A 56,749-nucleotide genomic window follows, 5' to 3' on the forward strand; every position below is an offset into this window, starting at 1 on the left:
AGTACCTATTGTAGAGGAGATTGCAAGTGAGCGTAGAGATATTAAAGTTGGAAAGATTAATGTAGATGAAGAGCCTGAACTGGCAAATAAGTTCAGTATTATGAGCATTCCAACTTTAGTGGTTATGAAGAATGGGAAGATTGTACAGCAGGTTTCAGGGGCGAGACCTAAGAATGCGATTTTAGAAATGCTTTAGGGGGGGTGTGCTAATGGGATTTTTTGATCTCTTTAAACAGTCGAATATTAATCAAGGCATAGAAGAATATAAAAGGACTGATGATGCAGTTCTGCTGGATGTACGTACACCGCAGGAATATCAGGAAGGACATATACCAGAAAGTAAAAATGTGCCGTTGCAGCAACTTGACAATATTGCTTCTGTAGCGAAGAATAAGGATATCCCACTGTTTGTATACTGTTATTCCGGTTCACGAAGCCGCCAGGCAACTGGGATACTGCAACGAATGGGATATTCTAAAGTAAATAATATCGGTGGCATTGTAGCTTACTCAGGAAAGGTGGAAAAATAAGATGAAGGTAATAATTGTAGGAGGTGTAGCCGGAGGAGCTACAGCCGCAGCAAGAATACGCAGACTGAATGAACATGCTGAAATTACTGTGTTTGAAAGATCCGGATACATATCCTATGCAAATTGTGGACTTCCATATTATATTGGAGACGTGATCACAGACCCGGAAGAACTTACACTACAGACACCAGAGAGTTTTTTTAAACGCTTCCGTATTAACATGAAAATTCATCATGAAGTTATCTCCATACATCCGGAACGTAAAACGGTTTCAGTGAAAAATTTAGAGAATGGTGAGATATTTGAAGAAAAATATGATAAGCTGATCCTCTCTCCAGGTGCAAAGCCAACACAGCCGAGACTTCCCGGAGTAGGTATTGATAAACTTTTTACACTTCGTACTGTAGAAGACACTTTTCGGATAAAGGAATATATAAATAAGAATCATCCAAAATCGGCTGTATTGGCAGGTGGTGGTTTTATTGGTCTGGAACTGGCAGAAAATTTGAGGGAGCTTGGCATGGATGTTACGATTGTCCAGCGGCCTAAGCAGCTGATGAACCCTTTTGACCCGGATATGGCATCCATGATCCATAATGAAATGAGAAAACATGGGATAAAACTGGTACTGGGCTATACAGTAGAAGGATTTAAAGAAAAAGACACCGGAGTGGAGGTCCTGTTGAAAGATAATCCATCCCTTCAGGCTGATATGGTAGTTCTGGCAATCGGAGTCACACCAGACACAGTATTAGCAAAAGAAGCCGGTCTGGAACTTGGCATCAAGGAAAGTATTGTAGTGAATGACAGAATGGAAACCTCTGTACCGGATATTTATGCTGCAGGTGATGCAGTTCAGGTAAAACATTATGTTACGGGTAATGATGCGCTGATTTCTTTGGCAGGACCAGCCAATAAACAGGGCAGAATCATCGCTGATAATATTTGTGGCGGTGATAGTCGTTACCTGGGCAGTCAGGGAAGCTCCGTTATAAAAGTGTTTGATATGACAGCAGCCACTACAGGTATCAATGAAACCAATGCCAAAAAGTCAGGATTAGAGGTAGATACAGTAATTCTTTCTCCTATGAGTCATGCCGGTTACTATCCTGGTGGAAAAGTGATGACCATGAAGGTGGTTTTTGAAAAAGAGACCTATCGTTTGCTTGGTGCTCAGATTATTGGATATGAAGGAGTTGATAAACGTATTGATGTGCTGGCAACAGCAATTCATGCAGGGCTGAAGGCAACCCAGCTGAAGGATTTGGATCTCGCATATGCACCGCCTTATTCCTCTGCCAAGGATCCTGTAAATATGGCAGGATTCATGATAGACAATATAGCAAAAGGTACCTTAAAACAATGGCATCTGGAAGATATGGATAAGATTTCTAGAGATAAAAGTGTTGTGTTGCTGGATGTGAGAACTGTAGGTGAATTTAACAGGGGGCATATGGATGGATTCAAAAACATTCCTGTAGATGAACTAAGGGAACGTATCAATGAAATTGAGAAGGGAAAGCCCGTTTACCTGATATGCCAGAGTGGGCTACGCAGTTATATTGCAAGCCGTATTTTGGAAGGAAATGGATATGAAACATACAACTTTTCAGGTGGATTCCGCTTTTATGATGCAGTGGCTAATGACCATGCACTGATTGAAAGATCATATGCATGTGGTATGGATTATTAGAAATAAATAAAATATTTTTATAGTTTGATTGTAGTATAAAAAGATCCCCCATTTATTAGAATGACTTTCATAATTCTGATAAATGGAGGATTCTTTAGAGAAAAAAACGTTTTATGATCTTTGTAGTGTTTCCAGTCTTTTCGAATCAAGGATTGCTATTTTGCCGCGAGAGAGTCTGACGAGTCCTTCGCCTTGAAAGTATCGAAGCATTCGAGTGATAACTTCCCTGTGGGAACCAAGATGGTTTGCGATAGTTTCGTGAGTGATTTTCAGTTCATTTGTTCCTTCAATGGATGTTTCTTCTAAAAGAAATGAAGCAACACGCTTATCCAAACTCTTCCACATAATCTGTTCAATCAGCCACATGACATCAGAAAAACGGGTAGCCATTAACTCATTGGTATAGTTTGCGACAGGAGCAGATTCTTTCATGATGCCCTTATAGATTTCAGCAGGGATGATCCAAAGATCCGTATCTTTTTCTGCTTCAATGGTTACTTCAAATTGAATAGACCGCATGATACATGAGGCGGATAAAAGACACATATCCATATCGAACAGACGGTAAAGTGTAATCTCCCGTCCTTCATCTGAAAGTATGTAAGTTCGAAGCTGCCCGGATTTAACCAGTAATAATCCAGTACAGTCCAGGTTTCCATTGTGAATGATCGTTCCTTTTTTTACATCCCGTGTGATTAAATTGTCTGAAATTAGTTTTTTCTGTGCTGTATTTAAGTCATTCCATAGTGGAAAATAATTTTCGAAGCTCATAGCAGTCATCTCCTTTACGAACATAGTATACTTGCTTTTTTAAGATGCGTCAATTAAATAATTGACATATGCCATAAATAAAAATATACTGACTATAGTACATGACGGTTGTAAATATGAGGGAGGGATAAATAATGCAGGGAGATGTCAGTTTTACATTTTTGGACCGAATTGAAGAAGTAGAACTGAATATTGTAGATGGACGATGGCAGTCTGCACTGGCATTGGCATTGACTTTGCCAGATATTTGTGGAGGTATTGCTTTCCCGGAAATTGTTAAACATTATCGAGATGGCCGGGTTATGCTGGATCGGCAAAAGAATCCGACCCGTGATGTGGGAACCCAGTATATTCGCTGGTTTGATGAATATGCAGGGGACTACTTTAAACTATCTCAATCTGGTGAAAAGCCATATATTTGCGGAGAACGCTGTTGGCAGCTTCGATGTGAATATCTTCATCAAAATAAAGGATTTTTGAATGATGAAAATAATATACGCTTTCATCTTGGACTAAACTGTGGAATGTCAGTTTGTCAGTTGGACAGTATGAACATACAGGAGAACGGAAACGATGTTCATATAGACATAGAACAGTTTTGTCTGAGGATGTGCAAGGCAGCAAAGAGTTATTATGATAAAGTTCATTTGGAAAAAGACTTTAGTCTCTATAATACACCAGTTTTGGATTTTGTTCAGGTAACACAAAAAAAGAAAGCTGCTTCTATTATTGCACTAGTCTGTGGCAGTGAACGTTATGCAAAAGGATTAAAAGAAACATTGCAGTTTATTTCAGATCAGATCATGCTGTTTTATACACCGGAAAGTGCTAAAACAAAATTAGGCAGACATAAGCCGGATCTTTGGATTGTTACCGAAGATATGACGAGCCAACCGAATCAGCCATGGCGTGCGGACAGGACAACACCTGTAATTTTAATCACAGGCAATCCTGATGCTGTTGAGATTAAAAAGAATTCAGGAAAACTAACTGTTCTTTCTATGCCATTATCAATAGTTGATTTGCGGAAAACCGTCGAAATATATGTGTCGTGAGGAGAAGTTTATGCTGTACATAATACTATTATTTGTATTTGTAGTTGTATATTTGATGATGCTTATGCGGAGACAGAAAGAAAAGATGAGTGAAATTAAAATACAAATAGATCAACTGCAAGCACAACATGATCGATTGCAGAAAGAAAGGGATCAGTTACAAGAACGGATGAATCATCTGGAAGAGCAACGAGAACACTTGCAAATGCAAACAGACCAGGCATTTCGGAGTTCTGATGAAATCGAGAAAATTTGCGATGAGATATGGAATCATGCTAATACCATTCACCTTTACTCTTCGTTAGCTGAAGAAGAAAGCAAATCTATAACAATGAAAGAAAAACAAAAAGAAATTATTCGAACAACTGAGGAGATTCTAAACATCATATATAAATATAAAGGTAATGTATAATAAAAATATGTCATTGTAATGATTAGCGTTCAAGGTAAATTCTTATGTAATAATGTCACAGAAGGATTTACCTTTTTCAGGTACAATAGAGATACAAAATTTGAAAGGGGAACAAAGCATTGGCAAAAAGAGTGGCAAGTGTCGATAAAAAAAGATGTGTTGCCTGCGGAGTATGTGAAAATACTTGTCCGCTGGCAGCGGCCAAAGTTTACCATGGATGTTATGCTGTGATAGAAGAAACAGTGTGTGTAGGATGTGGAAAATGTGCAAAGTCCTGTCCGGCAGGTTGTATTGAAATGAAAGAGAGGACAGCGATGTGAAGAAAAAGAAACATTGGTATGATTATTTATGGATATGGGCGATCCTTTATTTTACACTCGGTTTTTTTAATATTTTGTTCGCCTGGTTTGGGATGATTGATTTCCTGTTGCCGTTAGGAATAGCAATATTCGGTGGAAATAAATTTTTCTGTAATCATTTGTGTGGACGTGGCCAGCTTTTTAGTAAGCTTGGTGGAGATTTAAAATGCTCAAGAAATAAACCAACCCCGCGATGGATGAGTTCAAAATGGTTCCGATACGGCTTTTTGATATTTTTCCTTACAATGTTTGGGAATATGGTATTTCAGACATATTTAGTTGGTGCCGGAGCATCATCCTTACGTGAAGCCATCAAATTATTCTGGACCTTCCGTGTTCCGTGGGGATGGACATACACTGCCGGAACAGTAGCTGATTGGGTGGCACAGTTTAGTTTTGGATTTTATAGTTTGATGCTTACATCTTTGTTGTTAGGGTTGATTGTAATGGTGTTATATAAGCCACGAACCTGGTGTACATTTTGTCCAATGGGAACAATGACGCAGGGTATCTGTAAATTAAAAAATAATGAAAAGAAGTAATACTATAAGGTGATTCATAAAAGGCATATGTCAAAAACGTTATTGACATATGTCTTTTATAGGACTATTATATAAGAAAAGCGAGAAAGGAGCAGTTTATGCCGAGACCAGTAAAATGCAGAAAAGTCTGCCATTTCCCCAATGTTTTAGAATTTCTTCCGGCAGATGATACGGAGAAAAAAACACCCATTGTTCTGACGGTAGATGAGTACGAGACAATCCGTCTTTTGGACAAGAAAGGTTATAGTCAGGAGCAGTGTGCAGTATCTATGCAGATCGCAAGAACGACGGTCCAGCGGATTTACGAGATTGCCCGGAAGAAAATAGCAGATGCACTTATTGACGGACATCCGCTCAGAATTGAGGGCGGGGATTTCAGAATCTGTGACGGTCAGAGCGGCAACTGCAGCTTTGGAGGATGTTACAAACAGGAAATTTACAAAAAATATGCAGCAGAAAAAGGAGAAGGTATTATGAGAATAGCAGTAACATATGAAAATGGACAGATTTTCCAGCACTTTGGACACACAGAGACATTTAAGATTTACGATGTAGAGGAAGGAAAAGTAGTACATTCAGAAATAGTAGATACGAATGGAAGCGGACATGGCGCATTGGCAGGAGTTCTTAATGCATTGAATGCAGATGTTTTGATTTGTGGCGGAATCGGAGGCGGCGCACAGACAGCGTTAGCGGCAGCAGGCATCAAGCTTTTCGGAGGAGTTTCCGGAGATGCAGATGAAGCAGTAGAAGCTTTTATCAATGAAACACTTGAGTATAATCCGGATGTGAAATGTTCTCACCATGAGCACAACCACGGGGAAGGACATACATGTGGTGAGCATGGATGTGGAAGCCACAGCTGCCATTAAGAAGAATAGCAAAAAATAATAGTACGAAAGGATGTGCCAAGGTAATGTAGAAGTTACCGCAGTACATCCTTTTGTGTTATGTGATTCTCATATTGATTATTTCTTACTTGCCGAAAATAATGAATTGAACGTATAATACTCCCATCTTTTTGTAACTGTCAAAGATGAGAGTATACTTAATTTATTGAGAAGAGTCAATTATATAACTGACATATGCTGTAAATAGAAGTAAAAAAGCGTAATAAAGTAAATCAACTTTTCTGTGATATCATCACGGAAGCAAGCACTTATTTGGGGTATATTAAGTTCAAATAGGAGAAGGAGTTGAAAAATATGACATCTATAAATATAAATAAAGAAAAGTTTGGACAATTAATTCATAAGGAAAAACCGGTTTTGGTTGATTTCTGGGCACCGTGGTGTGGTTATTGCCGTAGAATTGGAGCAGCTTATGAAAAAATAAGTGAAGAATACAGCGATATTCTTGTTGCTGGAAAAGTAAATATTGATGAAGAACCGCAGATTGCAGAAGCTGAAAAGATTGAGGTGATTCCTACGCTGGTTTTATATCGAAATGGAAAGGCAATAGATTCTATTGTTGCACCTGAATCAAAAATAATGATAGAGAATTTTATTAATGAAGCATTGGAAAAATAAAAGGAGGACTGCTGTATGAATGAAAATCATGTTTACGATATGATTATCGTAGGGGGAGGACCTGGAGGGTATACTTCAGCATTATACGCAGCCAGAGCAGGACTTGATACAATTGTTATAGAAAAATTATCTGCAGGTGGTCAGATGTCATTGACCTGGCAGATTGATAACTATCCTGGTTTTGAAAATGGAATTGACGGATTTTCATTGGCAGAGAAAATGCAAAAACAGGCGGAAAAATTTGATGCTAAAAGTGAATATGCTGAAGTTTATAATATGGATTTAACAGGAAAGCTTAAGAGAGTAGAAACTAGTTCGGGAATTTATATTGGGAAAACAGTAGTGATTGCTACTGGAGCAAATCCAAGAGAACTTGGCCTTGCTAAAGAAAAAGAATTGATAGGTCATGGGGTTGCTTATTGTGCCTCCTGTGATGGTATGTTTTATAAAGATAAGATCGTGGTGGTTGTTGGTGGTGGAAATTCTGCTGTATCAGATGCTGTTCTTTTAAGTCGAATTGCTAAGAAAGTCATCATTGTTCATCGAAGAGATACATTACGTGCAACGAAAATCTACCATGACCAGCTGATGAAAACTGAAAATATAGAGTTTCGATGGAACAATACAGTAAATGAACTGATTTATGGAGAACGATTGACTGGTGTGCGGTTGAAAGATACAGTTACAGGAGAAGAAAACATTATAGAATGTGACGGCCTGTTTGTGAGTATAGGAAGAAAACCGACAACAGATTTTTTAGATAATCAGATAGAACTGGATAATAAAGGATATATTGTGGCAGGTGAAAACACTGAAACGAGTATTCCGGGTGTTTATGCTGTAGGAGATGTCAGAACAAAGTTACTTCGTCAGATAGTAACAGCAGTGGCAGATGGTGCTATGGCAGTACATATGGCAGAAGAGTATGTGGAGAAATAACAATCAGAATTTAATTGTTTAAGAAATTGTTCTTTGGTTAATGGCATTTTTATGTATCCTCTAGTTTTACTAAAATTCAATATGTATTATGTATATAAATAACAGATAATCAGGTATTATCCTTCAGCTATTTGAAAAAATATATATCTACTGCAACTGTTCCGTAATATCTATAGTTTAAAAATGTACAAGAAGGTCGGTTGTCTTATTGGGGACGATTAAGAGGAAGAAATAAACACTATATAATGAAACAATTACATATGAGATGGAATTTTCTATAAGGACACAGGAATCTGGCAGTTCTTAGTGTTACCAAATCCTTCTGTCGTACAGGCTTCATAAAAGGAACTAATATGCGACACTATTGCAATCGAGGTAATATTGACATAGAATTCCATGTATTATAGAATGGTATCTGTAAAAAGAAGGCATGAAGAAAGCAGCTTTAAACGGGCTGTTTTTTTTGTGTCTTCTTTTGTCTTTCCTGAGTACCGGAGGAAAAGGAGTTTTCTGGATGGAGCAGAGAAGACAAAAATAAATAAGAACAGGAGGAAGTATATGGAGGATACCAGAAAAACAGTTTTGGCGGGAAACGGGGAAAAAGATGTTCCGCGTGCGGTCTACGATGGTGTTTTGACAATCGATGTAGACGCGCAGGTTGAAAGCATGGAGGAACAGGAAGAAGCCAGATGGCATCAGCTTTTGAATGCACATCGTACCAGAAAGATCCTGACGGGCCAGCTTAGGGGCATTGAAAAACTGGAGAGTGGATGGATGGTTGCTGTTACATACTTTAATGGTTTCCGGATCATTATCCCAATGAATGAAATGATGATCAACCTTCAGGGAGACGGGCGTGAAAACGCGGATACCTTAAACCGTCAGGTCCGTATTGCTAACAACATGCTCGGCTGTGATATTGATTTCATCATCAAAGATCTGGATAACAAGAGCCGGAGCGTTGTAGCATCCAGAAAAGATGCAATGCTTAAAAAGAGACAGACTTTTTACCTTGGGGAAGATACAGAAAAACCAATGCTCTATGAAGGCAGGATCGTGGAAGCAAGGGTGATCGCGGTAGCTCCCAAAGCAGTCCGCCTGGAAGTCTTTGGTGTAGAAGTATCTGTCCGGGCCAGAGACATGGCCTGGGAGTGGATGGTAGATGCCGGAGAAAAATTCCAGGTAGGTGATCTGGTGCTGGTCATGGTCAATAAGGTGGAAGCAAGCTCTGTTGACCAGATCATTATAGAAGTGGATGCAAAGAGTCCGACAGCCAATATCAATAAAGATAACCTCCGGAAATGCCATAAACAGGGAAAATATACAGGGATCATTACGGAAGTCTATAAGGGAACCTATTTTATCCGCCTTGATATCGGAGTCAATGCCGTGGCACATTCCTGCAATATGTCCGCACTTCCGGGAAAGAAAGATAAGATCGGATTTGTGGTGACCCGCATCAACGACAACTATGAAGTGGCAGAAGGCATTATCACAAGGCTTATCAAAAGAGCTTCCTGAAAATGTTTTTATGATTTTCAAAGAATTCTGTTGACACAGAAAAAGGGATTTCTTTAACATCGGAGATAAAGATGGAAAGGAGTGACGTCAGATGGCAAAAAAGAAGAAAAAACAGATGCGGGAAACCTTGTACTGTCCATATTGCAAAAGACCCGGGGTACTTAGGCCGGCAGCCTATGTCTATGGGGATAACAACCTGGATCCGGAGAAATACCTGTATGTATGCAGCGGCTATCCTTCCTGTGATTCATACATTGGGGCACACAAAAAAAGTATGCGTCCCATGGGAACCATGGCTGACAGCAATCTGCGTAATAAGCGGATCGAAGCACACAGAGCTTTGGATGCAATCTGGAAAAATGGTTATATGACCAAACACAGCACATATATCTGGCTTCAGAACCGTTTGAATCTCCGGGAAAAGGACACACATATCGGGAAATTTTCTTATTACCTGTGTGAACAGACCATCCGGGAATGTACAGACTATATAAAAAGCCGAGAGGAAAAAAAGAAATCCCCGGATAAAATAAGCGTGGCATGACGGAAAGGATGGATGCCCTTGAGACTACAGGCGACAGAAGATGATGTATATCATCTGATGGACCTTAAAGAACAGTATTTTATTATGACAGCAATATGCAGTGTGGCAGAGGGAATCAGCGCATACTTTTTCATGCAGCGTTCGGGACGGATTGCTTAAAAACATCGTTTCAGATGCGATACTCTATCATTAACCTGCCAAACATCAATCTGGGGCAGTTACAGATAATTCTCGCAGCAGTGGGCTTACTTTCTGTATTAGCAACGGTTAGCTGTACGTTGTTCCTGTCTGCAAAATGTAAAGACACATTGACAGTTTTGCTGATCTCTATTGTAGTTCTTCTCATGCCGCTTTTTGCTTATGTGGCGATGGGAGCAACATGGCTCTCTACCATACTTCCATCTGCCGGAATTGATTTGAAGAACATTTTCCTTTCTCAGCTTGCAGATTTCAATTATCTGAATATCGGTGGAATGAGTTTCTGGACACCGCAGATTATTTTGCTTTCGGCAGGAATTGAATTATTTGTGTTTATATTCTTGGCAATTCATTCCTATTGCAGACATCAGGTAGCATAAAAGAAGTTCAAAATAGAATGAATTGGTTATCTGCCGCATGACGGTAAAAGAAAAAAAGCCGCCGTTTCTTTGTGGCAACACAGACCTATGATGAATTTTCCGGAAATATTGTAGCTAATAGCATTGTTTATGCGTTGGAAATATCTGAAAAATTGATGATAGTAGAAATATAATATTAAAATAAAAAATAATATAAAAAATTGTTTTACTATAGAGAAATATATAGTATAATACAACCATAAGAAGTGATAAAAAAATAACAAGTTGACCTAGCCAAACATAATAAGTTTTACTGTTGTGTTTGGCTTTTTTTATTTGATAGCCAGAGCGGGAAGTGAGGTGTCTGCAATGATAATCTGTGTTATCTTTGATTTGGGAATGGCAGTGATTATGTTTTTATTCGGAATCTGCTTTGTAAAATCAAATGGAAAGGCCGCTGCATTTTTGTCTGGCTATAATATGAAATCTAAGGAAGAACGAAAACAGTATGATGAAAAAGAAATGTGCAGAGTATATGGAAATCGGATGATGTGGATGGCACTGCCATTTGTAGTCGGTGCAGCCATAGATTTATTATACAGTGGAATCGGGTGTTTTGCAGCGTGTGTAATATGGACCTTTCAATTTGTTTTATTGATGAAAGAACGTATGAAACGAGAAAAAATAGAAAAGAACATTTAGGCAAAAATTATATGCGAAAGAAGATATACAAGCTATCCAGGAACAGGATAATACTCGGTAACAAGAGGAACTTTAACTACTTAAAGGAGATGACGTGAATATGAGATGTCCATATTGTGAAGGAAAAATGCGCAAGGGTCAGTTGCATGCGGTTGGTGCAGGGGCAGGACTGGAGTGGAAAGAAGGCTCTGAGAGTTTGCGGTTAAATACGGATCCAGAGTTGGCAGCAAGGATATCTGGAGACCGCATAGCTGCCTATAATTGTGATTTCTGCAGAAAGATTATTGTTTCTTACGAATATTGAGATTTTCAATTCTTTAAATTGTAATGACCGTAACGGGAAAGGATAAAATAGAGATAATAGAAAAAGATCCAGAGGGCGAGGAAGGCCGGATAAAAGTTAATTTAAGTTTCCTACAAATGTGTCATTATTTGCAGATTGTTGAGTTGATCGTGGAATTAGGCCCAGAGGAACAGGAAGACTGGACATTTGGCTCTCTCGTATATGAGGAAGAAAAGTATTCTATTGGAATTCCTACGGTTTTGTATAAGGAACTTCTGCCAATAGCAGAAGGTAAGGAAGAAAATTTACTGGAAAAACTTCTTGAAAAAATTTCTTCTAAGGAAACATATTTACTAGATATCGTTCCAGATGAGGCACTGTTATGGATGGTATAAGCAGCAGGAAATTAACATGGGGAATTTGCATCGCTGGCATTGCGATTGCAATAATAAGCTTCTTTTTCTTACCGGAGATTATTCCCGTTCACTTTGCTGGGAATGGAGTCGCAGATGACTTTGGCAATAAGATAGAAATTTTTTTAATGCCGATACTCCTTCTGACTGTTACAATCTTGAGTGGTATAAAAAGTATAAAGTATGTTCTGATGCATTCGAAGACTTGGCTAACAGTTGGTCAATATAACCTGATGATTGATTGTGTTTTAGGAATTATATTGATCGCAGAAATTTTTATGATTTATGCTTCGTTTGTTTAAATGACTACTTGAGTAGCGAAAACAAGGACTAAAAAGGGAACGCGCAAAATATCGTAAAAAACAGTAGAACCTGTATAAAATGATGAAAGAGGAGCATTGTTACTGTAAATATCAGCCTTTGCGGTCAGAAGACTTGCTTATAAATAAAGAAGCAAATATATGGCAGTTTCTGGTTCATTGGGCAGGCTGTTTTATATCAAAGTGTGAAGAGGAGCTGGTTCATGATGAAAAAAGTAATTCCAATTATTTTATTTACGGTATCAGCAATATTGCTTTCTGCATGTGGCAGAAAAGAAGAACTGTACGAGATTCCTAACCTGTCACAGTACAAGACAGATTATGTAGGAGATTCTTCGAATGTTATAAATATTGTAAGTGGGCAAGAGTATCAGGAAGGATATTCTTATGATAGCATACAGATACAGTCTGAAACGAAGCCTTATGGATTAACAGTATTTCTAAAAGTTGAGCCGTCTGCAGTTAAGATTGAAGATGAATTGCAAGTTAATGCGGATATGACATTTGATTTGATTGGTAATTTGGAAACGCTTGATTATAAAATAGCGGATAGTAAGGAAATCATTGCATCGTATGAACGGTAGATCATTCAGTGGTTAATATTTTGTCTGCTATTATATAGTAAGAAAAATAGGAAAGCGAAACATATATTTGGAGGACAGCAATGAGAAAATGTGAAAAGTGTGGAACAGTCATGAGAGCGGATTTAAGACTTAAAGTTAATGGCGGTGGCTATGGGATCGTTGTAGATGTAGATGAAAAACAAAAAACGACAACTATAGATGATGTTAAAGTTGCAGTCTGTCCAGAGTGTGGACATACAGAAATGTATTTAGAGGATTTAACTAAATTGAAGTAAAATTAGATATGATTGAAACAGGATAAAAAATTTTGATGGAATGCTTGTGGAGAAAATAAATATGAAAAAACTTAACTATACAGAAGATTTATTGAGAGTTATCTTCTTTTGGATAGGAATATTCTTTCTTGTTTCCGGTGTCTTAAGTTTTCTTGGGATATTAAAACCAGCAGTAAACTCAGGCATTCAGAATCCAGACATGTTGGGAACAGTGTTTTCTATAGCGGGAGTGCTTTTGTGTATAATAAGTGCTGCTCTTGGAATTTATACTGCAAAACTTGATAAATTACATTTACAATTAATCGAAAATGGTACAAAAGTGAAGGGCTTGGTAGAAAAAGTATATTTGCAAAAATACACAAGATATAGAAGACAGATTCCATACAGGATTTTATATAGTTTTACATATCATGATAAAGTGTATTATCACAAAAGCCGTTTGATATGGGAAAAGCCGGATCTTAAGAAAGGCGACTTGATTACCGTATATGTAAATAATCTTGGTAAATCAACAGTTTATAATTGCAATGAAGCGGTCTGATATCTAGCCTCTATATTTCGGAAAAATACTGCACGATCTGTGATTTACAGAAGAGCAGCTTCAAAGAATGCTGAGGATGAAAAATGCAAATCCATCAGATGTATGAAAATTCAGAGATTATTAATTGGACAAATTGAAAGCTGAAAGGAAAACGGCCTATCCGTTTTCAGCATTGGCGGATCCGTCTGCTAATAAGTGGTTTACAAATCAAAAAACTTGGTAAGAGTATTTTCATAATTCTGTTCAATTTTGTCTATGTTTTCGAGAATCCTGTTCATGTACAAATGCAACTAAATTAGAGTATAATAAGGGAAACCATTGAAACTGGGTTTCCGTATTGGACATTCCTGTGATGGCAGGAATGTCCTTTACATATAGCGGTAAATTCTGAAGTAGTTGGCATAGAAGTTCATGAGGTAGTTGACGTATGCTTTAAATCTTTTCATTTCGTTTTCCTCCTTTCTTTATCTTACAAGCACATTATAATATCAGAAGACGTATATTACTTGCCAAATGGGAAGAAAAAGTAGACAAAACTTGCAGGAGATTAATTGGAATGTACTGATAAGAGCATCACAGACATTTGCCTGGATGCAGGATTTGAAAGCCAAAGGACATTTAACCGGGTATCTCGTGAAAGATATAAAGTAATGTCAAGGGAATATCAGAATCTTTATCGTGAACAATATTTAAGTCAGACCCAGGATGAAATATCTGGAATGGAGAAATAGGATGGCATTTATAATCTGTATAGCAGCACTCATAATCATGATGTTTGTATTTACCAAAATGTTGTTAAGCTTTGGCAATAACAGCAGTGCGGCAGTTGAATCTGTTGATGCGACTGTAGTTGAAAAGAAGCAAGGAATCTATATCCATATGCAGTCTGAAGCACATGTACCTTGGTTTCGTGTTGTGTTTGAGATGACGGATGGAAGTTTGATGGAATTTCAAATACAACAGGGAGATTTTCGTGAACTGGAAAAAGGTGATCGAGGTATGCTGACTTATCAGGGAAATCGGTATATATGCTACCAAAAATATAAATTTAAAAGTGAAGCACAGGAGGAAGAAAAATGTTAAGTGAAAGCATTGCAAAACTGGTACAGTATGGGATTACAACAGGTCTGACACCGGAATGTGAAAGAAACTACACAACAAATCTTCTGCTGGATGTTTTTCATGAAGATGATTATGAAAAACCGGACAACATTGAGGAACCTGTTAATCTTGAAGAAACATTGGACGAATTGCTGGATGAAGCCGTAAAAAGAGGTCTGATTGAGGACAGTATTGTATACCGGGATTTATTTGATACCAGATTGATGAACTGTCTGATGCCACGTCCGGGTCAGGTACAAAAAGAATTCTGGGACAAATATGCAGAAAGCCCGAAGAAAGCTACTGATTATTTTTATAAGCTGAGTCAGGACAGCAATTATATCCGCAGGTATCGTGTAGAGAAGGATCAAAAGTGGAAGGTAGACAGTCCATACGGTGAGATTGATATTACCATCAATTTGTCCAAACCGGAAAAAGATCCAAAAGCAATTGCCGCGGCAAGGAATGTAAAATCCGGAAGTTATCCGAAATGTCTTCTTTGCCCGGAAAATGAAGGATATGCGGGACGTGTTAATCATCCGGCAAGGCAGAACCACAGAATTATTCCGATCACAATCAATGATACTCCTTGGGGATTCCAGTATTCTCCGTATGTGTATTACAATGAGCATTGCATTGTGTTTAACTGCCAGCATACTCCAATGAAAATCGAGAGAAATGCATTCATTAAACTGTTTGATTTTGTAAAACTGTTTCCGCATTATTTCCTTGGATCTAATGCAGACCTGCCGATCGTAGGTGGTTCGATCCTAAGCCATGATCATTTCCAGGGTGGACATTATACATTTGCAATGGCAAAAGCACCAATTGAGCAGCACGTGGTACTTCCGGGATTTGAAGATGTAGAGGCTGGAATTGTAAAATGGCCATTATCTGTGCTTCGTATTCGACATAAAGATTTCAACCGTTTGGTAGATCTGGCAACACATGTGCTGGAAGTATGGAGAGGCTATACCGATGAAAAAGCATTTATTTATGCTGAGACCAATGGAGAACCACATAATACAATTACACCAATTGCACGTAAAGTAGGTGATACCTACGAACTGGATCTGACATTAAGGAACAACATCACAACAGAAGAACATCCGCTGGGAGTGTACCATCCGCATGCAGAATATCATCATATTAAGAAAGAAAATATCGGTCTGATCGAAGTTATGGGACTTGCAGTTCTTCCGGCCAGATTAAAAGGTGAGATGGAACTTTTGGAAGAGTATATTCTCGAAGGCAAAGATATTTCTTCAAATGAACAGATTGAGAAACATGCAGAGTGGGTTAAGAAGTTTCTTCCGAAATATTCGGAAATCACAAAAGAAAACATCCATGGCATTCTTCAGAAAGAGATTGGAATCGTATTTACCCATGTTCTGGAAGATGCAGGAGTATACAAATGTACGACCGAGGGAAGAGAAGCATTCATGCGTTTTCTTGAAACATTATAAAAATTGAAATAAAAGGATTCTTTGGGAAATGGGAGGTAAGTGAAACCTCCCATTTTTTTTTAAGGAAGATGATGAAAATAGAATATTTTTTATAAGGTGTGAAACCTTCCTAGGCTTTTCTTTTAGATGTAAGAAGAAGTAGCAGTGGAACAAAAATAAAGATCCTCCATAGTGCAGGAATGGTGATATTGTTTCGGAATGCAAATGCACTGCCAGAAGAATCTGCCGGTATGTAAATGCGAAGATCTACAGTACAGGATGAACTTTCATCTCGTATATCTAAAGGAAGCTGAGAATGATATACTTTGCCTTCATGGGTGAATTTAACAGGCAGTGCCCAGTAATAATGACGCGGACTACCAAAATTATAAAGATAATATCCGTCTGCTTTGATTAAATTTGGATTTTCATGGTAAAGAAAATAGTTTTTATTGGCATAAAAGAATGTCCCGCCCATTAATAGAAGCCAGATCAGCACCAGTGCAGCTTTATTCAAAAAAGGACTATCAAATACTCTTTTCAAAAAATCACCTCCTGTTAGATAAGGACATTTTATCAAATGAACCAGGAAAATTCGATAGAAAGAAAAAATTTATTATTATGAGAACCGATTTGCTTGTATCTGCATCTGATTAGTGTAAAACAAACACGTGTATAATCCGGCCGGACAGAAGGAGAAAACAGAGAAGCGATTTTGTATAGAAGAAAATAAGTGAGATCTGATTAGGTGCTGTCGTGAATCAGTCAAGGATGAAAAATCCCTGACCGGTCATGGCAGCCCTTTTTTTCCTGTTTTCAGGGTTCTGTTCACAGAGAAAAAGGAAAGTGTCTGAAAGTACCCCAAAAGTGCTAAATGTGAGATAAATGATGATGCGGTGTTCCTATCCGTAAAAGAGCAGGGGAAAAATGTTTTGTAGAAATCAGCTTACTGTTTGTAAAAGAAAATGTTTTTTCCAGCAGCCTTGGTTATTTTTTATTAAATCGGAGATATTAAAATCAGACGATTTAAAAAGTTTGTCTGAATGCTGTTTATCGTTAAAAACAGGGGGCATGGATGGGAAAAAGAAAAGAGATAACCGGTAAGGATAATGGAAAGCAAAAAATGTGGATAATGATCACTGTCATCATAGTGTTCTTTGCTATGGCTGGCTATGCAGGAATGTCTTATTACTATTCAGACAGATTTTTTCGGGGAACAACGATCAATGGAATTAACTGTTCTGGAAAAACATCGGAAGAGGCAGAACAGGCGGTTGCTAAAAAAGCAGAGGATTATCTGCTGGAAGTAAAGGCAAGAAATCTGAAATCACAGAGTATCAATGGAAAATTGATCGGATATCGTTATGTTTCGGATGGCAGTATTTCCCAATATCTGGATGAACAAAAACCATATAAATGGGTTCGGGGATTTTGGAAAAAGCAAAATTATACAGCCAAGGAAAACATGACCTATGATAAAGTGAAGTTAAAAGAACAGATGGAAAAACTGGAATGTGTAAAAAAAGAGAATCAGACAGCACCAGAAGATGCTTATGTAGCTTATAAAGATTCGAAGTTTGAAATCGTACCGGAAACAGAAGGGAATACCCTGGATTTCAATGGAGCTTATCAGGCACTGTCAGAAGCGATTACTGACAAAAAAAGAACGATTGACCTGAATAGCTGTCCGGCTGTTTATGTAAAAGCGGCAGTAATGAAAGATGATCCAGATCTTAAAAATTCATTGGAAGAATGCCAAAATCTGATCCGGACCAAAATCGTATATATATTTGGAGAAGAAACGGTAACATTGGAGGGGGACGAGATCAGAAACTGGCTCATTTTTGATGAGAGAGGACGGCTGCAAAAAAATGAGGATGAACTGAGACAGTACGTGGCAGAATATGTGGCAAAGCTGGCTGCCACACATGATACCGTAAATACAGAGAGGGAATTTTGTACAACAAGCGGACGTACTGTTCAGGTGTATAGTTCCGTTTATGGATGGAAGATCGATCAGGAAAAGGAAATAGAAACCATTATGCAGGAAATGATTGCAGGAGTACAGATAAACCGGGAACCGGTATACGCTATGCGGGCAAATGCACGGGGTATGAATGATATAGGCAGCACGTATATTGAAGTGGACCTGTCTGCACAGCATTTATATTACTATCAGGATGGTTCGATCATTTTGGAATCGGATATTGTGTCAGGAGATATGCAGTATGCAGAACGGCAGACACCACCGGGAATTTTTCAACTGTATTACAAGAAAAGTCCATCTGTGCTGAAAGGAAAGATGTTGGAAAATGGGAAATATGAATATGAAAGACCAGTAACTTACTGGATGCCTTTTAATGGGGGGATTGGATTTCATGATGCTTCATGGCAGCCATACTTTGGAGGAAATCGTTTCCGAGAAGGTGGTGGATCCCATGGATGCATTAATCTTCCGGCGGACAAAGCGGCAGAACTTTATAATAGGATAGACGAAAGTGTGCCGATTGTCTGTTTTTATTAAAAATGGGCAGGATATATAGTTTTATATAGAGGTTTGTTTATAAAATGGAAGATCTTAATTGGTCTTCTGTTTTTTTATAATTATCAGCAATAGTTTCATGGAAGAAAAGTGTGTATGTTCCATCCAGATATGGAAAGAAGTCTTTGACCATTTTGACCGGCAACCGAAAAAAATCGAGATAAATGAGAACTATTCGATTGATGATGATGCAAAGGAAACCTTGCAGGAGAAAAGCAAGAGGATGCTGGTTACAGAAGCAAGCCAACGGGAAATGTAGCTGAGCGAAGTGACTTGCCTAAGTAAATTGAAATGGAAATATGGCTGATAGTGTGATATGATTTGAATGGCAAAAGATATTTTAAGGAACAGACATATTAGCGTTAAGTTTGCTAAGGAGAATAATATGGAATGGTTTGGAATTGCAGCATTATTGCTGCTACTTTGTTATTCGGCGTATCCGGGAAAAGTAAAGCGTTTGGAAACGAAAGTAAAACGGTTAGAGAAAAAGCAGAGAGGAGTGGCATATATGTCAAAGCTGATTAATGATCTTGTAGGAAAACAGTGTATTATCAGATCAGAGTTCATTTTTAGTTTTGCGGGAAAAACTGAATTATCCTGCAAGATAATAGACGCAGATGATGAATGGATAAAAATTTGTTATACAGAGAAAAAAGATAAGCAGGTAGTTAAGCTGATGCGGATTGAAAATATTGAATCAATAGAAGAACAGTAAGTTCTATTTTGGAAATTCAGAGGAGTAAAGAGCATGGATTATAATTTACAAAAAAATCAAAATGCAGAACAGACTTATCATTCTATTCGTAATTCTATTGTGTCTGCACAACATCGTTTAAGCACAGCGGTAAATTCTGCTATGGTAACAACTTATTGGGAAATTGGAGAACAGATTTTTAAAGCATGTGGAGAAAATGATCGCGCAGAATACGGAAAGAAATTATTGGAATATCTTTCTGAGCAGCTGACCGCAGAGTTCGGAAAAGGTTTTGATAAATCGAATCTTCGTAAGATGAGGCAGTTTTATTGCACTTTTCCAATTCGAGACACACTGTGTCCTGAATTGAGCTGGTCACATTATCGTGTCTTGATGCGTATAAATGATGAACAGGCAAGAAGATTTTATATGGAAGAATGTGCAAAAGCAGCATGGAGTGTTCGTCAACTGGAACGGCAGATCAACACGATGTATTATCAGCGTATTTTAGCAAGCCAGGATAAGATAGCGGTTGCAAATGAAATTCAAATAACAGAGCCAAAACCAGAATATGAGAAAATAGTGAAAGATCCTTATGTTATGGAATTTCTGCAGATTCAGCCTGACACACATGTATATGAAGGAGATTTGGAACAGGCATTGATTGATCATCTTCAACATTTCCTTTTGGAACTTGGAAGAGGATTTTCATTTGTAGCACGCCAGAAAAGATTTACATTGGATGGACAGGACTTTTTTATTGATCTGGTATTTTACAACTATATTTTAAAATGTTTCGTTCTCATTGACTTGAAAATGGGTAAACTGACCCATCAGGATCTAGGACAAATGCAGATGTATGTGAATTACTATACTCGTGAAATGATGAATGAAGGAGACACGCAGCCTATTGGAATTGTACTTTGTGCAGATAAGGGAGATTCTATTGTAAAATATACGCTTCCTGAAGATAATCACCAGATATTTGCATCGAAATATTTCACCTATCTGCCGTCAGAGGAAGAATTGAAACGTGAATTAAATTTGAAAGAATTTTACAAAAAAGAATAAAAACGAAAATACAAAGCGGAAGTTATAGTAAAGGAGATTCACAATGAAGTTTTGGATTTTTATGTTGATTATGGATTTGCTTCTTCCATTTACGATGATTGGTTTTGGAAGATATTTTATGAAAAAGGCTCCAAAGGAAATAAATTCAGTATTTGGATATCGAACTTCGATGTCTATGAAGAATAAAGACACATGGGAATTTGCTCATAAATATTGTGGTAAAGTCTGGTATGTCTGTGGAATGGTTATGTTGCCGATAACAGTAATATTCATGCTTTTAGTAATTGGAAAAAATGAAGATTGTGTTGGGAGTATGGGAGGAATTATTTGTGGTGTTCAACTTATTCCTTTAATTGGGTCTATTCTCCCAACAGAAATAGCATTAAAAAAGAATTTTGATAAGAATGGAACAAGACGATAAAGTTTGCAGAATCAAGAAAATCGGAATTTATAGGAGAACATAGATATGAATATAGAATTAAGAAAGTGGTCGGTTGAAGATAAAGAAGTATTAATAAAAATGTGTAATTCAATTGATAGAAGTTTTTTATCTGATAGATTACCTAATCCATATACAAATGCATCTGCTGAGTGGTGGTTAACCATGGTAAAAGACAACGAAGGTAAAAAAGGTGTCTTTCGAGAGATTGTTGTTGATGGTAAAATTGTAGGAACGATATCTGTTGAACAGAAGGACGATGTGTATCGCAAGGATTCTGAAATTGGTTATTATTTATTGCAGGAAGTATATTCAAAAGGCATTATGAGTGAAGCAGTAAGACAGATTTGTGAAATTGCATTTGAAACATTAGACATTATCCGTATTACAGGGCTTGTATATGAAGCAAATATCGCATCAAGAAAAGTGTTAGAAAGAAATGGCTTTTTACTTGAAGGAAAAATGGAAAAAGCAGTTATTAAGAATAACAATATTTTTGATTTATGTATTTATGGGAAAGTAAGATAAATTTAGAATTTGAGGAGGTGGAAAATGTATTTCACGGATGAGAAAGATTACATTATGCGAATGATAAAAGAAATGGTGAGAATATTATTCTCTTTAATATATGGGAAAAAGTATGTTTCTGTTGAGCTTGAAAAAGAAAACAAATATGAAGTGTCAGGGAAAAATTTGAAAAGTTTTCTTGATATGATTGATTCAGGGCAAATTAACGAAGCAGAGAATATACTTTTAGATAACATTGATTATGCAAATAATGATGAAGTGATGGCGGCAGCTCTTTTCTATCAATACCTTAGTGAGAAAGATAGTGAGTTTTTGATTAACAACAATTATACAAAAGAAGAAGTGCTTTCTGGCTTTAAGCAATTACTTGTGCAGTCAGGATATAATAATTTGTTATATATGATTAAGGATGATGAGTAATGCAGAAAATCCAGTTTGTAGAATTCAAAAATTTAATATGAAATATGAGATAGAGCGTATGGAAATAATCTATACGTTCTATTTTTTTTTGCCTTTTTGAAAAAAGTGATTAAAAAACTATTGACATTTTGTTACCGGAAGAACTAGCCAATCAGTTGGGCGTATCCAGACAGGCAGTATCTAAGTGGGAAAGTGCAGGAGCTGTTCCAGATTTGCAAAGAATTTTACAGATGTATCTTTTTGACGAACCGGAAGCTGCATTATCCCCACAGAGACAGCTTACATTGTTGATGCAAATATATAGTTGTGCAAAAGAGGGAGCACAGTTTATTATAGTTACGCATTCGCCAATTTTGTTAGGAATACCTGATGCAGATATCTATTGTTTTGATGATGGACGAATACATTTATGCGAATATGAAGAAACAGAGAGCTATCGGGTAACAGAAATGTTCATAAATAACAGGCAGATGCTGTTGGATAAATTGCTAACAGATTAGACAAGAAAGGAATCGACGGATTCAAGTTTGTGAAATTAAGAAAATCAGGATTGTAGAGGAAAATATTACATGAAGAAATTAGGACAATAAGCGGGAATCCTCGGCAATTCAATTACCGAGATGAAAGCGCAGGAGTGTGCATGGCTGCACATTGAAATAATCTGATAATATAATAATCTCCCTTGATATTAATGCCATAACTGGCATATAATCAATCGAAAATATGTTTGATTTTTTGTTGCGTATTTCCGCTCATCATGTTATACTATATGTATGAAAGAAAATCTAATACATTACAGGACTTGTGTATGTAATATCAACTACCATATGGTGTGGTCGGTGAAATACCGGCGGAAGATATTAAACCCAGAAATTGAGGAATACCTTCAGGAACTGGTGCAGCAGATTGCTGAGGATAAGGGGTTTACCGTTCATCTATTCGAATGTGGTGAAGGTGACCATGTCCATTGCTTTGTATCAGCTCCGCCAAAGCTGTCCATAACAGCAATTGTCAAGTATCTGAAGGGGATCACCGGCAGAAAACTGTTCGAACGTTTTCCGGAAATAAGAAACCAGCTATGGAAGGGAGAGCTGTGGAATCATTCCTATTATGTGGAAACAATCGGATCTGTATCTGAGGAAAATATCCGCCGTTATATTGAACATCAGAGCAAGTCGTATTGATTTAAGACGGACTGTGAATAGCGGTCCGCATAACTGTCTGAAGGGGGAAGAGGAATGCTGCTGTCACACAGAACATCTGTAAAAATCCGGCCGGAATATTCCAATATCATAGGGCATATGTGTTATGCAGCATCCAAACTCTGGAATATCTGTAACTACGAACGTCACCATTATAAAGAACTGGGACTGGAAAAGTATCCTGACTGGTATTACCAGAAAAAAGCACATAAAGGAAATCTGTGGTATAAACAGCTTCCGTCACAGACAGCACAGGAGACCTGCAAGCAGCTGGACAAAGCATGGAGATCCTTTTATGTCCTTAAAAAGACCGGAGGGATCAAAGATCCAAATCCACCTCATTTTAAACAGGGAAATATACCGGTCACATACATGCAGATGGGGCTCCGGCATGAGAAAGGTTCGGACCAGCTGCGGCTGTCTCTGCCAAAGGATCTGAAAAGCTACATGGAAGAAACATATGGGATCCATGAAAAATTTCTATATCTTGAAAATAAGATTTTCAGGGACATGGATCATATAAAACAGCTGCGAATCTATCCACCGGAAAACGGAAAATGCGACCTTATTGTTATCTATGAGATTGAAGAACCAGAGCAGCTCTCTCAGAATGAACATTATTTATCTGTTGATCTGGGACTTCATAATCTGATGACCTGTTATGATTCCGAAAATGGCAGGACTTTTATCCTTGGAAGAAAATATCTTTCATTGGAAAGGTATTTTAATAAAGAAATCGCCAGAGTGCAGTCAGTATGGTATGCGCAGCAATCGGAAAGAGGAATAAAATATCCAAAATCATCGAAACATATCCGGAGATTTTACAGGAAAAAGCAGAATGCAGTAAAGGATTATCTTCACAAAGTGACCAGATGGATTGCAGAATACTGCAGAAAAGAAGATATCCGCTGTGTGGTTGTGGGAGACATGCGAAATATCCGCAAAGAAAAAGATATGGGGCATAAGACCAACCAGAAGCTTCACAGCCTGCCGTATAATAAGCTGTATATCATGCTGGAATATAAGCTGAAACTGTATGGGATTCCATTGATAAAACAAGAGGAAAGCTATACCAGCCAGTGCAGCCCATTATCACCGGAAGTATCAAAAAGATATGCAGAAGCATCAAACCGAAAAGAACGGGGCATGTATATAACTGATGGAGTAAGATACAATGCAGATGCAGTAGGAGCATTTAATATCCTGCGGAAATATCTTTCCGTATCCGGAAAGCAGAAAGAACTGTCCGTAACCGGACTAAAAAATCCAGAAATAATAAAAGTAGCTGCATAGCCGAAAGGCAAGCAGTATTGGTGTCATGGACGCACCCTGAAAAAAGGCAGTATCCCGCCAGATTTCAGATGCTCTGATAACTCAGTTGCCGAGTAGTTCACTATTGGTATCATTAAAAACGTTTGCCTTTTTTGTAGGCTGGGCTATATGTGTTTCAATTTTGCCTATACCAGATACAAAAAGTGCGGCAGTCTGGAGATTTTGGGCAGAATTGATTCCATTATTGTCAGTTATTGGTTTTACAATTATTTTCTGGTTAATAGATAAAAGAAACATACGATTATATCTGACTGGAAAACCTGTTTATAATATCGTACTTGGGTGTATCACAGGAGCTATTTGGTTAGGAGTATCTGTTGTGATATTATCTTTAACAGGGGTCATACATATTGATGGCAGAAACCAAATTTCTATGCTTTGGTTATGGTTATTTTCAGCTTTTATCAATAGCGTTATGCAGGAAGTGTTAGTTCGTGGTTACTTGTATCAGATGATAAAAAATAATTACAACATCGTTGTCGCTGTCCTTATATCTACCGGATTATTTACATTTGCACATGGTGGGGCTTTTGAGGCAGGAATACTTCCTGTACTAAACGTTATAACGATGAGTCTTTTCGTGACAGCAGTTTTGGAATATACGGAATCCTTAGTTGCTCCGATTGTAATCCATTTTTTATGGAATGGAGTTGGTGCAATTATTTTGGGTGGAGTATCATTAGCAGAAGATTATCCGCATTTGTTCAACATGGTAATTAGTGGAAATTCAATTTTGTCGGGTGGCAGCTGTAAAATTGAAGGTAGCATAGTTGTACTGTTTATGAACTTGATTTTAATGTTAGGATTCGTAATGGCAAAAAAGAAAAGAGACAAAAATCTATAATTTCAGTTTTATTGTACTTTTCTAATTCGAGACACACTGTGCCCTGAATTGAGCTGGTCACATTATCGTGCCCTGATGCGTATAAATGATGAGAAAGCAAGATCAAATGCAATGTAGACTTGGGATATAAAAAACTATACTATAGAAAAACGTTAGAGGTGGCAGCGGGAATGAAAAATAAAATTTTGGTGATAGAAGATGACCGTGCAATTTCAGAATTGCTGTGCATGAACCTGGAGGCAGCAGGGTATGAGACTGTGGCAGCGTATGATGGGGAAGAAGCCCAGAGGCTGCTCTTATGGCAGGAGGACGCGGACCTGGCAGTGGTGGATATCATGCTGCCGGGAAAAGACGGATTTGCACTGATGGAGGATTTCAAAAAGAAGGAGCTTCCGGTGCTCTACCTGACTGCAAAGGATGATGTGGCTTCCAAGGTAAAGGGGCTGAAACTGGGTGCAGAAGATTATATGGTAAAACCTTTTGAGATGCTGGAACTTCTGGTACGCATTGAGAAGGTGCTGGAGAGGACGGGACGGGCCAAGAAAGTCTTAACGGTCCGGAACATCCTGGTGGACATGCAAAGCCATCAGGTCTACAAAGACGGGCTTCCGGTAAGCCTAAAGCCAATGGAATATGACCTCTTTGTGCTGCTCCTGCAAAATAAGAACATTGCGCTTGGAAGGGAAGAACTGTTAAAACGGGTCTGGGGAGAAAACTACCTGGGAGAAAGCAGGACGGTGGATGTCCATATCGGACAGCTCAGAAAAAAGCTGGAACTTTATGATGAGATCAGGACGATCCCGAAACTTGGATACCGTCTGGAGGAATAAGGATGAAGCTGTGGAAACGAACGGTACTTCTTATGCTGGTAACGCTATTATGTGCCCTGATTCCAGTGGGAACGCTAAGTCTTTATATCACAGGAAAACGAAGCCTCAATAATGCTGCAGAGACCTACGGAAGACAGCTGGAAAATGGTAAGATACTCCTGGAACAATTTTGGGATAACAGCAAATATGAGCAGATGTCCGAGACTGGAAAGCAGGCTTATATGGGCTTTCAGTTCCAGCGATGCTGTGGGGAAGGCATGGCCCTGATCGACCGAAAAAGCAATGCCGTCATTGAAAACCTGACAGATTATAAAGTGGTGGGGCTCGAAAACTTAGGCTTTAAGGATGAAGGAGATCCGTATGCCTACAAGATACAGAAACTGGGACAGAAATACCTCCTTCTCCAGCTGGAACCATTATCCAGACCGGAAGGATACGAAGTCCTCTCTGTCCGGGAAGTCACAGGGCTTTTTGCAGAGCTGAGACAGACCGCTGTCTGGTTTTTTGGAATTTATCTGGCTGTGTTCCTGATCGCCGGCCTTTTTATTTATATGATGATGCGAAGAACTGTGGAACAGATGGAGAAGCTACAGGAAGTGGCAGAGAAACAGGAGCTGCTCATGGGGGCACTTTCCCATGAAATGCGTACCCCGTTAACGTCCATTATCGGGTATTCGGATACCCTGCGCCATGTAAAGCTGAAAGACGAACAGAAAGACCGGGCACTGGAACATATCAACCGGGAGGGAAAACGCCTGGAGGCTCTTTCTGGGAAGATGCTGCAGATGCTGGGGCTTTATCAGAACCATGCCATACAGATGGAAATGACCATGGCAGGTGACCTTTTAAACCATGTCATAGACATGGAAAAAGAACAGGCAGAAAAGAAAGCGGTACACCTCAAGATGGAATGTGAAGCCTTTTCCATGAAAATGGATCCGGCCTTGATGGAAAGCCTTCTGATAAACCTGATCGACAATGCCCTAAAGGCTACGGATGCCGGTGGAAGCATTTGGGTAAAGGCTTATGAGAAAGCTGGAAAAAAGATCTTTGAGGTGTCGGATACCGGAATGGGGATCCCGGAGGAAGAACTGGGAAAGATCACAGATGCATTCTATATGGTGGACAAATCACGAAGTCGAAAAGAAGGCGGATCCGGACTTGGGCTGGCACTCTGTGTGAAGGTGGCTGAAATCCATGGCGGATGCTTGAAAATCGAAAGCAGACAGAGAGAGGGGACCACGGTAAGAGCCATCTTCTGATTTACAATTTGTTTACATCTTAATGAATACATCGGCAAAGCAATATGGTACTCTTTTCTCATAAGAAAAGGGTACCTTTTTTAATACCGAAAGGAAAGGATGGAAAAAGGATGAAGAAAATAAAAATGTTTATGGGAGCCGTTCTGTGTATGAATCTTTTGACATTATCCGGATGTGACCGTATTGTCCAGTCTGCTGTTGTGGAAGAAAAGGATCAGACAGAACAGAAAAAAGAAGAGAAAAAGGAGACAGTTCAGAAAACCGTTGCCGAACAGGTACAGGCACCGGAAATATACCAGACAACGATCCAGGCAGATCTAAGATCAGCGGACCGGGAGGATAAAGAAACCCCAATGAATTTTACCCTGACAGCGGATGCACCGGTAAAAGTGCCGGATGTAGATGCAATCTGTTTAAAAAAAGTAAAAAGATTGGCGATTCCTGAAGAAGAACAGAATAAAATAAAAGACACATTCGGAAAAGGACAGCCCATGCAGGAAGAGAAGAATGAGAACGAACAGGCGGGGACATATACAGTAGATGGACTGACCTATCGGTATTCTTATACACAGAGTGAACAGGTATCGGATGTGGAGGAACTCGGATGTGGGATAGCGAAGTTTATCTTTGACGATTGTGGAGACATGACCCTGGAATCGAGCGAGAAAAAAGAAAGGGAAGAACGCTTTCAAAATTATATAAAGGCAGGAAGCGGGAAAGTGTCTGAAAAGGAAGCAAAGGAGAAGGTTTCAGGTCTTGTGTCCGGAGACTGGGAGATATTTGAAAGTTCCTCAAAAGCACTTACTGAAGGAAGCACTACCCTGGAAAAAGATGATTTCATTTTTGAACGGATGATAGACGGGGTTCCGGTTAATTATGTGAGGGAAACCTCTCTGCCTGTTAATGAACAGGCTCTTGAATGGGAAAACGAAGATGGAACCCTTCATGAAGGACAGTCTGAAGGATGGGAAAATGAAGTACTGACGATGGACTTTTGCAGTGGGACACTTCAGAGTTTTCTGCACCGAAATCCCATAGAAGCATCGAATGCTTCCGATGAGAGGCTGTTCTTACTTCCTTTTGATGAGGTCAAGGATATCTTTGAAAAAACGATCACTTTGCAGGTCATGACAGAAGACAAGAATCGGCTGATCTCTGTCGATGGAGGAAGCCACTACCGTTATCCGTCCATTGATGCACAGAGTGCGGAGATAGCCATAACAAAGGTACAGCTGGGTTATATGTGCATGCCAGACAGTGAAGGCAGCGATACCGAAGCAGTCCTGATCCCGGTGTGGGATTTTTATGGAACCTGGACATCCAAAGAGCCAGAGTATGAGTACGGAAATGGGGAGGATGGACCGGTCATGGGAGACGTGACGATGGATGATGCAGGTGTTCCACTCCTTACGATTGATGCACGGGATGGAAGCGTAATACAAAGGATTCAGGCTGGATGGGCGGCTTCTATGGGTTCCAAGGATATAAAATAGAGTGTCAATTTCAATTTCTAATCAATGATGACAGAAAGACCTGGAATTTCAGGTCTTTCTGCTTTACAGGAAAAAGAAAAATACGTTATACTTTTCCTATAGAAAAAGGTTGGAGGAATATGTATGGCAGAAAAAATGGCAGAGCGGATCGCAGAGATTTTAAAAGGACCTAATTTTCAAACGGCAGAGAAAGCACTGACAGATTTCTGCGGAACGATGGATGGGGAATTCAGGAATCTTCTGGTGGATATTATTGTGGAACGATGGATTGATACGCCTAAAGACGTACCGTTTTCCTATGCCCGCAGCATTTGGAATCGGAAAGATATAAATAGAGAAGAGTATCAGGCATTGCTGGAGGAAATCCGAAGCTATCCCATCGCACCGATCAACAAGGCAAAGATATCGGATTTTTTATGGGTTGTGGAAAATGATTTTTCAAATGCTAAAATAGCAGAAACGGCTTATTGCGAACACTTGAAGAACACCGGTGCATTTGCAGATCATATCATGGCTATAAACCGGATCTTGTTTATCTCTAAAAAAATCCGAAGCAAGGAAATCAATGAAGAGGTGCGAAAGAATCTGCTGATAAAAGTATTAGAAGAGTATGATAACAGCAGCCACGCAAAAATTGGATATTTGATAAAAACTGCCATGGAGGAAAAAGTGGATACAGGATATCTGATCCCTTATGTGGAAAATATCTTGAAAACTTACGATGATAATAGCTGCGATGCACTGCTCATTGGTAAGTTTTGTGATCTGTTGGAAGAACTCTATTGCAGAAAAAATAACTGGCTGAAGAAAAAGTGTATTACTGAACCTAAACTGATTGCGATACGAAGACGTAAGATTCAGGCTGTCCGGATGGAGGCTGAATATGCCGGGGCCTCTTCCAAAGGAAATTTAATGAGAAAGATTCACAATTTGAAAGAGGTTATTCAGTTGTTAAAGACCATACAAGGTACGGAAGAAGAAAGAAAGGCACTGTTGCAGGAAATAGCACAGATAGAAGAAGCTTCCCTTTCGGAGATGATGGTATGGAGTGATAAACAGGATGCCAGCGGCATTGTAAAAGAACTGTTCCGCCAACTGGAAGATCTTGATAAAGAAGAGGCATTATGTTATTTTGCTTCATTTATTCCGATTCCGGAAAGAGAAAGGGTAAAGAATCAGGTATTAAATAGGACTGGGATCCTGCACACGATATTTCCAGCGGCAATCCTTGGAAAAGGAGGAAAATTAATTGCTAAAAGCGGGCCTGTGAAAAAGCCCGATGGAACAATCGATGAAGGTGCGCTTAAGGATAATATGGAGCGGACAGCAACCATGGAGATGGATTATTTTGCACAGATCCTGGTGAGCAATACGTTTGAATATATTCGTTCCAAATTTTTGATCGAAGAGAGTGATATAAAAAAGATTGTAGATGTAAGTTGTGCGATTCCGGAGGGGAGAAAAGAATCGTATACCAAGGGTCTCATGTTTGGCTTTTCTGGAGATTTCTTGACGGCGCTCAGTATCCTGATTCCACAGATAGAAAATGCAGTAAGATATCTGGCAGTGGAATGTGGAGAACCTGTTTATAACATGAATGAAGAAGGGATTGAAGAAATAAAATCAATGCACGCTGTCTTAGAATTGGAAGGAGTAAAAGAAAGTCTGGATGAAGACCTTATATTTGCTTTAAATACGATTTTTTGTTCAAAATTTGGATTTAACATGCGCAACAATGTGGCACATGGAATGCTGGATGATCAGGCATTCCAGAGCTTTAAGGCTTTGTATATCTGGTGGTTTGCACTGAAATTTTGCTATCTATTCTGCGGAAAATTACAGGAAGAGAATAGAAGTAAAATAAATAAAAAGCTGAAACAGCTGATGGAGAAGAAAGATAATATGGATGAGAATTAATATAAAATGGTTGGACGGATGGTATGGTTTCCTTAAAAAGTGTTCGGAAGTACCTGGCAAACATAGCGTTTGGATATCAAAACGCACTTTGGGGACGGCCTCAACCCCCGGAATGTGTAGCACTGAGAGTAAATCTATAAATATAATATGAATTATAAAAACACTCCAACTTATTAGTAGTCAGAGTGTTTTTCAGTTCAAATATCCTTGCAGATAACAATATCATCAGAAAAAGTGTATAATTACAAGGAAAGAATTGATGAAAAAATTTATCTATGCAGAAAAATGTTGATGGATTGAGAGGTGATAAGTGTGAGAATTGATAAGATTTGTAAAACGTGTGGATTTGACTCCAATGGTGTGTGTGGCATGTATACCACATGCAAGGAAGGCGAAGAGTGCGATGACTGGGAAGCTTCTTTGGAGTATTATACCGAGATTACGAAAAAAGCACCTTGGTATATTAAGAAACCTTATGATCAATGTAAAATAAGTTATGAAAAATTTCTGGATCTTTTACAACAGGATGAACAGGGAGTCGGTGTAGAAATAAATATTTATGATGCGATTGAAAAAGTATATGAATTAAATTCGGTAGAACTAGCAGGGGTGTTAGATGTGTCTATGGGAGTGTTGGGATATGCCAGCACTCAAAGAACGATACCAAAGAGAAAAAGACAATTTTCAAGCAGGCTACATATTCCGGAAAGCTTCTTTGATGAGTTTTTATCTACACAGCTGGATGCATTAAAGAAATGTAGAGAAGAATTTCGTGATTGTTATGGGGACGAGCTGATAGAAAAATTTAAGCAAAATGGTTATGCTGCAATGGAAGCAAAGATAGAAAAACAAAATGCAGTCGATAAAATAAAAAATGAAAAGTATAGGGAAGAAAACCAGAACAGATATCAGTATAAGGAGAAGACAAAAATGTACCATGATCTATCTGATGATTACAAATCCAGGGACTATGTGATTGCGATAACCTTAAAATAAGGCGATTATTATGGAAATATATTCTATGAATACAGCTCTGGAGGATATGGCTTGTCTGTGGACATAATGGAAGATATTTTGCAATTTATTGAAAATCTGGATTGTGAAGAAATCAATGAGTTAAACGAGGAAGGTCTCTTAAATAATAATATAGCCTTGCAAGCAGACATAAATGGCAAGGATATTCATTTTGAACTGAGAAATGATGCAGGGGAAAAGCTCGAAAAGACAATCCCGGAAGATGAATTGCAAAAATACATTGTTGGTTATGAAATGATCCGGTGCGATGGACGTGGAATGAAAAAGGAACGCAGAAAATGTGGTTCCTGCGAAAATTTTACACCGATAGAAGACTGTGCAAAAGGAAACTGTTCTGTTAGAGGTGATATCATTCAGAGAAGCAGAATTATATGTTCCCATGATTATGTGTTGAAAGCAGATAAAGTATTATGTTAAAATCGTCTCGTACTATCAATGGAAAAGATGATTGTATAGATTTACTATAGAAATTAGAATATATAAATTGTAAGGATATATTGTGTGATATTGCACTTTATATGATAAAAACAAGATAAAAACGCAATGCATATTTTTAAGATATGCTAGAGCTGGTAGGTAGCCCAGCCGTCCTATGTAAATAGGGTAAGTAACCTGCCCCTCCGGGTTGTCCATTCTTTGTTCAATTCATTTTAGGAGGGATTTTTATGGACAAAACAAATGGAAAACTGACGGTATATTTTGAAGAACCATTTTGGGTAGGCGTATTCGAGCGTATTGAGGATGGTAAATTATCTGTAGCGAAGGTAATATTTGGTGCAGAACCAAAAGATTACGAAGTGCAGGAATATATTCAACAATACTATTTCAGTTTGAAATTCAGTCCGGCTGTTGAAACTGTTGTAAAGGATATAAAAAGAAATCCGAAACGGATGCATCGAGAAGTAAAAAAGCAGACAATAGGGACAGGTATTGGCACAAAATCGCAGCAAGCATTGAAGTTACAGCAGGAACATAACAAACAGGAGCGTAAAGAGAGAAATCGCAAGAAAAAAGAGGCGAAAGAACAGCGAATGTTTGAATTGAAACAGCAAAAGAAAAGAGAAAAGCATAAGGGGCATTAAAAGCCTCTTGGGCTTTAACTCAAATCGGGATTGACCGAGCGCATTGGGCGAGAGATACTTCTTGTTTGAATGGCAAGAAGATGGAATTGAGAGTTTAGAAAATTGGAATTCAAGGAGCATATAGATGAAATTAGCAGATTTAGCAACAGGTTCTGATTGGATAGTGTGGATTGTCTTTGTAATATTTGCTGCACTTTCTATAACTTTACTTTCTGGACACGGAAGCTGGTTTATTTCTGGATATAATACAGCTACAAAAGAAGAAAAGGAAAAATATGATGAAAAGAAGTTATGCAGAACAATGGGAATTGGAATGTCTATTATAGCAATTCTTGCATTAATTATGGGCGTGCTTGAAAATATTTTGCCTGCATTTTTTGTATATATTGCATTGGGAATTATTTTGATTGATGTCGCGGTAATTATCATTTTGGGAAACACGCTATGCAGAAAGTAATAACTTCCAGTTAGTTGAGATGTTGCAAAATTTGGAATCAGGAGAGAATAAGAATGATTAACAATTTGATGTATATTGAATTAAAAACGGGATATTCTGATGATGGTCCGGCATGGATTGGATATGTCAAAACTTCAAAAAGTAAGAAAACAATCTATTTTAATGACCATGCCTTTCAGAAAAATATCGGTAACTATGCAAATTATATAGATATTGAGAATGGTGATAAATATTGGATTTCCGGACTGAAAAAGGAAGAGAGCAATCGTCATTGGGCAGGACATGGAAAGATTATGGTTGATCGTAGAGCTGTTAATGAATACCTTTCCCTGATTGGTGAAAAGGAATTGCCATTAAATCTGTTTGAAGTAGTTGATATTGAAGATAGATTTCCGGTTAAAAGAGTAAAAGAATTATTGAATGAGAAGAAATAACAATGCCAGCAGTCTTGCAATATTGAGTTTAAAAAAATTGTGACATTCTCACATATGACCGAGCGCATTGGGCGAGAGATACTTCTTGTTTGAATGTTGGAATGATTATAGGTATTTGTTTTCGGTATGAAAATACCGTTTATTTATTCCAGACATAAGATGTCCGGTTGAAAATTAACGGATTCTCGTTTTATGTCGTGGTAATTTTGGTGCATATTGGTAAGCTGTAAGTGGAAGAGAGGTAGAGATATGGATACAAAAAAGATTGGAGCTTTTTTAAAGCAATGTCGTAAAGAAAAGAATCTTACGCAAGAACAGCTTGCCGAGAAGTTTGGGGTATCTGCAAGAACAGTTTCCAGATGGGAAACAGGAGTTTCCCATAGTTAAAGATACCACACCAAATATGATGAACCCACGCTTATACACTACCAGCTATAATAAACCGCAAGGACAGCAATTTGATGATACTGCTGTCCTTTCTTTTATAAAATTGCAGTACACATAAAAAAGCTGTAAAATGATAAATATATTTGTCCTTGTAACAATTCTCGGACATTTGCCTGTTATACTATCTGCAAAAAGCAAAGGAAGTGAGAATATGGAGCAGATTTTAATTGTCGAGGACGACAGTTTTTTGAATAAGATGTTAGACTATAACCTGACCGCAGACGGCTACGGCGTGACTTCTGCCCTAAATGCCAGAACCGCAGCCGAAGCCATCCGCCAGCGGGAATTTGATTTAGTGCTGCTGGACATCAACCTGCCGGACGGGAACGGTTTTGAACTGTGCAAGCTGATAAAGCCCCAGCACCCGGACACCATCGTAATATTCCTGACCGCCAACGATCAGGAGAGCGACCAGATACGGGGCTATGAGGTGGGCGCGGTGGACTACATCACAAAGCCCTTTGTAATCGGGGCCTTGCAGCGGAAGATCAAAGCCATGTTCGCCATGCTGGAACACCACAAACCGGCTAAGGACATTTACGATGACGGACGGCTGTTTCTGGACTTCTCGGAGCAGACGGCTTCCCTAAACGGCAAGCCCCTGACCCTATCCCCGATGGAGTACAAAATGCTGAACCTGTTTCGTAAAAATCCCCGGCAAGTGCTGACCCGTGGGCAGCTTTTGGAAAAGCTGTGGGATATAGACGAGAGGTTTGTAGACGAACACACCCTGACAACCTCCATCAGCCGGATTCGCAGCAAGATCGAATCCGACGGCGGCGCACCCTACATCAAGACTGTTTACGGCATGGGCTATCAATGGACGGGAGGCGAGGCAAAATGAAGGTTCAAAACCTCTCGGTAAAGCGGCTGTTTGGCCGGGTGGCAATAGGGCTTGTCCTCTCCATGTCCGGGATCACCATAGTCCTGTTTTTTGTGACAAAACAGACGGCGGTGCTGCTGACAGGCGGGGCGCTGCTGCTGTGTGCCCTTGTGGGGATTTTCGTACTGACGCAGGCGTTTGGAAAGCGGCTGTCGCAGTTTACCGCTGACCTGTGCCAGACCTTAGACCACATGATCGCCGGGAATGAAGCGCCCCAGCGCCCAGAGGACAGCGAAACCCAGCTTGCCAGAATTGGGCACCGTCTGGCAAGGCTCTACCAGATCATGCAGGAGAACCGCCGCCGGGTGGACGAGGAACGGCAGGAGTTACAGACCCTTGTATCGGATATTTCCCATCAGGTGAAAACGCCGGTAAGCAATCTGAAAATGGCGACGGACACCCTGCTGGAAAAGCCTATGGCCGAGGCAGAGCGCACCGACTTTATCCGGGGAATCCGCAGCCAGACGGATAAGCTGGACTTTCTCTTTCAGGCCCTTGTGAAAACCTCCCGTCTGGAAACAGGCGTGATCCAGTTGGACAAGAAACCGGGCCGCCTCTTTGATACCGTGGCACAGGCCATGAGTGGGATCGTGTATGCAGCGGAGAAAAAGGAAATCGCCGTGTCCGTGGACTGCCCGGAGGATTTGACCGTTTCCCATGACAGCAAGTGGACATCGGAAGCCCTCTTTAACCTGCTGGACAATGCGGTGAAGTATACTCCGGCAGGTGGAAAAATTACGGTGTCGGTGATACCGTGGGAAATGTATGTGGAGATCAAAGTAGCCGATACCGGCAAGGGCATTTCCGAAAGTAATCAGGCTGCCATCTTCCGGCGCTTCTATCGTGAGGAAGAAGTACACGAACAGCAGGGCGTGGGCATTGGCCTGTATCTGGCCCGCGAGATCGTAACACGGCAGGGCGGCTATATCAAAGTGGTTTCGGAGCCGGGCAAGGGTTCGGAATTTTCCATTATGTTGCCGACTAAATAAAGCACACTTATAACAGGAGAAAACACCATGAAAAAAATCAATTTTTGCAAAGCAACAACAATCATCTTAATAATCAATGTTATTTTATCTATTGTTTTATTTTTCGTTGTTCCTGATAAAATAGCAATTCAATGGGTAGGTACATCCCCAGCAATGCAGTAGATTCTTACTATGTATTTTTGGTGCCGGTATTGTCAGTGCTTTTTGCTTTTACGGGAAAACCTATTTTTACAATGTTCCTGTTTAGATTGTGGAATAGAACTAACGAGCATTTAGTGACATACTTAAATTTGTGTCTGCAAGTTGTATTTCTTACTTGTGAAATCTATATCGGATTATATAACCTATGTAATTTTAATGTTGCCATTAGTATAATTCTCATTGTGGAACTTATGATAGATGTGGTGATTGGATTGAAATTATTTCACAATCAATCTATCTAAAAGATTGTGTAGTATGATTCGGCGGACGACCATTTCCGGCTGTCCGCCGTGAATTTTTTTGAAATGTCCGAGCGTTGTAACATTTCACCCCGATTTTCAATGAAATTTTTTGGCCGCTGTAACATTTCGCGGACATTTGGGTTTTACAATACCCTTATCAACAAAAGTGAGGAGGCGACGCAATGGAACTGACCCCGACATTGATTTTGAATCTGGCGCTGCTGATCGTCCCGCCCGTTGCCCTTGTGCTGGTGTTCCGGCAATGGCTGGCCCGGCACATCCGCTGGACGGTTGCCTTGACTGCTCTCTGTGATGTTCTCCTATTTTGGGATGAACTGTTCTACTATGAGAGCTTCGGCCTGTTCGCTGTGCTGATTCTGGTGCAGTTGGCTGCCACCGGCGCAGCAGCGTTCCGCATTTACAACAAACAAAAAAAGGATTGAATTTTATGAGCATTTTACAGACTATCGACCTGAAAAAGTATTACGGCACAGAGCCGAACATCACCCGCGCCCTTGACGGTGTGAACTTCTCCGTGGAGGACGGCGAATTTGTGGCCGTTGTGGGAACCTCCGGCAGCGGCAAGTCTACCCTGCTTCACATGATGGGCGGGCTGGACACCCCTACTTCTGGCAATGTGATTGTCCGGGACAAAGAACTGTCAAAAATGAACGATGAACAGCTTACCATCTTCCGCCGCCGTAACATCGGCTTTATCTTCCAGAACTATAACCTTGTTCCGATCCTGAATGTGTATGAGAACATCGTCCTGCCGGTGGAACTGGACGGGGACACGGTAGATAAAAAGTTTTTGAATGAGATTGTTCATCTGCTGGGGCTGGAAGATAAACTGAAAAATATGCCAAATAATCTATCCGGCGGTCAGCAACAGCGAGTAGCGATTGCTCGTGCCTTGATTACCAAACCGGCTATTGTGCTGGCCGACGAACCGACCGGCAACCTTGACAGCAAGACCAGTGCAGAGGTGCTGGGGCTAATCAAGCGCACCAGTGCAGAGTTCCGACAAACCGTAGTGATGATTACACACAACAACGACATTGCCCGCCTTGCAGATCGGATTATCCGCATTGAGGACGGCAAGATTGTGGAGTAAGGAGGTGGCAGGCTATGACATGGCCTTTTGAGAATGATACCAGCGCCATTACAAAGAAGCTGGCAAAGAAAAGTTTGCAAAGCGAGAAGCGCCGGAATCTGATGGTGGTGATTGCCGTTGCGCTGGCGGCATTTCTGATCTGCTTTACGGGAATTGTGTCTACCTCCCTGACACAAATGCAGCGCAATCAGGTTGTCGATACTTATGAGGCGGTCTGGCTGGGCGTAGAGGAAAACGACATTGAAACCCTGAAAGGACTGCCGGAGTTTGAGCGCGTAGGCGGCTACTATATGCTGGGTGAGGAGCTTTCAGAACAGGGCTATCATGCGTCCTATGTGTATTGCGACGCGCAAATGATGGAGATTGCCAAGGCGCAGATGGAGTTGTTAGAGGGCCGGGTTCCTGAAAAAGCAAATGAAGTTGTTGTAAGCGAATACTTTCTTTCCACCTATGGAAACAATGCCAAGATCGGGGACACTGTGACCTTAGATACAGAGAGTTTTCATGGTGATTATGTCGTTACCGGCATTACGGACAGCGTAAATGAAAAAGAAGCGAATACCTGCGCTATCATTCTTTCCAACGCTGCCCTGACAGAATGGAACGGGTTTGACCCGGCTGGCTATCGCGCCTATGTCCATTTCAAAAACAGCGACCAGTTGGGCGAAGAACTGATGACCTCTTATTGCAGGGAGATTGCGGAGGAATATCAGCTTCCTATGCCCAAAATGAACAGTAAGTATTTTGCCTATGCTTCTAAATCCTTTGATTTTGCACTGATGGCAGGTGTGATTGCCCTTGTTCTGATTGGCGGCTATATTGTGATCCAGAGTATCTTCCGTATCTCCATCAATGACAAAATCCAGAGCTACGGGCAGCTTCGGACGATTGGTGCAACGCCAAAGCAAATCAAGCGGATTGTAAAGCGGGAGGGACGCAAACTCGGCAGTATCGGGATTGTGATTGGTACAGTGTTGGGCATATGTGGCGGTTTTCTCCTGTTTTCTAAGGGTTTTAACGCTGTTTCCTATGTGGCAACGGTTATTTTGACACTCATAAGCAGTTGGATCATGGTATCTGTTTCCATCCGTAAGCCGGTAAAAATTGCGGCAGGGATTTCCCCGATTGAAGCCGTCCGTTTTACCCCAGCGCAAAAGGACATCCGCAGCCGGAAAAAGAATATCAAGCTCAATCCTGTTTCAATTGGAATTGCAAATTTTAGGCGTGACCGAAAAAAGACCGTTGCTATTGTAGCCTCATTGAGTTTGGGCGGAATTATCCTGCTTGTGGTATCCTCCATTGTTTTGCTGCGCTCACCAGAGGCGCTTGCAAGACAGTTTTTCCCAGACGGCGACTATAAAATTTATTTGGATTCTGAAATGACAGAAGAAAAGGTTATGGCAGCGGGAAATCCATTGAATGAGGAATTAAAGCAGGAAATCTTATCTATTGATGGCGTTACAGATATAATTCCAAGCAGACAATCTCTCCATGCAACTTATAAAACAGAGATTCATCAAGCTGGTGGTATGTGCGATATGCTGACCGACCAGAATTATGCGGCAGTTGAAGCGGCTCTGACAGAGGGAACCATGCCAACAGATTCCCGTAGTATTGTAATTGACTATAATGTGCTAAAGCAGAATGAGGATATGGGTGTTGGTTCAACGGTTGAGATTTCTTTGGGAGAAGAACAGCCATCCGTTTCTGTTACCATATCGGGGTTATACGCTCCTGCAAAGGTATATTCAGGACATGGCAGGATGCCCTTAGATGGGGCAACTCTTTTTGCACCAGAAGCGTTGTTCCACGAACTGCACCCGGAAATCACCTCTTTTGACTATTCATGGAGCATTGTAAATGACGCTAAAAAAACGGACTATGTGGGAGCTGAATTGAAAAATATTGTTGCCAGCCATAGTAATATTGCCTTAGATGAAATCAATACAGTGATTGAATATGAAGAAATGACAAATTCTTTTGCGTTTGGCAGTATGGAGATACTTTCATGGTTGGTATTTCTCTTTGGCGTTATCAACCTTATCAATACGACACTCTCTAACCAGATAGCCCGAAAGCAGGAAAACAGTATTCTGCGTTCTATCGGCCTAACACAAAAACAGCTATGTAAAATGAACATCTGTGAGGGGCTGTGCTATGCGCTCTTTGCAACATTGGCAACGCTGATCGTTGGGCTTCCGGCTTCCATCTTTGCTTGCAGAAAAATGAGTGTAGGTGCTTTTGCCGGAAATGTAGTGCCTTATCAATTCCCGGTTTTGGAAATGGGGCTGTTCATTCTGGTATTGTTCGGAATGGAGCTGATCTTGTCTGTATGGACAATCCACAGACAGAAAAAACAATCCCTGATCGAACAAATGCGGGCGATGGAATAATCGTATGGGATCGGCGGGGCGGCGTGTGCTGCCCCGCTTTTTTCGCCATTTCTCAAAAAATTTTTGAAATGTCCGAGCGTTGTAACATTTCACCCCGATTTTCAATGAAATTTTTTGGTCGCTGTAACATTTCGCGGACATTTGGGTTTTATAATACCTTTATCAACAGGCAAGAAGCCTTGAAAGGAGTTTTGAATATGAGCGTTTTACAGACTATTGACCTGAAAAAGTATTATGGCACAAAGCCGAACATTACCCGTGCCCTTGACGGTGTGAACTTCTCCGTGGAGGACGGCGAGTTTGTGGCTGTTGTGGGAACATCTGGCAGCGGCAAATCCACCTTACTTCACATGATGGGAGGGCTGGACACACCTACTTCCGGCAATGTGATTGTCCGGGACAAAGAACTGTCAAAAATGAACGATGAACAGCTTACCATCTTCCGCCGCCGTAACATCGGCTTTATCTTCCAGAACTATAACCTTGTTCCGATCCTGAATGTGTATGAGAACATCGTCCTGCCGGTGGAACTGGACGGGGACACGGTAGATAAAAAGTTTTTGAATGAGATTGTTCATCTGCTGGGGCTGGAAGATAAACTGAAAAATATGCCAAATAATCTATCCGGCGGTCAGCAACAGCGAGTAGCGATTGCTCGTGCCTTGATTACCAAACCGGCTATTGTGCTGGCCGACGTAAACTGAACCCCATGTGCTTACTGTACATAGAGTGTACACAGTAGGATTATATGACAATATAGGTACATGATACACAAGTAATGAGAAAAAATGTGTATGGAGTAGGAAGAAAGTATTAATATCTGGTATGAGGAAAGACATCCTTGTAGCAGGTTTTTTATTGTCAATAATAGATAGATTTATAAGAGATATTTTGTTGGTATGTGTGAATAGCTTTTATAGATGGGAAAGGTATACTGATGTGGGAGGTAATTGGATGACGTATCACTATAATGGAAAAGCCTATGAAACGATAAAAGAATTGGCGGAGGAATACGGGGTGGATCGTCAGAAAAATTATTCTTTTCGATGCCGAGCTAGTTGTTAGAAAATGCAATGCACATAAGTCTGAGAAGGCTTGTTATTAGTTTTACAATCAGATTGCTTGGTGTATAATTGTAATTAATGAGATTGAATCTGAGGAGAAAATATAATGAAAATTAATTTGCCATAAAATTCCCATTTAAGACCAAATTTATTTATAGAAAAGATTTTTCGTTTAAAGCTAATTTGTGGAACTTATATTCGTATGGAAGATTTAAGATTAATTCAATAGTAAGATAAAATGCCCTGCAAATATGATATACTTTATGTAATAGTTGTATTGCACATATATTAATAGTGCAGACAAACGTAATTTTTTGTGATGAGAGTGGTGTTTGATTTTATCAGAATAGTAAAATTATTAGTCAAGATGTGGGTGTTGTAAAGGTATATATAATAGAAAAGATATGATATTTGAAAGCGTATGTGAAGAATGGAGCGGAAATAATGGAGGGAAATTTTAGACTTTTATCTGACAAAGAATTGAAAAAACGCAGAGAAGATAATGAATTTCAACTAAAAAAAGTTTTGTATGAGGAATATGAAAATTTTAAGAGGTATGTTGGTGTTCAAGGATTACCAGAAATAAAAGAAATTCAGATATTATATATGAAAGGTATTGATGCTTGTGTAAAGACGGATTTAAGTAATATACAAATAAAGATTAATCAGAAGTTTTTAGGGAAAAAACTGCCAGATTATTTGAAAGTAATCCTGTTTCATGAGTTTACTCATATTTGGGATACTACAGTAAATTATGGCTTGGGGGCAAAGTGTCTAACTGAATATCATGCTATTCAGATTGCATTCGCTAAAAACATTGGACAGATTGATGGGCTAAAGTGGAATGATTTTTCTGAGAAAAAATCACTTTGGCATTACGATAAATATATTACTGTAAAAGAGTATATTAAGAAATTGTTTGAAAATTATTCTTATATGATGGAATACAATTATTATAATGAATCAGAAGAACGAACTTATAGATTTATGTATGATTTGTGTCAGTGGATTGGTTATAGTGTTATTATGGAAAAATATTGCTTGGAATGGAATGGAATACGTAAGGAAGAGGTTTTTATACCTGATGAGATTTCAGATGAGATAGAACAATTGTATGTGAGTTTGAGAGATAAACGTGATATGAAAGAAATAGTAAAGCTTTATCTTGAAATTTCCGTGAAGTTTTCTCTATTAAATAAAGTACAAATAGGGAGAAAAGAAAACTTTTTTCTTAGTTCAGGAGAAAATGGAAATGATTTGTCACATGATTTGAAAGAAAGATGTGTTGCTATAGAAGAAATATATATCAAAATGAAAAGGAAACATACGGATCAATATAAATTTACAAGGCCTTATTTGAATAGAAGCTTTGTATTTAAATATTTTGAACAAATATATTTTGATATGATGAAGCAAAAGGAGTTATCAAATATTTTTAAGATATACATGGAACATTATGTATAATGGTATCATAATTTAAGACACTTCAAGAGACATTTCTTAATGAATCTGATATACTGTAAACACTACAGAAAGAAGGATCATTATTATGTCTCGAACAAGAAGAAATTTCTCCGCCAAATTCAAATCAGAATTAGTGATTGAACTGCTCAAAGGAGAAAAAGACTTAAATACAATTGCAAGCGAAAACAATATTCAGCCAAATCTTCTCCGCTACTGGAAGAAGGAATTTCTCGATAAAGCATCCGTGGTTTTTGATGACACACGAGAGGATAATCTGAAAGAAAAACTCGCTTTAGAGCGCAAGGAAAAAGCTGAATATGCGAAAAAAGTTGGCCAGCTCACCATGCAGGTGGATTGGTTGAAAAAAAAATCTGAAGAAACACTTGGACCTGACTACGAGAGTAAATTTAGTCCAAAACCTTTTGAAGACTAAAGAACTTCCAGTTAAAACAGGAGCTGCGCTTCTTGATATCAATCGTACCAGTGTTTATTACAAGGGCACGCCCATATCTCAGGAGGAGTTAGATTGCAAATCGATCATAGATCGATTACACACGGATAACCCGGCCTGGGGAGCACGACAACTGTCTGCTCAACTGAAGAAACGAGGGCATCAGGTTGGCCGCCGGAAAACGCGCCGTTATATGAATGAAATGGGGATTGATCCAATCTATCCAAAAATGAACCTTTCTAAACGTATGCAACAGGCTAAAGTCTGCCCGTATCTGCTGCGTAACGCCGTTATCGACCGTCCTAATCAGGCATGGTCAATCGACATCACATATATCGCCATTAAACATGGATTTTTATATTTAACAGCTGTGATTGACTGGTACAGCCGCTGTATCGTTGGATGGGAAGTCGATGATACTCTGGATACCAGAATGGTCATAACTGCGCTAAAGAAGGCGTTTATGGTAGCAAAACCTGTTATCCTGAATTCGGATCAGGGCTGTCAGTTTACAAGCAATGAGTATATGAATTTTCTCAAAGAGAACCAGATCTGTCAAAGCATGGATGGTAAAAGCCGCTGGGCTGACAATATCATGATTGAACGATGGTTCCGGAGTTTCAAGTACGAGGAAGCATATCTGACCCAATATAACAATATCAGAGAAGCACGGAAGGCAATCGGTAAATATGTGCACACTTACAACTTTGAACGTTGTCATTCTGCACTCAATAATCAGACACCGGCATCCTGCTATTATCCGATCCTGTTACTGGATGATCATGCAGCCTAAGGGGAATTTTCTCCCCCCTACCCAGTTACATATATCAGTTCATTATAGAAAGCTTAGATTTTTGTCTTGACAACTGAACCACTATAATGTTTTGCAATATCCAAACAACGAAAAAGAGTTGTTAAATACTATAGAAAGAATAAAAACTATATTTGAAACTGTACGGTATTTTGAAGTAGTAATAAATAGGTTTAAAAGTTTAGATACAGTAGAAATATGTAGAGATATAAATGGCAAAGAATATTATTTGGTTAATAATGTAGAAATGTTTATTAAAGAACTAGGCTATACAACAGCATTTCTTTCTGCAATATTAAAGGGAATTGCTGATGCAGGGTATACTGTTGAATTTATAGATGACACAATGATAATTAAAATGGGGTAACAAATTAGAAAAATCTTAACATAGAATTTATGTTAATAGGAGCGAGCAAACTATGAAGAATGAAGAATATATGAAGGAATTGGAAAAGAGATTGACAGATTTTCGCAGTGCCAGACAAAATATGAAAGAATTGGCAGTAGCAATTATTGGAGATGTTTTGTACAAAGAAGATTTATTTTTTACGTCAGCGATTGATCGAAGTATGGGATTATTGGATGGAATGATAGAAATGCTGAAACAGAGAAATTTGACTTGTGCAGGAATTTTAGTCCGAACACAAGTAGATAATTGTATGAGAGTTTTTGCTGCATTTATTGCGGAGGATCGCACTGAATTCATAGATGCATTTTTGAAAGGAGAAAAGATAAGAAATATTAAGGATAACCAAGGGAGAAAGATGAAGGATGTGGTATTGAAAGAAAGATTGGCAGAATACGATAAGTATCTAAAAAATGTATATGATAATTCTTCGGGATACATTCATTTGTCCAGTAAAGCTTTTCATGCTAGTGCTACAGCATCTGAAGCTGATAATTATCATGTTGAATTTACAATAGGACTTCCGTTGAATGAAAAAGCAAATGTAATTTTATTAGAAGCAGCGGATGCATTTCTTCATTATCTGCAGCTTCAAAATAGTCTTTTAATAAAAGTTGCTGACTCTAAACGTGCTACTTAAAATAAGGAAATTTGATATGCGCCCCATTTATTGTATATCTGGTAAAGGAGCACATATCAGAATACAGGCTTTTCTAAAGTATTTTTATGCTGATGTTGAAGAGAGGGTATATTGAATATTCCGGATGGTTTTACATCAGCTGTCCGGTGATATGGAAATCACTTTTTAGATCCGTTTTTGTGCATACCGAATCATAATTTCTGTTGAGACATTGGTAAAGACTGCTACGCACCGCAGATGCGGCAAGGTCTTGACCAATATCCAAACAGAAATGGATAAGTCATCAAGCACAAAATAGGCGATTTCCGAGTACCGGAACTCTGATTTCCAAATTTCCAGAAGTGTGATTTCATCGCACAAGAATATTCATATATTTAGGTGAAGCGTTTTGTAAACAAGGTATTTGTTGTAATCTTTAGTAAATAATTATAGAAATGGAGATGAAACAAAATGATATTATATCATGGAACAACATTAGAACATGCAGAGAAGATTTTTCAAGAAGGGAAAATAAAGTGCCGAATTGAAAGAAATTATAAGGGCTATGGAGATGTTATCGACGGAACAACAGATGGTTTTGTCTATCTGACACGAAATTTACATACTGCATATTTTTATGGGAATATTGCACTCTCAGATGTAGCGGATAAGAAATCATATGTTTATATATTCAAAATAGATTTACCAGATGAAGGCGGATTTGAACCCGATTATGATGAATTAAAAGTGTGGGGAATAAGAGATACTGAAAATATTACTGCAGAAGAATCTTTAGAACGGTGTGGTGCTGTAAGAATAAGTAAAGATATTAATATTGCAGGAATGGAATATACTAAATTGCCAGGAACATTCAATTTTATTGAAGATAGAGATGCTGTGAATCTTTGCCGTGATTTGTCTGCAATACAAGTTAATAAAGGGAACGGCGATAGAGCGTTGGAAGAAGAAATAGAAAATCGTTGGAAATGGAAAAAGATTGATAAATAAAGTAAATTTATAAGTATGAAAAATCCATTAGTAGATAAAATTGGTAGAAAATAGGGTCAATTTATCCTTTCCATTTTAGAGAAGCCCGGAAAAGAATGCATTGATATCGGTGTGGAAGATTTTAGCAAGGGCAACAAGTTCCGATATCTTGATATTCATGCGGTTGGTTTCCAGTTTGGCATAGGTGCTTTTGGACATAGAAATTCCCATCAAGTTCAATTTTGCAATGACCTGATCCTGAGTGAGTTTATTCGCATAACGGATGGATTGTATATTTTTACCGATATCCATATCTGGTCTGATTTTCTGCATGATAAAGTCCTTTCATTTCTTGAATGTTTCGTAATAAAGAAACTTTATATTGATTTTACTGGTTTCACTTTTTATAATGTTTCGTAATAAGGAATTATTTACAAGAAGGGTGATGGGTATGCACCAAAAGGATATGGAGCAGTTTGCTTTCCTGTTTTTATGCGGAAAGCGTGACAGGGAAATCTTATTGGGAAAAGAAAAGATGACATTTTCAGACTTGGACAGGCTGACGTATGTGACAGATTTTTTAGGGCTAAACTTGTATAACCTGGAAATCTGGAATGAATATGCAGGGCAGTTTGGTGAACAGTTTCAACAGTTGGAATTGCTATATGATGAAACTTGCAGCATCGTGTCCTGGGAGCCTACAGAAGCAGATGAGCATTTGCATGAGCAATGGCTCCAGGAATTTTGCACCCAGGTATCGGATAAGGAAGTTCGGAAACAGCTGGAACAAATTATAAAACAACAGTATCAGGAACAAGGGATGGCAGATCCCACGGAGACAGACATCGTGTAGGTGCCTGTCTTTTTTTCGCAGAAAATTTGAAAAAGACTTCGAAGGGAGGTGATAGAAAACGTGAGTATCAGTATTTATGAATTACTGGCAGTCGCCAGGGAATCGGAAGGTGTGAAGGCAGTGAAGGGAGATGACATCCTGTGTGAGAAACGCTTTGCACCGGATACCCGATATATGGTGGAGTTTTTGGTGTTAGAGCAAAAGGAAGGGTTCGGGGAAAAGGGAGAGTATCATCGCTATTTTTTGACCAAGGAAGCGTATCGTGAATTGATCGATCTGCAGAATCAGGGAGTCCTGCGCTTTCAAAAGCAGGCGCTCGTTTTAGAGGGGACGCTGCATTATCTTCCAGCCCAGGCATTTGTCCGGGACCGGGAGTAGGAAGCTTAAAAGGCTGGAAAAGAAAAAGTCTTTGCAGGAGCATGGCTCCGAGTCCGGGAGCTCTTTCACCGGAAATTTTTATAGAACGAGAAAGAAGGGAGTGGTAAGCGATGATCATTGGAATCGACCATGGGTATTATGCCATGAAAACAAAACAGGTGTGTTTCCCGACAGGACTGATGCGGTACACCTATGAACCTTATACCATGCAGAATGTTCTTCAATATGGAGGCGCTTATTATGTGTGTGGGACGGGGCGGCAGACTTTAGTAAAGGATAAGACCGCCAATGACAATTATTATCTTTTAACGCTGGCTGCACTGGCACAGGAGATCCGAAAACGAAAAGGAGAGAGAACAGCCAAGGTTGTTCTTGCAGCCGGGCTTCCCCTTGCTGGGTTTGGAAGGGAAAAACAGAAATTTAAGGAATATCTGTTTCGGAAGGAACAGCCTGTCCGCTTTTTCTACGAAGGGGAACGCTATGAAATCCAGATTGAGGATGTGAAACTGTTCCCCCAGGGATACTCGGCTCTGGCTCTTTACCCGGAATACTTAAAAGATGAACCCTCTGTTCTTCTTGTGGATATCGGGGGATGGACGGTGGACTTGATGCGCCTTGATAACGCTGTTCCCAATGCAGCTACCTGCAGGAGTCTGGAACTGGGTGTCATTCGCTGTATGGATGAGATTCTGGAACAGGTGCGCAGAAACACCGGGCTGTCCATAACAGAGACACAGGTTGAGCGCATCTTACAGGGGAAGTCCTGCAGCATGCCTGCGGAAGTGGTGTCTTTGATCGAGAAACAGGGCAGGCTTTACATTGAAAAGATATTGTCTGCGATCACCGAGGCAGGCTTTGATCTGCGGGCAGTTCCTTCCATTTTCATGGGAGGCGGGGCTGCTATTTTTCAGCACCGTGTAAGTACCCAGGACCGCCTGTGCCGCCCGATTTACCTCACAGACATCCATGCAAACGCAGCCGGATATGAACGGATTGTGGGGCAGATGAGGGCGCTGTGAGCCGCCCGGTCTTTTCCTTTCGCCCAAACCTTAAGAACCCAGAGCATGAAAAAGCGTGGCGGCTTTTGATGGAAGTTCCGGCAGGACAGAGGAATCAGTATCTGGTAGATGTGATTTTAGAAAAAGACGAACGGGAAACCTTACGGAAATTGATTCAGGAGACTGTTCGAGAAGAACTGAAAAGTGGCGGTATGGAACGAATGCCAGCATGTGAAAAGGAAGAAATTCCCAATCAGATGCTGGATTTTTTATTTCAGATGGAGCAGGAGTAAAGGGGGTGAGGCCTATGGACAAAGAAAATATGGCATTGTTGGATCTGCTTGGGTTTTGCATACATTTGACATGGATTCTTTAGTGGGTATTGTGAATAGCTTTCTTTCAAACTTTGGAGTATGTTGTGTATAACAAAACGAAAGGAGAAACGCAGATGACAGAGATGAAGAACATATGCGGAAAGATTCCGGTGGAATTACATGAGAAGGTAAGAGCCGAGATCGAAGAGAAAGAAACGAGTACACAGATATTCATCCGGCAGGTGATTGAAGAACACTTTAACAGACTGGAAGGCAAAGGAGAAGAGAGCATGGAAAAAAGAACATTAGCAGTACAGGTTACAGAGGAATTATTCCAGAGAGTCAAATGGGTAGTCGCGAAGGAAGGCATCAAACAGAAAGATTTTATCATCCGCATCATCGAGAAAGCGGTGGAAGAGGTAGAAGCCAAATGGCAGGAGCTAGAGCAGCCGGAAGAAACCCCAGAAGCAAACAGAATGGAGGAGTCTACAGAAGAGACTGCTGAGGAAGAGATTACCGAAGAGGGAATCGAAGAGAGGGAAATTGCGGAGGAAGAACCTGACGATGAGAGCTTAGAAGCATCCACAGGACCGGACGAGGAAGAAACAGATCAAGAACTTCCCGAAGATACAGATGAGGAAGAGGAACTGCCAGAATCCGAGGAAGAAACCGAAGAGATTGCATAATGCCAAAGAAATAGAACCATAAAACTTGCAGGCGGTGTGGAAAAGAAACCATGCCGCCTGCTTTTTCTCAGCAAAGGAGGTTGATAGCCGCAACCATTCGATTTTTTGATTTATTCAGCGGGATCGGGGGATTCCGGGAAGGGTTAAGACGTGCAGGCGGTTTTACCTGTGTGGGACACTGCGAGGTGGATGCTTATGCGGATAAGAACTACCGATTGCTGTTCGACACAGAAGGGGAGTGGTTTTGTAATGACGCAAGAACAATCGAAACAGACCGAATGCCAGACTTTGATCTTTTGTGTGCAGGATTTCCTTGCCAGGCATTCTCTATCGCCGGAAAGCGGGGAGGATTTGCAGATGCCAGAGGAACTTTGTTCTTCGAGATTGCCAGACTGGTTGCAGACAAGCGACCTGCGTATTTCATCCTTGAAAATGTTCCCGGACTGCTTTCGCATGACAAAGGCAGGACGTTTCACACCATCCTCAGTACATTATCTGAGTTGGGGTACGGTGTGGAATGGAAAGTGCTTAACAGCAAGGATTTTGGAGTCCCCCAATCCAGAAAACGGGTGTATCTTGTCGGATATCTTGATCGAAGATGTGCCGGAAAAATATTACCTTTCCCAGCAGCAAATGGAACGTCTCTTGTTCAAGTCCAGACGGGCAGACAGGGGGAACGGATCTACAAAGCCGAAGGATTAAGTTGTACCCTGACTTCCGGAGCGGGAGGCGTTGGTGGAAAAACCGGATTATATGAGGTTGGTGTGCCTATCAAAGAGAATACCAAGCAGGGTTATAAGATGGCATATACGGGAGACAGCATTGACCTGGGATATGCAGGCATGAATACCAGAAGAGGGCGTGTGGGGCATCAGATTGCCCATACCCTGACCACCGGAATCCAGCAGGGGACACTGCATTTTGTGGATCTGTCTCCTCCGCCTCTTGTCACAGAACATTGCAGGTGTCTGAATACCAGACAATCGGGCATCCATAATCACAAAGGGGAATGTTCCGGTGTCTTAAAAGAGGAAGGTGCCAGGGCAGTGCTGAATCCGGGAAGAGAAGAAACCCGGCAGAATGGCCGGAGGATGAAGGAGCCGGAAGAGCCGATGTTCACCATTACTGCCACAGACCGGCATGGAGTTGCCTATCGGGGCAGAATCCGGAGGCTGGTGCCAAGGGAGTGTCTGCGGCTGCAGGGCTTTTATGACTGGCAGATTGACCGCATAGAACAGGAGACTTCGGACAGCCAGCTTTATAAACAGGCTGGAAATGGAGTGACCGTCAACGTGATCGAAGCCATCGGAACGCTTCTTCGGCAGGCAGATACAGAGATCCGGGCAGAGGATGAAAAGACAAAGAGGTAAGGCAGTATGGCAATTGGAATTCAGGATCAATATTTCGGTACAGAGATTGAGATGACAGGGATCACCAGGCAGAGGGCTGCGGAGAAAGTAGCAGAGCTGTTTGGGACAAGGGCAGTTTGCGACGGTGGATATTATGGGGTCTGGTCTGTGACAGATCAGGAAGGAAAGAAATGGAAGTTCATGTATGATGGGAGCATCTATACGGAACGCAGGGAGCGTGGACGCATGGTTCCTGCCGGAAGAGAATACAGCACCGAGATGGTCAGTCCGAAACTTTCCTATGGAGAAATGGGAAAACTGCAGGAAGTGGTGCGGTGTCTCAGGCATCATGGGGCGAAGGTAAATGCATCCTGCGGGCAGCATGTGCATGTGGATGCTTCCAATCACACCCCAAGAAGCCTTAAAAATGCCATGACCATTATGTATTCCAAAGAGGACATCCTGTTTAAGGCATTGAAGGTGCAGACATCAAGGGAACAGGAGTATTGCCAGAAGGTACGCCCCATTGTGCTGGAGAAGATCCGCCGGATGCCAAACAGCACCATTTCCATGGAAAAGTTGAAACGGGTATGGTATGGGGGCAGGGATGGAAGCCATGATCATTATGACGATACCCGGTACTATGCGTTGAACCTTCATGCAGTGTTTTCCAAAGGAACTTTGGAGTGGAGATGTTTTGAGAGTACCCTCCATGCAGGAAAAGTGCGGGCAAATATCACGCTGGCTCTTGCCATCTCTGCCCAGGCCATCAATCAGAAATGCACCCAGATGCGGAAAACGGAGATCACAGAGAATCCGGCATTTACCTTCCGTACCTTTTTATTGCGGCTGGGGCTCATTGGACCGGAATATAAGAATGTCCGGGAACATCTGCTTGCCAATCTGGAGGGTGACAGGGCATGGAGATATGACCGCAGTACCTATGAATGTTTGAATCGAAATCATCGGGCGGAGGATGCCCGTTAGGAGGTAAGAGATGAAAGAATCCTATTATTTTGCCTATGGCAGCAACATGAACTTAGACCAGATGGCGTACCGCTGTCCGGCAGCTTCCGTAGTGGAGAATGTCCGGCTGGATGGATACCGCCTGACCTTTTGTGGCAGGGGGAAAGGAAGCGGTGTTGCCACTATTTTGCCGGAAGAGGGCAGCCAGGTGGAAGGGGTGCTTTGGAAGATCACACCGGAGTGTGAAAAAAGCCTGGACTTTTATGAAGGGTATCCCCACCTGTATGGGAAGGAGCCTGTTTTTGTTCAGGGAAAGGATGGTGTGAAACGGGAAGTCATGGCATATACCATGAATGCACCCTATAAGGATCAGCCTGCCATCCCATCGGATCTTTATTTTATGGGAATCGTGGAAGGCTGCCATCAGAATGGGATTTCCAGCCGATCTGTGACCGATGCGCTAAAGCGTACAAGACAGGAAGTGGGAAAGCAAAAAGCCAGTCATAAGAAAACAGAAGTCAGCAGATAACAAAGCCGCAGGGGAAAGCCTCTGCGGTATTTTTAACGAAAAAAGGAGAATGCAATGAAGAGCAGGAATATCAAAACAAGACTTGCAGCCTTTGGGCTCGCACTGCTTATGGGGCTTAGTCCGCTTGGGAACTTAGCGGATGTCCATGCGGCAGAAACAAAAAATCCGTCAGAGCCAGTGACGGAGAGCACAGAAATATCTGAAACGGAACAGACAGAGGAAGTTTCAGAAGCTGCGAAACATTTGGTAACAGCAGAAGATATCACGAAAGATATTTCCGACAAGGATTTTATGGCAGAGACTTGTATGGAAGGTATCCATTACAATTCAGAACAAGAGGATGTTACTTTGGAACGTATCGAAGCGGAAGATGGAGGGAGCTACCACCCTGACCAGGCAGGAACCTATATTGCAACCTACTGGGTTGTGCCAAAGGATGCGCGTGACAGCTATTCTGTGAGCAGAAAGATCATCCTGACGGATACGGAAGGGCAGGCTCATACAGAAGAAAATGGCGGTCAGAAACAGAAGGAGGATACGAATTCTGAAGAAGATTCGGAGACGCCTGTGCAGGAGATCCCGGATGTGGAAGTGACGGTATCCGGGGAAGATGCAGATGCACAGGCAGCAAGGGAACTGGAAGAAAAGATTGAGGATGGGGAAGTGATGATGCTTTCCGGTGCGGAAAACACTTTCCGAGCAAAGGAAACCGTACATCTGGAAAAAGGAGAGACCATTTACTATCCAAGTTATATTGGAAATTACTTAACCTGCTGGTTTACGGTCAATGGAAAGATCGCTTACTGTCTGGAATCCCATCGTTCCTCACCGCCGAGTGGTGACTATGTGGCACAGGTACTGGACAGCAATAAGAACTTGCAGAAGGTGCTGTATTATGGTTATGGCGGTGCCGGGGATATTACAGGGAGTTATCTGTCCGGGAAAAGTGCAGAAGAGAAATATGTATATACCCACATCGCAGCCAGCTATGCCTATGCAGGTGAGGCAGGATTTACAGGATGTAAGTATGAAGATCTGGTAAACGCAGGCGTGATCGCCTATATTGACCACCTGTTTGCTATGGAAGAGCCGCCGAAGGGGGAAATCTCCCTTTCCAAGACTTCTGTAAAAGCAGTCCGAAATGGAAATGTACAGAAAACACCGGATATCACATTGTCCGGGGATCACCGAAACTACATTTCCGTCCAGGTACCAAAAGACATCACCATTTATAACAAGACAAAGGGAACTTCCGCAGAGAATGGTGCGCTGAAGATCTATGGCGGGGATACCTTTTATTTGACTGCCCCAATGCTTCATACCGGAAAATATTCCTCCGGGGAACTGCATGGTTCTGTAGGGGAAACCTGGAGAACGCTGGTATTATCCACAGGAAACAGCAATCAGGACATTGGAGTCTTTGAATCGGAGAAAGCCAATCCGGTAAGTTTTACGGTAGACTGGCTGGAGATGACAAGGATCGAGCTTTTCAAACAGGATGCGGATACCAAGAATCCTTTAGACGGTGCAGTGTATGGCATTTATACAGACAGCAAGTGTGAGCATCTTTTGATGGAAATGCCAGTCACCGGGGAAGAGGGAAAAGCAGTCAGTGATTATTTTGAGGCAGCCATCAAAACAGTATATGTGAAGGAGATCAAGGCTCCAGACAAGTATGCACAGAGTGATGTGATCCATAAGGTGGATGTGGAAGCCGGAAAGACGGTCACCATCTCAGCAACCGATGAGAGGGTGAAAGGTGCTGTCCATATCCAAAAGATCGATAAGGAGACACAGGCTTTTCTTCCCCAGGGAGATAGTTCCCTTGCCGGGGCTGTGTATGGTCTGTATGCCAGAGAGGATATCGTCCACCCGGATGGAAAGACGGGGGTTCTGTTCAAAAAAGACAGCCTCATCGCACAGGGCGTGATCAAGGAGGATGGTACCTTAGATTTTTCCAAATTGTATCTGGGGAAAATGTATGTGAAAGAGATCACTCCGCCGGAAGGCTATACGGTAGATCCAACAGAGTATGAGGTGGACCTTGCTTACGAAGGACAGGAAGTGGCAGAGGTAACCAGGGACCTGACGGTACAGGAACAGGTGAAAAAGCAGGCGTTCCAGCTGATCAAGATCAGCGAAGATGGAGACCAGACAGAAACAGACCTTGTGGAAGGAGCAGGTTTTAAGGTGTATCTGATCAGCAGCCTTTCCAAAGTAGAGAGTGGGGAATTACAGCCATCCAATGGGGATCAGTTTACTGCGGAAGATTTCCGAGGTTATGATTTCAGTAAGGAAGAGGTGGCAGTGACCTATGTGGATGGCAAGGCTGTCCCGGTACAGGAGCTTATTACAGATAAAAAAGGATATGCTCTCAGTCCGGAGCTTCCGTATGGTCTTTATGTGGTAGAGGAAAGCACCGTACCGGAGAACTTGAAAGCCATCGATCCGTTTTTGGTGAAGGTTGATGAGGACAGCAGAGAACCGATGGTATGGCGTGTGTTCGATGACCGTCCGTTTGAGTTTTTGTTAAAAATCGTGAAAAAGGATGCACAGACAGGCAATCCGGTTTTAAAAGCAGGAGCTTCCTATAAAATCTTTGACATGGAAAAAGAGGAATATGTAGAGCAGACGGTATTCTATCCGAAGAAAGAGACCATCAGCGTTTTTAAGACCAATGAGGAAGGCTATCTGGTAACACCGGAAGAATTGAAATGTTCTACTTACCGGATCGAAGAAGTGAAAGCACCGGAAGGGTTTGTAAGACAGGGATATGAGAGTTCCTTGTATGAAGGGGAAAAAGTAATTTCTCCATTGGAAGTGACCGGAAAAGGCAGTTACAAAGAGAACCCGAAAGAGGGAATCGTGATCACGGTTCTTCCGATACCGCCCATCAGATCGATCCCGATACCGGGGCAGTCATCGTGGAAGTCGAGCAGCCAAACGATGAGCAGGTGGGAAGCCTGACACTGACCAAAACCGGGGAACAGCCAGTGGAAGTGAAGGGGGATTCCCTGCTTGCAAAGGCAAAGAGACTGGCAGGAAAGATCAAAGATGCAGTGACCGGAGAGGATACCGATACCGGAGTGTTCCATGATTTTGTCTATGAAGAATCCGGTGTGGAAGGGGCAGCCTTTGAACTGTATGCCAAGGACACCATTTATTCCCCGGACGGAGCAAAGGATGAGCAAGGCAATCCGGTCATCCGTTATGAAAAAGACGATCTGGTGGCAACTTTAGTGACCGATTCAGAAGGAAAGGCAGTGGTAAATAATCTTCCATTGGGTTCTTATTATCTGAAAGAAACGGTGGCAGGTGACCATTTCGTATTGAACCCGGAACAGAAAGAATTTACCCTGACCGTAGAGGATGATACTCAGGCAGTTGTTTATGAAGGGGTTGCTTATAAAAATGAGCGACAGAAGATTTCCATTTCTGTAGAAAAGAAGGATGCAGTCACAGAAGAGAAGCTGGAAGGCGTGATCTTTGGATTGTATGCCAAAGAAGATATCCTCTCCCAGCAGGGGGAGGTTCTTGTGGAAAAGGACACTCTGCTGGAGAAGAAAGCAACGGATGAGAAGGGACAGCTTACCTTTGACAGCGACCTCTATCATGGGAAATATTATGTAAAAGAGGAAGTGAGAAAACCGGGATATCTTCCAAATGAAGAAATCTGGGAGATGGATGCCTCTTACACAGACCAGAACCTTGCAGAAATCAAGCTGACAAAAGAAGTGGAAAACCAGCCGACTGAGAGCCAATTTACGAAAACCGATGCAACAACCGGGGAAGAACTGGAAGGCGCGAAGCTTCAGATCATCGATAAAGAGGGCAACATCGTAGAAGAGTGGATCAGTGCAAAAGAACCACACGTAGTTTATGGACTGCCAGAAGGAACGTATATCCTTCACGAAGAACTGCCGCCTTATGCAGAGGGCTATGTATCTGCAGAAGATATCGAGTTTGAAGTAAAAGAAGATGGCAGTGTGACCAAGGTGGAGATGAAGGATGATTATTCCAAAGTGGAAATTTCCAAGACGGATATTACCACAGGCGAGGAACTGGAAGGTGCCAAGCTGCAGATCTTAAATAAAGAGGGTGAGATTCTGGAAGAGTGGGTAACGGATGGAAAGCCTCATCTGGTAGAGAAACTTCCGGTAGGGGAAGAACTGACTTTGCGCGAGATCACAGCGCCGGAAGGTTATGAGATTGCAGAAGATGTGAAATTCACATTGGAAGATACCATGGAAATCCAGAAGGTGGAAATGAAAGATGCAAGAACACCGGAAACACCGGGTGTACCGCAGACAGGGGATGACCACTGGAAACCAATCCTGCTGTTTGTTCTTCTGGGAGCATCAGCAGCCGGACTCATGGCAACCATGATTTATAAGAAGAAACATGGAAAGACAGAAAAAGCAGATGAAACGAAAAAAGAAGAGTAGGCTGTGGATGTTGCAGGTGATGTTGTGTGCCATTTGCATGATGAGTGCAGCGTTGCTTTATTATGATTTTGTTATCATCCCCCGGCAGAACCGGGAACTGGTGGAGGACTTAAAATCCCACTTCCCGGAGGTATTTCCTCCGGGCGGGGGCTCCCCAACACAAAAAGAGGAACAGGCTGGAAGAGAACCGGAAGTGTCTGCCGTTGACCTCCGCTTCCTACAGAGTCAGTATCCGGATGTTCGGGGTTGGCTTACAATCCCGGAGAGTGGCATCGATTATCCGGTATTGCAGAGCAGCCCGGAAGAACCGGAGTATTATCTGCGGAGGGATTACCAGGGAAACTACGACATCAATGGAAGTTTGTTCCTCCAGGCAGACTGTATTCTGGGAGAATCGGGGAATCTGACCATCTACGGTCACAACATGAACAGCGGGGCAATGTTCGGGAATCTGGATCAGTA

Annotated in this window: 68 protein-coding genes and 4 pseudogenes (2 of these 72 running past the window's edge); 69 read left to right on the top strand and 3 right to left on the bottom strand. The window is 40.7% G+C overall.

Annotation, left to right across the window (positions count from 1 at the left end; genetic code table 11):
* The 3 genes in view from trxA to CCC17_RS14145 are tightly spaced (at most 13 nt apart) and all read left to right on the top strand, a layout consistent with a single transcriptional unit that may run on beyond the window.
* A protein-coding gene (gene trxA / locus CCC17_RS14135) for a thioredoxin (protein WP_005421612.1) crosses the window boundary here: on the top strand, positions 1 to 196 show its 3' portion. It extends 110 nt beyond the left edge of the window; the window shows 196 of its 306 coding nt (coding positions 111-306); its start codon lies beyond the left edge, outside the window; its stop codon occupies positions 194 to 196.
* Positions 197 to 209: 13 nt separating this feature from the next.
* Complete coding sequence (locus CCC17_RS14140) at positions 210 to 530, top strand: rhodanese-like domain-containing protein (RefSeq protein WP_015524982.1); 321 nt, start codon at positions 210 to 212, stop codon at positions 528 to 530.
* Position 531: 1 nt separating this feature from the next.
* The gene (locus CCC17_RS14145; protein WP_092072197.1) at positions 532 to 2,223 is read left to right on the top strand and encodes an FAD-dependent oxidoreductase; all 1,692 of its coding nucleotides are present in this window, start codon (positions 532 to 534) and stop codon (positions 2,221 to 2,223) included.
* Positions 2,224 to 2,334: 111 nt separating this feature from the next.
* Here the strand turns inward: CCC17_RS14145 and CCC17_RS14150 are convergent, their stop codons facing one another.
* Complete coding sequence (locus tag CCC17_RS14150; RefSeq protein ID WP_226844672.1) at positions 2,335 to 2,994, bottom strand: Crp/Fnr family transcriptional regulator; 660 nt, start codon at positions 2,992 to 2,994, stop codon at positions 2,335 to 2,337.
* Between the two features lie 134 nt (positions 2,995 to 3,128).
* Between CCC17_RS14150 and CCC17_RS14155 the strand changes: the two genes are divergently transcribed.
* The 21 genes from CCC17_RS14155 (at position 3,129) to galT (ending at position 16,137) form a co-directional block, all read left to right on the top strand.
* Positions 3,129 to 4,049 (top strand): hypothetical protein, encoded by a 921-nt coding sequence (locus CCC17_RS14155; RefSeq protein ID WP_015524986.1) that lies wholly within the window; start codon positions 3,129 to 3,131, stop codon positions 4,047 to 4,049.
* 85 nt (positions 4,050 to 4,134) lie between these two features.
* On the top strand, positions 4,135 to 4,461 hold the full coding sequence (locus CCC17_RS14160) for a hypothetical protein (RefSeq protein WP_226844668.1): 327 nt from the start codon (positions 4,135 to 4,137) through the stop codon (positions 4,459 to 4,461).
* Positions 4,462 to 4,580: 119 nt separating this feature from the next.
* Positions 4,581 to 4,781 carry a 4Fe-4S binding protein gene (locus CCC17_RS14165; protein WP_092072186.1) on the top strand — a complete coding sequence of 67 codons (201 nt, stop codon included), beginning with the start codon at positions 4,581 to 4,583 and terminating at the stop codon, positions 4,779 to 4,781.
* Positions 4,778 to 5,362 carry a 4Fe-4S binding protein gene (locus tag CCC17_RS14170; protein ID WP_092072183.1) on the top strand — a complete coding sequence of 195 codons (585 nt, stop codon included), beginning with the start codon at positions 4,778 to 4,780 and terminating at the stop codon, positions 5,360 to 5,362. Before CCC17_RS14165 ends, CCC17_RS14170 begins: the two co-directional genes overlap by 4 nt.
* 98 nt (positions 5,363 to 5,460) lie before the next feature.
* Positions 5,461 to 6,234, top strand: coding sequence for a NifB/NifX family molybdenum-iron cluster-binding protein (locus tag CCC17_RS14175; protein ID WP_015524988.1), 774 nt, complete (start codon positions 5,461 to 5,463; stop codon positions 6,232 to 6,234).
* 333 nt (positions 6,235 to 6,567) lie between these two features.
* Positions 6,568 to 6,891: a thioredoxin family protein gene (locus tag CCC17_RS14180; RefSeq protein WP_015524989.1), complete on the top strand. Its 324-nt coding sequence runs from the start codon at positions 6,568 to 6,570 to the stop codon at positions 6,889 to 6,891.
* Positions 6,892 to 6,906: 15 nt separating this feature from the next.
* Complete coding sequence (trxB, locus tag CCC17_RS14185) at positions 6,907 to 7,830, top strand: thioredoxin-disulfide reductase (RefSeq protein ID WP_015524990.1); 924 nt, start codon at positions 6,907 to 6,909, stop codon at positions 7,828 to 7,830.
* A 558-nt stretch (positions 7,831 to 8,388) separates the two neighbouring features.
* A complete protein-coding gene (locus CCC17_RS14190; RefSeq protein WP_242872626.1) occupies positions 8,389 to 9,351 on the top strand; it encodes a S1 RNA-binding domain-containing protein in 963 nt (320 codons plus the stop codon).
* Between the two features lie 91 nt (positions 9,352 to 9,442).
* A complete protein-coding gene (locus CCC17_RS14195) occupies positions 9,443 to 9,895 on the top strand; it encodes a zinc-finger-containing protein (protein ID WP_055066318.1) in 453 nt (150 codons plus the stop codon).
* Between the two features lie 18 nt (positions 9,896 to 9,913).
* On the top strand, positions 9,914 to 10,054 hold the full coding sequence (locus CCC17_RS14200; RefSeq protein WP_161208826.1) for a hypothetical protein: 141 nt from the start codon (positions 9,914 to 9,916) through the stop codon (positions 10,052 to 10,054).
* 149 nt (positions 10,055 to 10,203) lie between these two features.
* Complete coding sequence (locus CCC17_RS15260) at positions 10,204 to 10,473, top strand: hypothetical protein (protein WP_243148915.1); 270 nt, start codon at positions 10,204 to 10,206, stop codon at positions 10,471 to 10,473.
* Between the two features lie 348 nt (positions 10,474 to 10,821).
* Positions 10,822 to 11,154: a DUF3784 domain-containing protein gene (locus CCC17_RS14210; RefSeq protein ID WP_180211298.1), complete on the top strand. Its 333-nt coding sequence runs from the start codon at positions 10,822 to 10,824 to the stop codon at positions 11,152 to 11,154.
* Positions 11,155 to 11,254: 100 nt separating this feature from the next.
* Positions 11,255 to 11,458, top strand: coding sequence for a PF20097 family protein (locus tag CCC17_RS15265; protein ID WP_015524992.1), 204 nt, complete (start codon positions 11,255 to 11,257; stop codon positions 11,456 to 11,458).
* 143 nt (positions 11,459 to 11,601) lie between these two features.
* Complete coding sequence (locus CCC17_RS14215) at positions 11,602 to 11,832, top strand: hypothetical protein (RefSeq protein ID WP_129974476.1); 231 nt, start codon at positions 11,602 to 11,604, stop codon at positions 11,830 to 11,832.
* Complete coding sequence (locus CCC17_RS14220; protein ID WP_015524994.1) at positions 11,820 to 12,152, top strand: DUF1648 domain-containing protein; 333 nt, start codon at positions 11,820 to 11,822, stop codon at positions 12,150 to 12,152. The genes CCC17_RS14215 and CCC17_RS14220 overlap by 13 nt, the downstream gene beginning before the upstream one ends.
* Before the next feature lie 221 nt (positions 12,153 to 12,373).
* Positions 12,374 to 12,754, top strand: a complete 381-nt coding sequence (locus tag CCC17_RS14225) for a DUF4825 domain-containing protein (protein WP_092072171.1) — start codon at positions 12,374 to 12,376, stop codon at positions 12,752 to 12,754.
* A gap of 80 nt (positions 12,755 to 12,834) precedes the next feature.
* Entirely contained in the window at positions 12,835 to 13,029 is a 195-nt protein-coding gene (locus CCC17_RS14230) for a zinc ribbon domain-containing protein (protein ID WP_055056113.1), read from the top strand.
* Between the two features lie 61 nt (positions 13,030 to 13,090).
* Complete coding sequence (locus CCC17_RS14235; RefSeq protein ID WP_015524997.1) at positions 13,091 to 13,570, top strand: hypothetical protein; 480 nt, start codon at positions 13,091 to 13,093, stop codon at positions 13,568 to 13,570.
* A 551-nt stretch (positions 13,571 to 14,121) separates the two neighbouring features.
* On the top strand, positions 14,122 to 14,301 hold the full coding sequence (locus CCC17_RS15270; protein WP_278960182.1) for an AraC family transcriptional regulator: 180 nt from the start codon (positions 14,122 to 14,124) through the stop codon (positions 14,299 to 14,301).
* Position 14,302: 1 nt separating this feature from the next.
* Entirely contained in the window at positions 14,303 to 14,653 is a 351-nt protein-coding gene (locus CCC17_RS14240) for a DUF2500 domain-containing protein (protein ID WP_015524998.1), read from the top strand.
* The gene (gene galT / locus CCC17_RS14245) at positions 14,647 to 16,137 is read left to right on the top strand and encodes a UDP-glucose--hexose-1-phosphate uridylyltransferase (RefSeq protein WP_015524999.1); all 1,491 of its coding nucleotides are present in this window, start codon (positions 14,647 to 14,649) and stop codon (positions 16,135 to 16,137) included. The genes CCC17_RS14240 and galT overlap by 7 nt, the downstream gene beginning before the upstream one ends.
* Before the next feature lie 109 nt (positions 16,138 to 16,246).
* Here the strand turns inward: galT and CCC17_RS14250 are convergent, their stop codons facing one another.
* Positions 16,247 to 16,660: a hypothetical protein gene (locus CCC17_RS14250; RefSeq protein WP_044961941.1), complete on the bottom strand. Its 414-nt coding sequence runs from the start codon at positions 16,658 to 16,660 to the stop codon at positions 16,247 to 16,249.
* A 531-nt stretch (positions 16,661 to 17,191) separates the two neighbouring features.
* On the opposite strand from CCC17_RS14250, the gene CCC17_RS14255 reads away from it, so the two are divergent.
* The 35 genes and pseudogenes from CCC17_RS14255 (at position 17,192) to CCC17_RS14425 (ending at position 45,790) form a co-directional block, all read left to right on the top strand.
* Positions 17,192 to 18,640, top strand: coding sequence for a L,D-transpeptidase family protein (locus CCC17_RS14255; protein WP_021652238.1), 1,449 nt, complete (start codon positions 17,192 to 17,194; stop codon positions 18,638 to 18,640).
* A gap of 97 nt (positions 18,641 to 18,737) precedes the next feature.
* Entirely contained in the window at positions 18,738 to 18,917 is a 180-nt protein-coding gene (locus CCC17_RS14260) for a hypothetical protein (protein WP_015525005.1), read from the top strand.
* A gap of 126 nt (positions 18,918 to 19,043) precedes the next feature.
* Positions 19,044 to 19,373: a hypothetical protein gene (locus CCC17_RS14265; RefSeq protein WP_015525006.1), complete on the top strand. Its 330-nt coding sequence runs from the start codon at positions 19,044 to 19,046 to the stop codon at positions 19,371 to 19,373.
* A gap of 33 nt (positions 19,374 to 19,406) precedes the next feature.
* Positions 19,407 to 20,423: a PDDEXK nuclease domain-containing protein gene (locus tag CCC17_RS14270; RefSeq protein WP_110103119.1), complete on the top strand. Its 1,017-nt coding sequence runs from the start codon at positions 19,407 to 19,409 to the stop codon at positions 20,421 to 20,423.
* Between the two features lie 43 nt (positions 20,424 to 20,466).
* Positions 20,467 to 20,844: an SdpI family protein gene (locus CCC17_RS14275; RefSeq protein WP_015525008.1), complete on the top strand. Its 378-nt coding sequence runs from the start codon at positions 20,467 to 20,469 to the stop codon at positions 20,842 to 20,844.
* Positions 20,845 to 20,889: 45 nt separating this feature from the next.
* A complete protein-coding gene (locus CCC17_RS14280) occupies positions 20,890 to 21,390 on the top strand; it encodes a GNAT family N-acetyltransferase (protein WP_110103120.1) in 501 nt (166 codons plus the stop codon).
* Positions 21,391 to 21,414: 24 nt separating this feature from the next.
* Positions 21,415 to 21,810: a DUF6483 family protein gene (locus tag CCC17_RS14285; RefSeq protein WP_015525010.1), complete on the top strand. Its 396-nt coding sequence runs from the start codon at positions 21,415 to 21,417 to the stop codon at positions 21,808 to 21,810.
* 119 nt (positions 21,811 to 21,929) lie between these two features.
* Positions 21,930 to 22,043 (top strand): annotated as a pseudogene (locus CCC17_RS15275) (helix-turn-helix domain-containing protein); the annotation flags it as partial.
* Positions 22,041 to 22,310 (top strand): annotated as a pseudogene (locus CCC17_RS14295) (AAA family ATPase); the annotation flags it as partial. The pseudogenes CCC17_RS15275 and CCC17_RS14295, both read left to right, overlap by 3 nt.
* 273 nt (positions 22,311 to 22,583) lie before the next feature.
* The gene (gene tnpA, locus CCC17_RS14300) at positions 22,584 to 22,994 is read left to right on the top strand and encodes an IS200/IS605 family transposase (protein WP_192925805.1); all 411 of its coding nucleotides are present in this window, start codon (positions 22,584 to 22,586) and stop codon (positions 22,992 to 22,994) included.
* Between the two features lie 54 nt (positions 22,995 to 23,048).
* Positions 23,049 to 24,305, top strand: a complete 1,257-nt coding sequence (locus CCC17_RS14305; RefSeq protein WP_015525011.1) for an RNA-guided endonuclease InsQ/TnpB family protein — start codon at positions 23,049 to 23,051, stop codon at positions 24,303 to 24,305.
* A gap of 103 nt (positions 24,306 to 24,408) precedes the next feature.
* On the top strand, positions 24,409 to 25,188 hold the full coding sequence (locus tag CCC17_RS14310; RefSeq protein WP_242981827.1) for a CPBP family intramembrane glutamic endopeptidase: 780 nt from the start codon (positions 24,409 to 24,411) through the stop codon (positions 25,186 to 25,188).
* A gap of 170 nt (positions 25,189 to 25,358) precedes the next feature.
* On the top strand, positions 25,359 to 26,018 hold the full coding sequence (locus tag CCC17_RS14315; RefSeq protein WP_015525013.1) for a response regulator transcription factor: 660 nt from the start codon (positions 25,359 to 25,361) through the stop codon (positions 26,016 to 26,018).
* Positions 26,019 to 26,020: 2 nt separating this feature from the next.
* Positions 26,021 to 27,280, top strand: coding sequence for a sensor histidine kinase (locus CCC17_RS14320; RefSeq protein WP_015525014.1), 1,260 nt, complete (start codon positions 26,021 to 26,023; stop codon positions 27,278 to 27,280).
* A gap of 110 nt (positions 27,281 to 27,390) precedes the next feature.
* Positions 27,391 to 28,773 (top strand): DUF6034 family protein, encoded by a 1,383-nt coding sequence (locus tag CCC17_RS14325; protein WP_110103124.1) that lies wholly within the window; start codon positions 27,391 to 27,393, stop codon positions 28,771 to 28,773.
* 123 nt (positions 28,774 to 28,896) lie between these two features.
* Positions 28,897 to 30,690: a DUF4209 domain-containing protein gene (locus CCC17_RS14330; protein WP_059085801.1), complete on the top strand. Its 1,794-nt coding sequence runs from the start codon at positions 28,897 to 28,899 to the stop codon at positions 30,688 to 30,690.
* 312 nt (positions 30,691 to 31,002) lie between these two features.
* Positions 31,003 to 31,686, top strand: coding sequence for a hypothetical protein (locus tag CCC17_RS14335; RefSeq protein ID WP_110103125.1), 684 nt, complete (start codon positions 31,003 to 31,005; stop codon positions 31,684 to 31,686).
* A gap of 57 nt (positions 31,687 to 31,743) precedes the next feature.
* Complete coding sequence (locus CCC17_RS14340) at positions 31,744 to 32,142, top strand: hypothetical protein (protein WP_287083290.1); 399 nt, start codon at positions 31,744 to 31,746, stop codon at positions 32,140 to 32,142.
* A gap of 248 nt (positions 32,143 to 32,390) precedes the next feature.
* Complete coding sequence (locus CCC17_RS14345) at positions 32,391 to 32,807, top strand: YjdF family protein (protein ID WP_015525019.1); 417 nt, start codon at positions 32,391 to 32,393, stop codon at positions 32,805 to 32,807.
* A 124-nt stretch (positions 32,808 to 32,931) separates the two neighbouring features.
* On the top strand, positions 32,932 to 33,264 hold the full coding sequence (locus tag CCC17_RS14350) for a DUF3784 domain-containing protein (protein ID WP_059085803.1): 333 nt from the start codon (positions 32,932 to 32,934) through the stop codon (positions 33,262 to 33,264).
* A 53-nt stretch (positions 33,265 to 33,317) separates the two neighbouring features.
* Positions 33,318 to 33,698 carry a hypothetical protein gene (locus CCC17_RS14355; protein WP_059085804.1) on the top strand — a complete coding sequence of 127 codons (381 nt, stop codon included), beginning with the start codon at positions 33,318 to 33,320 and terminating at the stop codon, positions 33,696 to 33,698.
* A gap of 249 nt (positions 33,699 to 33,947) precedes the next feature.
* Positions 33,948 to 34,085, top strand: coding sequence for a helix-turn-helix domain-containing protein (locus CCC17_RS14360; protein ID WP_243002453.1), 138 nt, complete (start codon positions 33,948 to 33,950; stop codon positions 34,083 to 34,085).
* 211 nt (positions 34,086 to 34,296) lie between these two features.
* Positions 34,297 to 34,989, top strand: coding sequence for a response regulator transcription factor (locus tag CCC17_RS14365; protein WP_035394423.1), 693 nt, complete (start codon positions 34,297 to 34,299; stop codon positions 34,987 to 34,989).
* A complete protein-coding gene (locus tag CCC17_RS14370) occupies positions 34,986 to 36,017 on the top strand; it encodes a sensor histidine kinase (protein WP_287083291.1) in 1,032 nt (343 codons plus the stop codon). Before CCC17_RS14365 ends, CCC17_RS14370 begins: the two co-directional genes overlap by 4 nt.
* 27 nt (positions 36,018 to 36,044) lie before the next feature.
* Positions 36,045 to 36,179 carry a hypothetical protein gene (locus CCC17_RS14375; RefSeq protein WP_287083292.1) on the top strand — a complete coding sequence of 45 codons (135 nt, stop codon included), beginning with the start codon at positions 36,045 to 36,047 and terminating at the stop codon, positions 36,177 to 36,179.
* Positions 36,180 to 36,642: 463 nt separating this feature from the next.
* A complete protein-coding gene (locus CCC17_RS14380; RefSeq protein WP_004611617.1) occupies positions 36,643 to 36,903 on the top strand; it encodes a hypothetical protein in 261 nt (86 codons plus the stop codon).
* Between the two features lie 5 nt (positions 36,904 to 36,908).
* Entirely contained in the window at positions 36,909 to 37,574 is a 666-nt protein-coding gene (locus tag CCC17_RS14385; RefSeq protein WP_287083293.1) for an ABC transporter ATP-binding protein, read from the top strand.
* Between the two features lie 14 nt (positions 37,575 to 37,588).
* Entirely contained in the window at positions 37,589 to 39,967 is a 2,379-nt protein-coding gene (locus CCC17_RS14390) for an ABC transporter permease (protein ID WP_117738862.1), read from the top strand.
* Positions 39,968 to 40,164: 197 nt separating this feature from the next.
* Positions 40,165 to 40,662: pseudogene (locus CCC17_RS14395) on the top strand (ABC transporter ATP-binding protein); the annotation flags it as partial.
* Between the two features lie 813 nt (positions 40,663 to 41,475).
* Positions 41,476 to 42,495: a hypothetical protein gene (locus tag CCC17_RS14400; RefSeq protein WP_287083294.1), complete on the top strand. Its 1,020-nt coding sequence runs from the start codon at positions 41,476 to 41,478 to the stop codon at positions 42,493 to 42,495.
* Between the two features lie 85 nt (positions 42,496 to 42,580).
* Positions 42,581 to 42,928 (top strand): transposase, encoded by a 348-nt coding sequence (locus tag CCC17_RS14405; protein ID WP_287083295.1) that lies wholly within the window; start codon positions 42,581 to 42,583, stop codon positions 42,926 to 42,928.
* Positions 42,918 to 43,739, top strand: coding sequence for an IS3 family transposase (locus tag CCC17_RS14410; protein ID WP_287083296.1), 822 nt, complete (start codon positions 42,918 to 42,920; stop codon positions 43,737 to 43,739). Before CCC17_RS14405 ends, CCC17_RS14410 begins: the two co-directional genes overlap by 11 nt.
* Before the next feature lie 118 nt (positions 43,740 to 43,857).
* Positions 43,858 to 44,124 carry a hypothetical protein gene (locus tag CCC17_RS14415; protein WP_287083297.1) on the top strand — a complete coding sequence of 89 codons (267 nt, stop codon included), beginning with the start codon at positions 43,858 to 43,860 and terminating at the stop codon, positions 44,122 to 44,124.
* A 52-nt stretch (positions 44,125 to 44,176) separates the two neighbouring features.
* Positions 44,177 to 44,803, top strand: a complete 627-nt coding sequence (locus CCC17_RS14420; protein ID WP_243008125.1) for a hypothetical protein — start codon at positions 44,177 to 44,179, stop codon at positions 44,801 to 44,803.
* Between the two features lie 450 nt (positions 44,804 to 45,253).
* The gene (locus CCC17_RS14425) at positions 45,254 to 45,790 is read left to right on the top strand and encodes a hypothetical protein (RefSeq protein WP_118049211.1); all 537 of its coding nucleotides are present in this window, start codon (positions 45,254 to 45,256) and stop codon (positions 45,788 to 45,790) included.
* A gap of 75 nt (positions 45,791 to 45,865) precedes the next feature.
* On the opposite strand, the gene CCC17_RS14430 is transcribed toward CCC17_RS14425, so the two are convergent.
* Entirely contained in the window at positions 45,866 to 46,102 is a 237-nt protein-coding gene (locus tag CCC17_RS14430; protein ID WP_044961784.1) for a helix-turn-helix domain-containing protein, read from the bottom strand.
* A gap of 118 nt (positions 46,103 to 46,220) precedes the next feature.
* Between CCC17_RS14430 and CCC17_RS14435 the strand changes: the two genes are divergently transcribed.
* From CCC17_RS14435 to CCC17_RS14480, 10 genes and pseudogenes are all read left to right on the top strand, one after another.
* Positions 46,221 to 46,622 carry a hypothetical protein gene (locus CCC17_RS14435; RefSeq protein WP_287083298.1) on the top strand — a complete coding sequence of 134 codons (402 nt, stop codon included), beginning with the start codon at positions 46,221 to 46,223 and terminating at the stop codon, positions 46,620 to 46,622.
* Between the two features lie 60 nt (positions 46,623 to 46,682).
* The gene (locus CCC17_RS14440) at positions 46,683 to 47,000 is read left to right on the top strand and encodes a DUF5720 family protein (protein WP_287083299.1); all 318 of its coding nucleotides are present in this window, start codon (positions 46,683 to 46,685) and stop codon (positions 46,998 to 47,000) included.
* A gap of 110 nt (positions 47,001 to 47,110) precedes the next feature.
* Positions 47,111 to 48,019 (top strand): ParM/StbA family protein, encoded by a 909-nt coding sequence (locus CCC17_RS14445; RefSeq protein WP_195981019.1) that lies wholly within the window; start codon positions 47,111 to 47,113, stop codon positions 48,017 to 48,019.
* The gene (locus CCC17_RS14450; protein ID WP_173863617.1) at positions 48,016 to 48,291 is read left to right on the top strand and encodes a hypothetical protein; all 276 of its coding nucleotides are present in this window, start codon (positions 48,016 to 48,018) and stop codon (positions 48,289 to 48,291) included. Before CCC17_RS14445 ends, CCC17_RS14450 begins: the two co-directional genes overlap by 4 nt.
* 155 nt (positions 48,292 to 48,446) lie before the next feature.
* On the top strand, positions 48,447 to 48,998 hold the full coding sequence (locus CCC17_RS14455; RefSeq protein ID WP_173863616.1) for a hypothetical protein: 552 nt from the start codon (positions 48,447 to 48,449) through the stop codon (positions 48,996 to 48,998).
* Between the two features lie 80 nt (positions 48,999 to 49,078).
* The gene (gene dcm, locus CCC17_RS14460) at positions 49,079 to 50,368 is read left to right on the top strand and encodes a DNA (cytosine-5-)-methyltransferase (protein ID WP_330577350.1); all 1,290 of its coding nucleotides are present in this window, start codon (positions 49,079 to 49,081) and stop codon (positions 50,366 to 50,368) included.
* A gap of 6 nt (positions 50,369 to 50,374) precedes the next feature.
* Complete coding sequence (locus tag CCC17_RS14465; protein WP_114002307.1) at positions 50,375 to 51,334, top strand: amidoligase family protein; 960 nt, start codon at positions 50,375 to 50,377, stop codon at positions 51,332 to 51,334.
* A 10-nt stretch (positions 51,335 to 51,344) separates the two neighbouring features.
* Entirely contained in the window at positions 51,345 to 51,842 is a 498-nt protein-coding gene (locus CCC17_RS14470) for a gamma-glutamylcyclotransferase family protein (RefSeq protein ID WP_120092982.1), read from the top strand.
* Between the two features lie 54 nt (positions 51,843 to 51,896).
* Positions 51,897 to 56,287, top strand: a pseudogene (locus CCC17_RS14475) (SpaA isopeptide-forming pilin-related protein).
* On the top strand, positions 56,265 to 56,749 hold the 5' portion of the coding sequence (locus CCC17_RS14480) for a class B sortase (protein ID WP_287083310.1). It continues 298 nt past the right edge of the window; 485 of the gene's 783 nt are visible here — the first part of the coding sequence; its start codon is at positions 56,265 to 56,267; the stop codon falls past the right edge of the window. The pseudogene CCC17_RS14475 and the gene CCC17_RS14480 overlap by 23 nt, the downstream one beginning before the upstream one ends.

Source organism: Blautia sp. LMAG:36 (assembly GCF_008680535.1).
In the GTDB taxonomy this organism is placed as follows: domain Bacteria; phylum Bacillota; class Clostridia; order Lachnospirales; family Lachnospiraceae; genus Blautia_A; species Blautia_A fusiformis.

Bases quoted from the DNA above. Each gene is read 5' to 3' on its own strand.
- CCC17_RS14400 (WP_287083294.1), top strand. From the start codon at position 41,476: ATGGAGGGAAATTTTAGACTTTTATCTGACAAAGAATTGAAAAAACGC.
- CCC17_RS14270 (WP_110103119.1), top strand. From the start codon at position 19,407: ATGGATTATAATTTACAAAAAAATCAAAATGCAGAACAGACTTATCAT.
- tnpA (WP_192925805.1), top strand. From the start codon at position 22,584: ATGAAAGAAAATCTAATACATTACAGGACTTGTGTATGTAATATCAAC.
- CCC17_RS14195 (WP_055066318.1), top strand. From the start codon at position 9,443: ATGGCAAAAAAGAAGAAAAAACAGATGCGGGAAACCTTGTACTGTCCA.
- CCC17_RS14405 (WP_287083295.1), top strand. From the start codon at position 42,581: ATGTCTCGAACAAGAAGAAATTTCTCCGCCAAATTCAAATCAGAATTA.
- CCC17_RS14390 (WP_117738862.1), top strand. From the start codon at position 37,589: ATGACATGGCCTTTTGAGAATGATACCAGCGCCATTACAAAGAAGCTG.
- CCC17_RS14140 (WP_015524982.1), top strand. From the start codon at position 210: ATGGGATTTTTTGATCTCTTTAAACAGTCGAATATTAATCAAGGCATA.
- CCC17_RS14320 (WP_015525014.1), top strand. From the start codon at position 26,021: ATGAAGCTGTGGAAACGAACGGTACTTCTTATGCTGGTAACGCTATTA.
- CCC17_RS14240 (WP_015524998.1), top strand. From the start codon at position 14,303: ATGGCATTTATAATCTGTATAGCAGCACTCATAATCATGATGTTTGTA.
- CCC17_RS14370 (WP_287083291.1), top strand. From the start codon at position 34,986: ATGAAGGTTCAAAACCTCTCGGTAAAGCGGCTGTTTGGCCGGGTGGCA.
- CCC17_RS14160 (WP_226844668.1), top strand. From the start codon at position 4,135: ATGAGTGAAATTAAAATACAAATAGATCAACTGCAAGCACAACATGAT.
- CCC17_RS14330 (WP_059085801.1), top strand. From the start codon at position 28,897: ATGGCAGAAAAAATGGCAGAGCGGATCGCAGAGATTTTAAAAGGACCT.
- CCC17_RS14455 (WP_173863616.1), top strand. From the start codon at position 48,447: ATGACAGAGATGAAGAACATATGCGGAAAGATTCCGGTGGAATTACAT.
- CCC17_RS14280 (WP_110103120.1), top strand. From the start codon at position 20,890: ATGAATATAGAATTAAGAAAGTGGTCGGTTGAAGATAAAGAAGTATTA.
- CCC17_RS14150 (WP_226844672.1), bottom strand. From the start codon at position 2,994: ATGAGCTTCGAAAATTATTTTCCACTATGGAATGACTTAAATACAGCA.
- CCC17_RS14470 (WP_120092982.1), top strand. From the start codon at position 51,345: ATGAAAGAATCCTATTATTTTGCCTATGGCAGCAACATGAACTTAGAC.
- CCC17_RS14235 (WP_015524997.1), top strand. From the start codon at position 13,091: ATGAAAAAACTTAACTATACAGAAGATTTATTGAGAGTTATCTTCTTT.
- CCC17_RS14315 (WP_015525013.1), top strand. From the start codon at position 25,359: ATGAAAAATAAAATTTTGGTGATAGAAGATGACCGTGCAATTTCAGAA.
- CCC17_RS14155 (WP_015524986.1), top strand. From the start codon at position 3,129: ATGCAGGGAGATGTCAGTTTTACATTTTTGGACCGAATTGAAGAAGTA.
- CCC17_RS14425 (WP_118049211.1), top strand. From the start codon at position 45,254: ATGATATTATATCATGGAACAACATTAGAACATGCAGAGAAGATTTTT.
- galT (WP_015524999.1), top strand. From the start codon at position 14,647: ATGTTAAGTGAAAGCATTGCAAAACTGGTACAGTATGGGATTACAACA.
- CCC17_RS14325 (WP_110103124.1), top strand. From the start codon at position 27,391: ATGAAGAAAATAAAAATGTTTATGGGAGCCGTTCTGTGTATGAATCTT.
- CCC17_RS14145 (WP_092072197.1), top strand. From the start codon at position 532: ATGAAGGTAATAATTGTAGGAGGTGTAGCCGGAGGAGCTACAGCCGCA.
- CCC17_RS14380 (WP_004611617.1), top strand. From the start codon at position 36,643: ATGGAACTGACCCCGACATTGATTTTGAATCTGGCGCTGCTGATCGTC.
- CCC17_RS14445 (WP_195981019.1), top strand. From the start codon at position 47,111: ATGATCATTGGAATCGACCATGGGTATTATGCCATGAAAACAAAACAG.
- CCC17_RS14220 (WP_015524994.1), top strand. From the start codon at position 11,820: ATGGATGGTATAAGCAGCAGGAAATTAACATGGGGAATTTGCATCGCT.
- CCC17_RS14430 (WP_044961784.1), bottom strand. From the start codon at position 46,102: ATGCAGAAAATCAGACCAGATATGGATATCGGTAAAAATATACAATCC.
- CCC17_RS14225 (WP_092072171.1), top strand. From the start codon at position 12,374: ATGATGAAAAAAGTAATTCCAATTATTTTATTTACGGTATCAGCAATA.
- CCC17_RS14230 (WP_055056113.1), top strand. From the start codon at position 12,835: ATGAGAAAATGTGAAAAGTGTGGAACAGTCATGAGAGCGGATTTAAGA.
- trxB (WP_015524990.1), top strand. From the start codon at position 6,907: ATGAATGAAAATCATGTTTACGATATGATTATCGTAGGGGGAGGACCT.
- CCC17_RS14175 (WP_015524988.1), top strand. From the start codon at position 5,461: ATGCCGAGACCAGTAAAATGCAGAAAAGTCTGCCATTTCCCCAATGTT.
- CCC17_RS14260 (WP_015525005.1), top strand. From the start codon at position 18,738: ATGGAAGAAAAGTGTGTATGTTCCATCCAGATATGGAAAGAAGTCTTT.
- CCC17_RS14180 (WP_015524989.1), top strand. From the start codon at position 6,568: ATGACATCTATAAATATAAATAAAGAAAAGTTTGGACAATTAATTCAT.
- CCC17_RS14435 (WP_287083298.1), top strand. From the start codon at position 46,221: ATGCACCAAAAGGATATGGAGCAGTTTGCTTTCCTGTTTTTATGCGGA.
- CCC17_RS14285 (WP_015525010.1), top strand. From the start codon at position 21,415: ATGTATTTCACGGATGAGAAAGATTACATTATGCGAATGATAAAAGAA.
- CCC17_RS14385 (WP_287083293.1), top strand. From the start codon at position 36,909: ATGAGCATTTTACAGACTATCGACCTGAAAAAGTATTACGGCACAGAG.
- CCC17_RS14345 (WP_015525019.1), top strand. From the start codon at position 32,391: ATGGACAAAACAAATGGAAAACTGACGGTATATTTTGAAGAACCATTT.
- CCC17_RS14255 (WP_021652238.1), top strand. From the start codon at position 17,192: ATGGGAAAAAGAAAAGAGATAACCGGTAAGGATAATGGAAAGCAAAAA.
- CCC17_RS14275 (WP_015525008.1), top strand. From the start codon at position 20,467: ATGAAGTTTTGGATTTTTATGTTGATTATGGATTTGCTTCTTCCATTT.
- CCC17_RS15265 (WP_015524992.1), top strand. From the start codon at position 11,255: ATGAGATGTCCATATTGTGAAGGAAAAATGCGCAAGGGTCAGTTGCAT.
- CCC17_RS14305 (WP_015525011.1), top strand. From the start codon at position 23,049: ATGCTGCTGTCACACAGAACATCTGTAAAAATCCGGCCGGAATATTCC.
- CCC17_RS14375 (WP_287083292.1), top strand. From the start codon at position 36,045: ATGAAAAAAATCAATTTTTGCAAAGCAACAACAATCATCTTAATAATC.
- CCC17_RS14420 (WP_243008125.1), top strand. From the start codon at position 44,177: ATGAAGAATGAAGAATATATGAAGGAATTGGAAAAGAGATTGACAGAT.
- CCC17_RS14360 (WP_243002453.1), top strand. From the start codon at position 33,948: ATGGATACAAAAAAGATTGGAGCTTTTTTAAAGCAATGTCGTAAAGAA.
- CCC17_RS14350 (WP_059085803.1), top strand. From the start codon at position 32,932: ATGAAATTAGCAGATTTAGCAACAGGTTCTGATTGGATAGTGTGGATT.
- CCC17_RS14365 (WP_035394423.1), top strand. From the start codon at position 34,297: ATGGAGCAGATTTTAATTGTCGAGGACGACAGTTTTTTGAATAAGATG.
- CCC17_RS14465 (WP_114002307.1), top strand. From the start codon at position 50,375: ATGGCAATTGGAATTCAGGATCAATATTTCGGTACAGAGATTGAGATG.
- CCC17_RS14355 (WP_059085804.1), top strand. From the start codon at position 33,318: ATGATTAACAATTTGATGTATATTGAATTAAAAACGGGATATTCTGAT.
- CCC17_RS14210 (WP_180211298.1), top strand. From the start codon at position 10,822: ATGATAATCTGTGTTATCTTTGATTTGGGAATGGCAGTGATTATGTTT.
- CCC17_RS14190 (WP_242872626.1), top strand. From the start codon at position 8,389: ATGGAGGATACCAGAAAAACAGTTTTGGCGGGAAACGGGGAAAAAGAT.
- CCC17_RS14265 (WP_015525006.1), top strand. From the start codon at position 19,044: ATGGAATGGTTTGGAATTGCAGCATTATTGCTGCTACTTTGTTATTCG.